The organism is Streptomyces sp. 4F14 (genome assembly GCF_048159485.1).
In the GTDB taxonomy this organism is placed as follows: domain Bacteria; phylum Actinomycetota; class Actinomycetes; order Streptomycetales; family Streptomycetaceae; genus Streptomyces.
Genome location: NZ_JBLRVY010000024.1, coordinates 1 through 57,671, shown reverse-complemented (window position 1 = coordinate 57,671; position 57,671 = coordinate 1). Strand labels below are relative to the sequence as shown.

Annotated in this window: 30 protein-coding genes (1 of these 30 running past the window's edge); 21 read left to right on the top strand and 9 right to left on the bottom strand. The window is 71.7% G+C overall.

Annotation, left to right across the window (positions count from 1 at the left end; translation table 11 throughout):
• The 5 genes from ACLZOT_RS34015 to ACLZOT_RS33995 form a co-directional block, all read left to right on the top strand.
• Positions 1 to 1,665, top strand: partial view of a cellulase family glycosylhydrolase gene (locus ACLZOT_RS34015; protein ID WP_416972999.1) — the 3' portion only. It extends 39 nt beyond the left edge of the window; only the last 1,665 of its 1,704 coding nucleotides appear in the window; its start codon lies beyond the left edge, outside the window; its stop codon occupies positions 1,663 to 1,665.
• A 317-nt stretch (positions 1,666 to 1,982) separates the two neighbouring features.
• Positions 1,983 to 3,200: a cytochrome P450 family protein gene (locus tag ACLZOT_RS34010; protein ID WP_416972998.1), complete on the top strand. Its 1,218-nt coding sequence runs from the start codon at positions 1,983 to 1,985 to the stop codon at positions 3,198 to 3,200.
• An 88-nt stretch (positions 3,201 to 3,288) separates the two neighbouring features.
• Complete coding sequence (locus ACLZOT_RS34005) at positions 3,289 to 4,359, top strand: hypothetical protein (protein WP_416972997.1); 1,071 nt, start codon at positions 3,289 to 3,291, stop codon at positions 4,357 to 4,359.
• Positions 4,360 to 4,369: 10 nt separating this feature from the next.
• Positions 4,370 to 5,227 carry a DUF3592 domain-containing protein gene (locus ACLZOT_RS34000; RefSeq protein WP_416972996.1) on the top strand — a complete coding sequence of 286 codons (858 nt, stop codon included), beginning with the start codon at positions 4,370 to 4,372 and terminating at the stop codon, positions 5,225 to 5,227.
• A gap of 15 nt (positions 5,228 to 5,242) precedes the next feature.
• The gene (locus tag ACLZOT_RS33995; RefSeq protein WP_416972995.1) at positions 5,243 to 5,575 is read left to right on the top strand and encodes a hypothetical protein; all 333 of its coding nucleotides are present in this window, start codon (positions 5,243 to 5,245) and stop codon (positions 5,573 to 5,575) included.
• Here ACLZOT_RS33995 and ACLZOT_RS33990 read toward each other — a convergent pair.
• Positions 5,565 to 7,070: a carboxylesterase/lipase family protein gene (locus ACLZOT_RS33990; RefSeq protein ID WP_416972994.1), complete on the bottom strand. Its 1,506-nt coding sequence runs from the start codon at positions 7,068 to 7,070 to the stop codon at positions 5,565 to 5,567. The genes ACLZOT_RS33995 and ACLZOT_RS33990 overlap by 11 nt on opposite strands.
• Before the next feature lie 73 nt (positions 7,071 to 7,143).
• On the opposite strand from ACLZOT_RS33990, the gene ACLZOT_RS33985 reads away from it, so the two are divergent.
• From ACLZOT_RS33985 to ACLZOT_RS33970, 4 genes are read left to right on the top strand one after another with little or no spacing between them, the layout of a single operon-like run.
• On the top strand, positions 7,144 to 7,701 hold the full coding sequence (locus ACLZOT_RS33985) for a TetR/AcrR family transcriptional regulator (RefSeq protein WP_416972993.1): 558 nt from the start codon (positions 7,144 to 7,146) through the stop codon (positions 7,699 to 7,701).
• Positions 7,698 to 9,329, top strand: coding sequence for a CocE/NonD family hydrolase (locus tag ACLZOT_RS33980; protein WP_416972992.1), 1,632 nt, complete (start codon positions 7,698 to 7,700; stop codon positions 9,327 to 9,329). The genes ACLZOT_RS33985 and ACLZOT_RS33980 overlap by 4 nt, the downstream gene beginning before the upstream one ends.
• A gap of 10 nt (positions 9,330 to 9,339) precedes the next feature.
• Positions 9,340 to 11,028, top strand: coding sequence for an acyltransferase (locus ACLZOT_RS33975; protein ID WP_416972991.1), 1,689 nt, complete (start codon positions 9,340 to 9,342; stop codon positions 11,026 to 11,028).
• On the top strand, positions 11,025 to 11,579 hold the full coding sequence (locus tag ACLZOT_RS33970; RefSeq protein WP_416972990.1) for an SMI1/KNR4 family protein: 555 nt from the start codon (positions 11,025 to 11,027) through the stop codon (positions 11,577 to 11,579). Before ACLZOT_RS33975 ends, ACLZOT_RS33970 begins: the two co-directional genes overlap by 4 nt.
• Positions 11,580 to 11,581: 2 nt before the next feature.
• Here ACLZOT_RS33970 and ACLZOT_RS33965 read toward each other — a convergent pair whose 3' ends face one another.
• The 6 genes from ACLZOT_RS33965 to ACLZOT_RS33940 all read right to left on the bottom strand — a co-directional run bounded on the left by ACLZOT_RS33965 (position 11,582) and on the right by ACLZOT_RS33940 (position 18,635).
• Positions 11,582 to 12,547, bottom strand: coding sequence for an aldo/keto reductase (locus ACLZOT_RS33965; RefSeq protein WP_416972989.1), 966 nt, complete (start codon positions 12,545 to 12,547; stop codon positions 11,582 to 11,584).
• An 89-nt stretch (positions 12,548 to 12,636) separates the two neighbouring features.
• Positions 12,637 to 13,671, bottom strand: a complete 1,035-nt coding sequence (locus ACLZOT_RS33960) for a LacI family DNA-binding transcriptional regulator (RefSeq protein WP_416972988.1) — start codon at positions 13,669 to 13,671, stop codon at positions 12,637 to 12,639.
• Positions 13,668 to 16,481, bottom strand: coding sequence for an aminotransferase (locus ACLZOT_RS33955; RefSeq protein ID WP_416972987.1), 2,814 nt, complete (start codon positions 16,479 to 16,481; stop codon positions 13,668 to 13,670). Before ACLZOT_RS33955 ends, ACLZOT_RS33960 begins: the two co-directional genes overlap by 4 nt.
• 81 nt (positions 16,482 to 16,562) lie before the next feature.
• A complete protein-coding gene (locus ACLZOT_RS33950; RefSeq protein ID WP_416972986.1) occupies positions 16,563 to 17,726 on the bottom strand; it encodes an MAB_1171c family putative transporter in 1,164 nt (387 codons plus the stop codon).
• The gene (locus ACLZOT_RS33945) at positions 17,723 to 18,208 is read right to left on the bottom strand and encodes a ParH-like protein (protein WP_416972985.1); all 486 of its coding nucleotides are present in this window, start codon (positions 18,206 to 18,208) and stop codon (positions 17,723 to 17,725) included. Before ACLZOT_RS33945 ends, ACLZOT_RS33950 begins: the two co-directional genes overlap by 4 nt.
• A 13-nt stretch (positions 18,209 to 18,221) precedes the next feature.
• A complete protein-coding gene (locus ACLZOT_RS33940) occupies positions 18,222 to 18,635 on the bottom strand; it encodes a helix-turn-helix domain-containing protein (RefSeq protein WP_416972984.1) in 414 nt (137 codons plus the stop codon).
• Between the two features lie 187 nt (positions 18,636 to 18,822).
• Between ACLZOT_RS33940 and ACLZOT_RS33935 the strand changes: the two genes are divergently transcribed.
• The 7 genes from ACLZOT_RS33935 (at position 18,823) to ACLZOT_RS33905 (ending at position 29,375) form a co-directional block, all read left to right on the top strand.
• Positions 18,823 to 21,801 carry a carbohydrate binding domain-containing protein gene (locus tag ACLZOT_RS33935; RefSeq protein ID WP_416972983.1) on the top strand — a complete coding sequence of 993 codons (2,979 nt, stop codon included), beginning with the start codon at positions 18,823 to 18,825 and terminating at the stop codon, positions 21,799 to 21,801.
• A gap of 55 nt (positions 21,802 to 21,856) precedes the next feature.
• The gene (locus ACLZOT_RS33930) at positions 21,857 to 22,936 is read left to right on the top strand and encodes a DUF3533 domain-containing protein (RefSeq protein WP_416972982.1); all 1,080 of its coding nucleotides are present in this window, start codon (positions 21,857 to 21,859) and stop codon (positions 22,934 to 22,936) included.
• A gap of 144 nt (positions 22,937 to 23,080) precedes the next feature.
• On the top strand, positions 23,081 to 23,296 hold the full coding sequence (locus tag ACLZOT_RS33925) for a DUF5988 family protein (RefSeq protein WP_416972981.1): 216 nt from the start codon (positions 23,081 to 23,083) through the stop codon (positions 23,294 to 23,296).
• 105 nt (positions 23,297 to 23,401) lie between these two features.
• On the top strand, positions 23,402 to 24,670 hold the full coding sequence (locus ACLZOT_RS33920; protein ID WP_416972980.1) for an acyltransferase domain-containing protein: 1,269 nt from the start codon (positions 23,402 to 23,404) through the stop codon (positions 24,668 to 24,670).
• A 6-nt stretch (positions 24,671 to 24,676) separates the two neighbouring features.
• Complete coding sequence (locus ACLZOT_RS33915) at positions 24,677 to 26,962, top strand: beta-ketoacyl synthase N-terminal-like domain-containing protein (RefSeq protein WP_416972979.1); 2,286 nt, start codon at positions 24,677 to 24,679, stop codon at positions 26,960 to 26,962.
• A complete protein-coding gene (gene ccrA / locus ACLZOT_RS33910; protein WP_416972978.1) occupies positions 26,959 to 28,296 on the top strand; it encodes a crotonyl-CoA carboxylase/reductase in 1,338 nt (445 codons plus the stop codon). Before ACLZOT_RS33915 ends, ccrA begins: the two co-directional genes overlap by 4 nt.
• 218 nt (positions 28,297 to 28,514) lie before the next feature.
• The gene (locus ACLZOT_RS33905) at positions 28,515 to 29,375 is read left to right on the top strand and encodes an esterase/lipase family protein (RefSeq protein WP_416972977.1); all 861 of its coding nucleotides are present in this window, start codon (positions 28,515 to 28,517) and stop codon (positions 29,373 to 29,375) included.
• A 5-nt stretch (positions 29,376 to 29,380) separates the two neighbouring features.
• Here the strand turns inward: ACLZOT_RS33905 and ACLZOT_RS33900 are convergent, their stop codons facing one another.
• A complete protein-coding gene (locus ACLZOT_RS33900) occupies positions 29,381 to 30,751 on the bottom strand; it encodes a phenylacetate--CoA ligase family protein (RefSeq protein WP_416972976.1) in 1,371 nt (456 codons plus the stop codon).
• 372 nt (positions 30,752 to 31,123) lie between these two features.
• Between ACLZOT_RS33900 and ACLZOT_RS33895 the strand changes: the two genes are divergently transcribed.
• Both ACLZOT_RS33895 and ACLZOT_RS33890 read left to right on the top strand, forming a co-directional pair.
• On the top strand, positions 31,124 to 31,900 hold the full coding sequence (locus ACLZOT_RS33895) for a thioesterase II family protein (RefSeq protein WP_416972975.1): 777 nt from the start codon (positions 31,124 to 31,126) through the stop codon (positions 31,898 to 31,900).
• Complete coding sequence (locus ACLZOT_RS33890) at positions 31,897 to 32,691, top strand: AfsR/SARP family transcriptional regulator (protein WP_416972974.1); 795 nt, start codon at positions 31,897 to 31,899, stop codon at positions 32,689 to 32,691. Before ACLZOT_RS33895 ends, ACLZOT_RS33890 begins: the two co-directional genes overlap by 4 nt.
• A 50-nt stretch (positions 32,692 to 32,741) precedes the next feature.
• Here the strand turns inward: ACLZOT_RS33890 and ACLZOT_RS33885 are convergent, their stop codons facing one another.
• On the bottom strand, positions 32,742 to 33,962 hold the full coding sequence (locus ACLZOT_RS33885) for a cytochrome P450 (protein WP_416972973.1): 1,221 nt from the start codon (positions 33,960 to 33,962) through the stop codon (positions 32,742 to 32,744).
• Positions 33,963 to 34,129: 167 nt separating this feature from the next.
• Between ACLZOT_RS33885 and ACLZOT_RS33880 the strand changes: the two genes are divergently transcribed.
• The 3 genes from ACLZOT_RS33880 to ACLZOT_RS33870 form a co-directional block, all read left to right on the top strand.
• On the top strand, positions 34,130 to 40,312 hold the full coding sequence (locus ACLZOT_RS33880) for an SDR family NAD(P)-dependent oxidoreductase (protein ID WP_416972972.1): 6,183 nt from the start codon (positions 34,130 to 34,132) through the stop codon (positions 40,310 to 40,312).
• 31 nt (positions 40,313 to 40,343) lie between these two features.
• Complete coding sequence (locus tag ACLZOT_RS33875) at positions 40,344 to 51,512, top strand: SDR family NAD(P)-dependent oxidoreductase (RefSeq protein WP_416972971.1); 11,169 nt, start codon at positions 40,344 to 40,346, stop codon at positions 51,510 to 51,512.
• A gap of 108 nt (positions 51,513 to 51,620) precedes the next feature.
• On the top strand, positions 51,621 to 57,671 hold a 6,051-nt coding region (locus ACLZOT_RS33870), incomplete at its 3' end, for an SDR family NAD(P)-dependent oxidoreductase (protein ID WP_416972970.1).

Genomic DNA, 57,671 nt, shown 5'->3' with positions numbered 1-57,671 from the left:
GCCCTCCTGCTGGCCCTCCTCCTGCTCCCCCTGATGCCGGCCACCGCGCACGCGGCCGACCCGCCGCCGCCCGCCTCCCCCGCCGCCCGCAGCGCGGTCGCGGCGATGCAGCCGGGCTGGAACCTCGGCAACACGTACGACGCGATCCCCGACGAGACGTCCTGGGGCAACCCGCCCGTCACCCGGGCCCTTCTCCAGCACGTCAAGTCGCAGGGTTTCCGCAGCATCAGACTCCCCGTCACCTGGAGCGGCCACCAGGGCGGCGCCCCCGGCTACACCATCGACCCCGTCTGGCTGGGCAAGGTCCGGCAGGTCGTCGACTGGGCGCTCGACGAGAACCTGTACGTGATGCTGAACATGCACCACGACTCGTGGATGTGGCTCAACACCCTGCCCACCGCCCACGACAGCGTGCTGGCCCGCTACACGGCGACCTGGACGCAGCTCGCCGCCGCGTTCCGGGACCGCTCGCCCCGGCTGGTGTTCGAGAGCGTCAACGAGCCGACGTTCACCGGTACTTCGGGCGACGACGAGAACTACCGGCTCCTCGCCGAGCTGAACCGCGCCTTCCACACGGTCGTCCGCGCGTCCGGCGGCGGCAACACGAACCGGCTGCTCGTCCTGCCGACCCTCTACACCAACTCCGACCAGGGCCGCCTGGACGCGCTCGCCGGGGAACTCACCGCGCTGCGCGACCCGATGATCGCGACGACGATCCACTTCTACGGCTGGTGGCCGTTCAGCGTGAACATCGCCGGGTACACGCGCTTCGACGTGACCTCGGAGCAGGATCTCACCGGGCAGTTCGACCGCGCGTACAACACGTTCACCGCGCACGGCGTGCCCGTCATCATCGGCGAGTACGCGCTCCTCGCCTACGACCACAACCGGCCCGGGATCATCGAACGCGGCGAGGTGCGCAAGTACTTCGAACTCCTCGGCAACTACGCGCGCGAACGCCAACTGACGACGATGCTGTGGGACGCGGGCCAGTTCCTGAACCGCAACACCCTCCAGTGGCGCGACCCCGAACTCTTCGCGCAGATCCGGTCGAGCTGGACGACCCGCTCCGGCACCGCCTCCACCGACCAGGTCTTCGTCCCCAAGTCGGCCCCGATCACGGCCCAGACCATCACCCTCAACCCCAACACGACCAACTTCCAGGGCCTGCGCGCCGGCTCCCGCAACCTCCTCCAGGGCCGCGACTACACCCTCACCGGCAACCAACTCACCCTCACGGCAACCGCCTTGACGGAGCTGGCGGGCAACCGCGCGTACGGCCTCAACGCCACCCTCCAGGCCCGCTTCTCCCGCGGCGTCCCCTGGCGCATCGACATCGTCACCTACGACACCCCGGTGCTCGCCGACTCCTCCGGAAACACCGGCGGTCTGACCATCCCCACCCAGTTCCGGGGCGACCAGCTCGCCACCATGGAGGCCAGGTACGACGACGGCACCAACGCGGGCCCGGCCAACTGGACCCCGTACCAGCAGTGGGACAGCGCCTTCACGGCGTACACGTCCGACTCCGTCAAGCTCACCGCCGACTTCGTCAACTCCCTGCGGGACAACGCCCGGGCGACGCTGACGTTCCACTTCTGGAGCGGCGCGACAATCACGTACCACGTCCTCAAGTCGGGAGGGACGGTGACCGGCACCGCCTGAGAGGGCGTCACAAAACCGGCAGCCGCTCCGCAGCGCCGGGGACGCGACGCTCTTCGAGCCAGAAGAGGTAGGCCCGCAGCTCCCCGGCCAACTCCCCGTCCAGGTAGCCGACATACGCGAGAGCGGCACCGGCCGTCCCCTGCCCGGACCTCTCGTCATCGGCCTCCCGCCCGGCCGCCGGTGTCCAGTGGAGCCGACCGGTGCAGCAGTTGGTAGGTCTGCACGTCGCAACATTAGGCCTCCCTTTCTCCCAACAGCCGTCACAGTCTCGGCGCGTGCCCTGTCATAGAGGTGTCGTCCGAGGTGAGGAGAGCTTCGTGGAGCAGCAAACGGCGTACGTGCTTGATCCCACAGGCGCGCGGCGGGAGGTCGAGCATCGGGTGTTACGGGAGCGGGGTGCGGTGACTCGGGTGGACGTTCTCGGGGTGGAGGTCTGGGCTGTGTCCGAACCCGCCCTGCTCAAGGCGTTGTTGACCAATCCTGATGTGTCGAAGGACGCTCGGGCGCACTGGCCCGAGTTCGGTGACGTGGTGGCTCGGTGGCCGCTTGCGTTGTGGGTGGCCGTCGAGAACATGTTCACCGCGTACGGGGGGAATCATCGGCGGCTGCGGCAGCTGGTCGCGCCGTCGTTCACGGGGTTCCGGATCCGGGCGCTGGTGCCGACCGTGGAGCGGATGGTCGGGGAGTTGGTCGGTGCGCTGCCGGTCGGGGGTGAGGTCGTGGATCTGCGGGAGCGGCTCGCGTATCCGTTGCCGATCGCGGTGATCAGTCATCTGCTCGGGGTTCCCGCGGCGCGGGCGAACGGGTTCCGTGAGGTCGTGGACGGGGTGTTCGACACGACGCTCACCTCGGAGCAGGCGCAGGCCAACACCGCGCTGCTGTACGAGAAGCTCGCGGAATTGGTCCGTACGAAGCGCGAGGCCCCCGGCGACGACCTCACCTCGCAGTTCATCGCGGCCCGTGACGACGACGGCACGGGTTTCACCGAGGACGAGTTGCTCGGGACGCTGGTGCTGATGCTGAGCGCGGGGTACGAGACGACGGTGAACGTCATCGACCAGGCGATCACGCTGCTGCTGACGCACCCGGACCAGCTGGCCCTGGTCCGTGCGGGCCGGTGCGGCTGGAAGGACGTCGTGGAGGAGACGCTCCGCCTGGAACCCGCGGTGACGCACCTGCCGTTGCGCTACGCCCTCAGGGACCTCGCACTGCCCGACGGCACGACGATCGCGAGGGGCGAGCCGATCCTCGCGTCGTACGGCGCGGCGAACCGTCACCCGGACCTGCACGGCACGGACGCGGACGTCTTCGACATCACGCGGGCCGACAAGGAGCACCTGGCGTTCGGTCACGGCGCGCACTTCTGTCTGGGCGCTCCGCTGGCCCGCCTGGAGGTGACGGAGGCCCTGCGTCAGCTGTTCGCCCGCTTCCCGGACGTCCGTCTCGCGGTCCCGCCGGACCAACTCCGCCCGCTGGCCTCGCTGATCAGCAACGGCCACCAGGAGCTCCCGGTGCACCTCGGGAACCCGGCGTAGGCCCCGGACCCGGCATCGGGACGTACTGATGACATTTCCTTCTTCGGAAGGTCTGTCGGACGTCACCCGCAACCAGCACAATCGGCCCATGACGATCACCGGGGGCGCGGCGCCGCCTCAGCACGACTCGCCGTTGGACCTCGTCCGGGGGGTGCTGACGGGCGGTGTCATCGGGGTGTCGCTGGCCGCGTTCGTCGTCGGGTGCATCCTCGAACGGGCACCGCTGATCGTCGGCTCGCTGGTCCTGCCGGCCCTCTACGGCCTGCTGGTCCTGCTCGCCGGGGCGCCGGGCCGGGCCCGGGACGCGGCGGTCGTCCCGCGTACGGCGCTCGCGGTGATCGAGAGCCGGGAGGCGGTCGGCGGGGAGACCAGCGATGTGCCGGTGAAGTTCGAGGTCTCGGTCGTGCCGGACGACGCGCCGGCGTGGCGGGTGCGGTTCCGGCAGGACGTCAACCTCGCCGAGCTGCCCGACTACCGGCCGGGCGGCGTCGTGGTGGTGTCGTATCCGCCGGACCGGCCGTGGAAGGTGCGGATCGTGAGGCGGCCGACGCCTCAGTGGGAGGAGCGGGCGGCGACGGCCCGGCTGGACTCGGTGCCGGGCCCCGTGCTGGAGAGCAACCCCAGGGACGGGTGCGCGGTCGGTCTCATGACGCTGATCGCGCTGCTGGTGGGGGCGGGGGTCGTGGTGTACGGGTTCCGGGGGGACCTGTTCGACTCCGACTCCCCCGCGAAGCCGACGACGTCGTCCTCGTCGTCCTCCTCGTCGACGACGTCGACCGTCACGACCTCGACGGGCACCGTCGCCCTCGGTCCGAATCAGTCGATGCTCGACCCCGGCCAACTGCGCCGGTCGGTCGAGTCGCTGGATCAGGGGAACCACCGCAAGGCGATCACCGTCGTCGTACAGGAACGGCTGCTGACGGTCGTCTACTCCCCCGGTTCCCCCAGTGACAGTGCCGCCGGGTTCGATCCCCGGTCCCTGCCCTTCGACCGCGTCCCCGCGCTGGTCGAGGAGGCGGGGTCCGGGCTCGGCTCGCCGCGTACCTGGCAGCTCACGGCCGAGGGCGTCACCGGTTCGGTCACGCTCAAGGTCACGGCGACCGGGAGCGGGGGCACGAACTCGCTGGAGGCGGACGGGAAGGGCGAGGTCGTACGGTGAGGGAGGGCGTATGGGCGGGTATCTGACGTGGTGGTGCGCGGTGCTGGGCGTGCTCGCGCTGGCCGGGTACGGCAGGTCGCTGGCCGGAGTGACCAAGGCGCAGCGGACGGTCCGGACGACGGGGCGGATCGAGCGGGTCAGGGAGCCGCGGCACGGGGGTTCGCGCCGGGACGGGGTGTCCGTCGTCGTCTCCTACGTGGAGCCGGAGACCGGCGAGTCGGTCACCGTCACGAACGAGGGCGAGCGCGGGGACATGATCACGGCGGCGTGGGAGGGCCGGGAGATCGAGGTCAGCCATCCGCGCGGCAGGCCGCACGCGTACCGCTTCTCCAGTGCTCCCACGGATCCCGGCCGGGGCCTGGGCTGGCCGAACTTCGCGGTGTTCCTGATCTACGCCGGGGCGGTGGTGTACCTCGCGGTCGACCGCGCGTGGCCCTGGGCCCTGGTCGGGTTCTGCGGTCTGTGGGCGGTGATGGGTCTGGCGTACGTTCCTGACGCTGTCCGCGCGAGCGCGCGCCGTGTGGAGCGGCTGGCCCTGATGGTCGCCGTGCCGGGCAAGGTGACCGCGGTCCTCAAGGACGTCAGCGAGGACTCCGAGGGCGGCACCATGACCACGATCACGCCGGTCGTCACCTTCACGACCTTCGACGGCCAGACGGTCACGGCCCACTGCACGTCCGGCATCTCGAAACCCGCCACCGCGTACGGCCGTGACGTCACCGTCCACTACACCCCCGCGGACCCCGCCGACTTCACCCTCGACCTCGCGGCCGCACGCCGGTCGGAGAAGCGGGAAGTGCCGTTCGTCCTCCTCGTGTTCGCCGTGCTGGCGGGGGCGACGGCGACGGGAGTGGTCCTGCTGGTCTGAGGTACGTTCACCCGCATGGAACCACTGACGTTCGACTACGACTACCTCCATCTCCGTGTGGACCGGGGGATCTTCGAGCAGTTCTCCCTGGCGACCCCGGCCGACAGCTTCCGGATCCCGCTGCGCTGGCTCGGGGCGACCATCCTCTACAAGAAGCCGGCCAAGCCGGGGAAGTTGTACATCGGTTCCGTCCGCGATCCCGGCGCAGCGCTCTACGGCACCGACCGGCAAGCGTTCTGGTACTCGACCTCGCCGTCCTTCGAGATCCCGCCCGCCGACGAGGCGTTGTTCCGGGCGTACTTCAGCGAGGTGGCGGCGCTCGCGGACCGGCGGGTCGTCACGGGGTGAGGAGGGGCAGGGCCTCGAAGCGGTGGTCCTGCCAGAGGCGGCGTGAGGTCTCCAAGGGGTAGGGGGTGACGGCCGGGTCCGTGTCGAAGACGCGGGTGAGGCGGCGTTCCGTGTCGTAGGGCTGCCAGCCGGGGTCGCCGGTCGTCGCGAAGGACGTCCAGGCGGTGCGGAGTTGGGCGGTGAGGAGGCGGGCGGCGGGCGCGTGGTCGGGACCGATGGCGGCGGGGCCGAGGTGGGCGTCGTAGGTGCCGAACAGGAGCGGGCCGTCGAGGCCGTGGCAGGCGCGCAGGAGGCCGTCCATGCCGGGGGACTGCCAGGCGAGGTCGTACAGGTAGGCCGTACCGCCGCCCTTCGTCTGGGCCTCGGCGAGGTGCTGGACCGGCATGCGGAACAACCAGTCGGACTGGACCTGTTCGAAGAGGTCCTCGGCGCCGAGGTCGGGGAAGGCGGCGCGGTAGGCGTCGGGGTCGGGGGCGAAGCGGCGTACGGTCTCGGCCGCGAGGTCGTCGGTGACCTTGCCGAAGAGGCCGCCGAGGAGGAGGAACGTGCGCCATTCGTCGCGGTTGTGGCCGACGATCAGGTCGATGTCGCGTCCGGCGCCGTCCGCGAGTCCCTGCCAGGGGGTGACGGGAAGGATCTCGCCGTCGACGACGGGTGAGTAGAGGCTGAGGGTGTGGGCGAAGGCACCCCAGCGGTCCTCGTAGAGGCGCATCTTCTGCTCGACGGCGTGTCCGGTCGCGGGGAGTTCGCGGGGGTCGACGGCGGCGAGGTCGCCGCCCGCCTCGGTGGTGAGGGCCGTGCCGATGTCGCGGGCGAGGGCGGCGGACAGGTACGTGCCCGGCAGGCTCTGGCCGACGGCTCGCCGGAAGAGTCCGGCGGCGCTCGGCATGACCATGAGGGCGGCGACGGACCCTGCGCCGGCGGAGTCGCCGAGGATCGTCACCCGGTCGGGGTCGCCGCCGAACCCGGCGATGTTGTCGCGCACCCACTCCAGGGCGGCGACCTGGTCGAGGAGGCCCCGGTTGGCGGGGGCACCTTCGATGTGCGCGAACCCCTCCGCGCCGAGGCGGTAGTTGAGGGACACGAACACGACGTCGCCGTCGCGGACGATGTGCTGGGCGTCGTAGCCGGGGCTGCCGGAGACGCCCGTCTTGTAGGCGCCGCCGTGGATCCACACCATCACGGGGCGGCGGGCCGCGGGGTCGGGGGCGGGGGTCCACACGTTCACCGTGAGCCAGTCGTCGCCGGTTTCGGCGAAGATGCCGGTGGCGGCGGACCGGGCGGCCATGCTCGGGTCCTGCGGGGCGGGCGGTCCGAAGGAGGCCGCGTCGCGGGTGCCGGTCCAGGGGAGCGGGGGGCGGGGGGCCTGGAAGCGGAGTTCGCCGAGCGGGGGCCGGGCGTAGGGGATGCCTCGGAAGACGGCGAGTCCGGATTCGGTCCGGCCTCGGACGGGGCCGGAGGTGGTGCGGACTTCGGGGAACAGGGGATCGGGCACGGGAGAGGTCCCTTCGGTAAGCCTTTCGATTTAACAGTTGCCTAGTTTTTGACATCTGTCTACTCTCGGTCCCATGCAAGACCGCCGCGTCCTCCGCAACCGCGCCGCCCTGATGACCGCCGCCGTCCAGCTGGTCACCGAGCGCGGCACCACCGCGCTCCCGGTCGCGGACCTCTCGGACGCCGCCGGGGTCAGCCGCCAGCTCGTGTATCTCCAGTTCGGCGACCGCGACGGCCTCCTCGTCGCGGCGGCGGCCGACCTCGTCGAGCGGGAGGTCCTCCCCGAGGTGGGCGACGAGAGCGCCCCGCACGCCGTACGCATGCTCACCCTGGCCCGGCACTTCGCCCGGCACCGCCCCTTCTACCGGGCCCTGCTCACCGGCTCCTGCGCCTTCCCCATGGCCCGCGCCCTCAACCGCCTCTTCGCGAGCCTCATCAGCACGGACGGCCTGCGGGAAGCGTTCGGCGACCTGGACGCGACGACCGCCGACGACATCAAGTCCTTCATCACCGGCGGCACCGGCACGATCGTCAACGACTGGATCATCGACGCACCCGACCCCCTCGACCCCGAGGAGCTGGCGAACCGCCTGCTGCACCTCACCACCCTCCTCAGGAGGTCCCCCCGATGAACCTCACCAGCCACCTGGTCCAGCGCGCCCTGCGCCTCCCCCCGCCCCGCACCCGCGACCTCACGGTCACCCGCGACCTGCGCGTCCCGATGCGCGACGGCGCGACCCTGCTCGCCGACCACTGGCACCCGGCGGGCACCTCCGGCCTCCCGACGGCCCTCATCCGCGCCCCCTACGGCCGCGCGGGCCTCTTCGGCACCTCGATGGCCCGCCCGCTCGCCGAGCGCGGCTTCCAGGTCCTCGTCCAGAGCACCCGGGGCACCTTCGGCTCCGACGGCCCCTTCGACCCGCTGCGCCGCGAACGCGAGGACGGCCTCGACACCCTCGACTGGGTGATCGGGCAGCCCTGGTTCGGCGAGTCGATGATCCTGTACGGCCCGAGCTACCTCGGCTTCGTCCAGTGGGCGGTGGCCGACGCCCTGCCGCCGCAGGTCAAGGCGATGATCCCGCTGGTCACCGAGTCGGCGCTCACCCTGGAGTTCCTGCGCGCGGACGGCTTCTCCCTGGAGGCCCCGTTCGGCTGGGGCGTCCAGGTCGCCGGGCAGGAGCGCCGGTTCGCGATGCCGCGCATGATGCTCGGCGGGAAGAAACTCCGACGCGCCCTGCACACCCTGCCGTTGAACAAGGCCGACCACGCGGCGATCGGCCGCCGCTACGACTACCTCCAGGACATCCTCGCCCACGACTCCGACTCCCCGTTCTGGCACGCCCTCGACCACCGGGACCGGGTGGCGGACGTCCCCGTGCCCGTGAGCAGCGTCGGCGGCTGGTACGACATCTTCCTCCCCGGCCAACTCCGCGATTTCCAGGCGCTCCAGGGCTCCGGCCACCGCCTCACCGTCGGCCCCTGGACGCACACCTCGCCCGGCATGGGCCCGGTGGGCTTCGGCGAGGCCCTCGGCTTCGGCCTGGACCTCGCCGAGGGCCGCCAACCGGCCGAGCGGGCGCCGGTGCGGCTGTACGTCATGGGCTCGGGCGAGTGGCGCGACTTCCCGGCCTGGCCGCCCCCGGGGTCCACACCCCGGCGCCTGCACCTCCAGGCGGACAGCGCCCTCGCCTGGGAGCCGCCGGGCGACACGAAGCCCGACGGCTACCGGTACGACCCCGGCGACCCGACGCCCGCTGTCGGCGGGGTACGGCTCGGGTTCGGCGTCACGTCCGGCGCCGTCGACCAGGCGCCCCTGGAATCCCGGGCGGACGTCCTGACGTACACAACTCCCGTGCTGGAAACGGACGTCGAGGTGATCGGCGAGGTCGGCGCGGAGATCTGGTTCCGGTCCAGCCTGCCCTACGCGGACGTCTTCGTACGGCTCTGCGACGTCGACGCCGAGGGACGGTCCTCCAACGTCTGTGACGGGCTGGCCGGGTTGACGGGGGCCGATGAACTCACGTGTGCGCGGGTGGGGTTGTGGCCGACGGCGTACCGGTTCCGGGCCGGGCACCGGATCCGGGTGCAGGTGTCCAGCGGGTCCTTCCCGCGTTTCAACCGCAATCCGGGGACCGGTGAACCCCGGGCCACCGCACGGGCGTTGCGCGTCGCCGACCAGCTCGTCTTCCACGATCCGGAACGTCCGTCGGCCGTCGTTCTGCCGGTGATGCCCCTTTCCAGCGAGGGTTCTCCGGGTTAGCGTTCCTCCCGTGGATCAAGAACGGCGTTTCGACCACTGCCCCTGGCTGTTCCCGGCGGAGGCCGACGACGAGGAGCGTGCCGCCCAGCGCGAGCGGCAGGCCGGGATCGGCGGGGACACGGTGGTCGGGGAGCGGTGTTACGTCGCCGGGTCGGCGGCCGTGTTCCCCGACCGGCTGCGGCTCGGCGACGACTCGTACATCGCCGCGCACGCCTATGTCACCGGGGAGTTGACGACCGGCTCGGACTGCACGGTCAACCCGTACGCGACGGTGCGGGGAAACGTCGTCCTCGGAAACGGGGTGCGGATCGGGGCGCACACGTCGCTGCTCGGCTTCAACCACTCCATGGCGCCCGACCGGCCGGTGTTCCGGCAGCCGCTGACCAGCCGGGGGATCACCGTCGGGGACGACGTGTGGATCGGGTCGCACGTCGTCGTGGTGGACGGAGTGAGCATCGGGGATCACTGCGTCGTCGGGGCCGGGGCGGTGGTGACGAAGGATCTGCCGGCGTGGACGATGGCGGCGGGGAATCCGGCGCGGCCGCTGCGAGATCGGCGGGATGCGAAAACGGCGGAGGTGAAGGGGACTGCTGTCGAGGGGGCCTCGCAGGGGGTTGTGAACGGGGTCGCGCAAAGAGCCGCGCCGGGCGTTTCTCAGGCCGACCCGCTCGCCCGGTTCGCCGACACCGTTCGCGCTCAGGCCGCCGACGTCATCGGACGCTGCTGGGACGGCGGCCGGTACGTCGACCGGCCCGGGGCCGCGCCCACGTTGCGCGCGCACTGCGACGCCGTGGAGATCGCGGATCTGCTGCTGGGGTCGGTGCCGGAGCAGTTGACGGTGGAGGAGCACGTCGAGCGGCTCGCCGGGGCGCAGGATCCGGTGACGGGGCTCGTGCCCGAACTGGGTGAGGCCGTGCCGGTGCCCGAGGCGGACGGGTTCGTCGGGGACGGTTCCGCGCTGTACCACGTACTGTCCGTGGGGTACGCGCTCGACCTGCTGGGGTCCGCCTTCCCCCAACCGGTGCGCGGTGTACAGGACATGACGGCCAGTCAACTCACCGAGCGTCTCGACGGGTTGCCGTGGCGGGACGGCGCGTGGGGTGCCGGCGCGTGGATCGACGCGTGGGCCACGGCCGCGCACTGGAACATACGTCGGCATGACGGCGTTCGACCCGGCTCTCTGGAGGCCCTGTTCGGCTGGCTCCTCACCCGCGCCGATCCGTGGACCGGCATGTGGGGCACCCCCTCCCCCGACACCGGGCGGCTCCAGGTGGTGAACGGCTACTACCGGCTCACCCGGGGTTCCTTCGCCCAGTTCGGTCTGCCGGTGCCGCATGCGGAGCGGGTCGTGGACGCGGTCCTCGACCACTCCCGCGATCCCCGCCACTTCGGCCCCGGCCGGGACAACGCGTGCAACGTCCTGGACGTCGCCCACCCGTTGTGGCTGTGCGCCCGCCAACTCGACGGCTACCGCTCGGCGGACGTACGCGCCTGGGCGGGCCGTCAGCTCGACGCGGTCCTCCCCCGCTGGCGGGACGGCGAGGGCTTCGCGTTCGCCGCCTCGGACCCCGGCCTCCAGGGCACGGAGATGTGGCTCGCGATCATCTGGTACCTCGCCGACCTGACGGGCCGCGCCGACACCCTCGGCTACCGCCCGCGCGGCGTCCACCGCCCCGAACCCGCTGGAGCACCGCGATGAACCAAGAGGCCGAGAACGTCCGCCGGGCGTGGGGCCGCGTCACCGGCTGGCTCGGCGAGCACGCTCCCCGCAACGCCGCGTCCCTGCGCCCTCCGGCCCGCCCGAAGGAGATCAGCGACGCCGAGGAACTGCTCGGCGTGCGCTTCCCGCAGGAGCTGTGGACGTGGCTGCTCACCAACGACGGCGTCCGCATGGCCGACAGGCACCTCGCCGAGCGGGACGGCAGGTTCCTGTCCTCCGGCTGGCATCTCCTGTCCCTGGAGCAGATGGTGAGGGTCCATCAGACGCGTTCCGGGTACGAGGAGATGGAGCCGTCCCCCGACCCGGACCCCTCGTGCCTGACCTGGCACCGTGACTGGATCCCGCTCGCCGTGGAGACCGACTGGCTCTACGGCGACTTCCTCGACACCGCCACGGGCAAGGTGGGCGACTGGAGCAACGGCGACCTGAACCGCTTCGGCGTCCACGACTCGCTGGCCGCCTACTTCCACTCCCTCGCGGACGGGATGCGCGACTACGGCAAGGTCGAGGACGGCCGCCTGGAGTGGTGAGGTCAGCTGTAGAAGTTCTTGTCCCAGCGGTGCTTCGCGAGGAGCGTCAACTGTTCGGCGGTCAGCGGGGGTTGCCCGGAGATCGCCGCGTTGCGCTCGACGTTGGCCAGTGAGCGCATCCCGACGATGACCGTGGACACGCCCTGCCCGGCGAGCGCGAACCGCAGGGCGACGGAGGGGAGTTCGGCGGTCTCGATCCCCAACTCGGCGACCAGCGCGTCCACTCGGCCCGCGACCTGCGCCGGGCGCTCCTCCCGGAAGTACCAGTTGCGCCAGTCGCCCTCGGGGAAGGCGACGCCGGGCCGGACCGTGCCGGTGAGCGCGCCCTCGTCCAGGGCCACGCGGACGATCACGCCGACGCCGTACTCCTCGCAGGCGGGCAACAGGGCGTCCGCCGGGGCCTGTTCGAAGATGTTGTAGATGACCTGGACGGTGTCGAGGACGCCGGTGCGCAGGACGGTGAGGACGTTCTCCGGCTGGTGGTCCTTCACCGAGATCCCGAAGTGCCGGATCTTTCCCTCCTGTTTGAGCGCGGCGACGGTCTCCAGGAGGTCGCCGCGCCCGGTCCACTCGTCCTCCCACGTGTGGAGTTGCAGCAGGTCGACGTGGTCGCGGCCGAGTTCGCGCAGGCTCGTCTCCAGGCTCTCCCGCAGATGCGCGCCGGGGAAGGTCTCCATGGGGTCGAGCCCGCTGGCCGCGAGGGGCACCGGCACCTTGGGGCCCGCCTTGGTCGCCACGTACACGTCGTCTCCGGGACGCTCCCGCAGCGCGCGTCCGACGACCCGTTCGCTGCGGTCGTACGCCCTGGCCGTGTCGATGAACGTGACGCCCAGGTCGAGCGCGCGGTGCAGGGCGCGGACGCCGGAGTCGTCGTCGGCGCCGACCCAGGCGCCCTGGCCCAGGCCCCAGGCGCCGTAGCCGATCTCCGACACGGTCGGGCCGGTGCGGCCGAGTTCGCGGTTGCGCATGTGCTGTCCAGAGTCCGTGTGCCGACGTGTTGCGACGACCGTACCGGGCCCACGACCGGCTCACCATCCGGAGACGATCACCGAAAATTTCAGTCGCCCGCCTCGACGTCGCGCACGGGAACAGCACAGCGGCGCGTACGGGTCGAGGCGCGGATGTTGAGTTCGACGGGCAGGTCACGGACCGTGCCCGGCGGGGTGTCGCCCGAGAGGATCTCGCAGAGCAGGCGCCCGCATGCGGCGCCCACGGCCCGCGGCCTAAGGTCGACCGCGGTGATCGGGGGCTCCGCCGTCCGCATCGCGGAACTGTCGGCGCAGGAGGCGAGGAGCAGGTCGTGCCCCACGCGCCGTCCCGCCGCCCGGAGTTCGGGCAGGACGGCCGCCGCCGCGCCGTCCGCCGCGCACACGACGGCGTCGATGCCGGGTGTCTCGGCGAGCAGTTCGCGCACGACGGCCCGCAGGACGTCCGGCGGTGAGCCCGAGAGGGCGCTGCGGACGAGGTGGGGCAGGCCGTGGGCCTCGGACCAGCGGGCGTGCGCCGACCGGAGGGTGGTGGACCGGTCGGAGGTGGTGTCGGAGGCGATGAACGCCGGGCGGCGGGCGCCGTTCGCACGGAGGTGGTCGAGGAGTTCCGTCATCGACGTCTCGTGGTCGGGCCGGACGACGCCGGTGGGCTGCCGGTCGCCGACGTGGCGTTCGGCGGTGACGACGGGCAGGCCGCTGTTCATGAGCTGCTCGACGACCGGGTCCTCGGTGACCGGGTCGCACAGGACCACGCCGTCGGCCTGCGGGACCGTGCCCCGGTGCGGGAGGTGGCCGGACGGCAGCAGGGTGACGTTCAGCCCCGCGCGCGCCGCCTGTTCCGTGACGCCGAACACGAACGGCATGGAGTACTCGGCGCTCGTCAGGGACTCCGGGACGTGCAGCGCGATCGTCCCGGTGACCGAGGTCCGCAGGCTGCGCGCGCTGCGGTTCGGCGCGTATCCGAGGCGTTCGGCGGCGGCCAGCACCGCCCTGCGGGTGGGCTCCGAGACGCGGCCGTGGCCGCGCAGGGCGTCCGAGGCGGTCGTCTTGGAGACGCGTGCCTCGCGGGCGACGTCGGTGATGGTGGCGGGCGTCCTCCTCACCACCCGTGCGTGAGGACGTCGTCGAGCGCCGCGACGAACACGTCGGCGTCGTCCCGCGTCAGACAGAGCGGCGGCTTGATCTTCAGCACGCACTGCCGGTCCGACGTCGGCTGCATGATCACCCCGAGTTCGCGCAGGCGCTCGCAGATCGCGGCGGTCTCCTCGGTGGCCGGCTCCAGCGTCGTACGGTCGCGGACGAACTCCACGCCCAGGTACAGCCCGGAGCCGTGGACGGCGCCGATCAGCTCGTGCCGTCCGGCGAGTTGCTGGAGCCGTTCCTTCAAGTACCCGCCGACGTCAAGGGCGTTGGCCTGGAGGCCCTCGTCCCGCAGCGCGTCCAGGACGGCGAGGCCGACCACCGAGCTGACGGGGCTGCCGCCCGCCGAGGAGAAGAAGTAGCCCTGCGTGCGGTAGGCGTCGGCGATCTCGCGGCGCGTGACGACCGCGCCGAGGGGGTGCCCGTTGCCCATCGCCTTCGCGACGGTGACGATGTCCGGTACGACGCCCTGCTGCTCGAAGCCCCAGAAGTGGGTGCCGAGCCTGCCGTAGCCGACCTGGACCTCGTCGGCGATGCACAGGCCGCCGGCCGCGCGGACCGCCTCGTAGACCTGCTTCAAGTAGCCGTCGGGCAGGGGCATGCCGCCCGCGTTGCCGTAGAAGGCTTCGCAGATGAACGCGCCGGGTCCGATCCCGGCGATCCTCGCGGCGGCCTCCGGGGCGTACCGGTGTGCGTCCTCGCCCCGGTGACGGCCCCGGTAGGAGTTGGGAGCCGCGATCGTGTGGACCCAACTCGGGCGTGAGGTCAGGGCGTTGGGGTTGTCGGCGATCGAGGTGGAGACGGCGTCGCTCGCGAACGTCCAGCCGTGGTACGCCTCTTCGACGGCGACGGTGTCCTGTCTGCCGGTTGCCGCCCAGGCGAGCCTGAGGGCGAGGTCGACCGCTTCGGAGCCGCTGTTCACCAGGAACACCGTGTCGAGTTCCTCGGGGAGCAACTCCGTGAGGCGTTCGGAGAGTTCGACCACGGAGGCGTAGTGGAAGCGGGAGTTGGTGTTGAGCTTGCGCCACTGGTTGTGGACGGCGTCGGCGAGGGCGGGATGTCCGTGGCCCAGGATGGTGACGTTGTTGAGCATGTCGAGGTAGGGGCGGGCCTCGGTGTCGAAGAGGTGGTGGCGCCAGCCTCGCTCGATGCGGGGTGGGGTGGTGTAGTAGTGCTCCTGGACGGGGGCGAAGGCATGGGTGCGGCGGGCCAGGAGGGTCGTGTCGGGGTGTTCGGGGTGGGGGGTGGCGAGCAGCAGGAGGGGGGCGGGGTCGGGGCACAACGTCAGCCAGGCGGGGGCGAGTTCGGCAGGGGCGAAGCGGGGTGGGGTGCCCTCGGGGAGGGTGCTCAGCTGCACGTGGAGGTGTCGTGAAGCGGTTCCGAGGAGTTCCCCGGCCTCCACCGGGCCCGGTTCGCGGTCGACGCCGTTCAGGAAGAGGGCGGGACCGTCGCCGGTGAGCTTGACGCCGTCCGCCGTGCGCGTGACCGTGCCCGCCCAGGGCGCCCGTACCTCCGACTCCCCTTCCAGGTACACGTCGACACCGAGCGCGCACGTGTCCCCGCCGGCCCGCGTCAGCCGGAACTCCCCGTGCCGGGTCAGCGCGTCCCCGTCGGCGAGCCGCGCCTCGACGCCGGGTTCGCGCCAGCGCCCGCCGTGCAACTCGTCGCTGTGCACGGAGAGATCGAGCACCCGCACATCGTCCGGCAGTCCCGGCAGCAGCCGCTCTCCCGTCACCGCCCCGGCCTCCGCCCCCTCCACCAGCAGCGCCGTCATCACCTCCACCGGCACCGACACCGCCGCCTCGAACATCGCCCACTCCCGGTCGAGCGCGGCCGACGCGTACGCGTTGCCCGGGTCCTGCGCCGCGTCGTACTGCCCGCTCACCACCAGCACGCCGGCCCGCAGCACCACGAGCGGCCACAGGACCGTCAACTCGACGTCGGACAGCGGCCGTTGTGCGCGGAACGCCTCCACGGCGGGCAGTACCGACACCGGCCCAGCGCCATGGTGGTGCAGCACCGACGCACAGGTCACCGCCAGTTCCGACACCGCCCAGCCCGGCCCCAGGTCGCCGAAGTCGATGACCCCGACCGGCATCGGACGGCCGTCCGCGCCCGTGTCGCAGACGACGTTGTTGTCCGTGAGGTCGCCGTGGATCACCTGCACCGGAAGGTGCTCGGCGTACGGCTCGACCACGGCCCAGGCGGCCCGCGCCGCGGCGAGGACCCGTGCGGCGCGTTCCTGGTCGGCCATGCGTGGGGCGAGCGCCTCGATCACCTCGGCGGCGTACGACAGGTCCCACAGCCGTCCCGACTCCGGTTCGACCGGACCGGCGGGGGCGAGCGTCCGCACGACGCGCCCCGCGAGGTCGCCGAGGCGGGCGACCACCGCGGGGGCGAGGTAGCGGCTGTCCATGATGGGCTCGCCGGGGACGTAGTCGAGGAGCCGGCAGGCGAGCCGCTCCTCCCCCGCCGGCAGCCACTGGATGACGTCCCCGTCGGCACCGGCGCGTGCCCGGGGCAGCCGTACGTCCGGCAGTGCCCGCGCCAGCCGCTCGACGACCTCGCACTGGGCGCGCAGCGCGCCGACCGCCGTCGCCGGGTTCGCGATCTTCAGGACGTGCGCGCCGACCCGGTAGTTGCGGTCCTGCTGGCTGCCGAGGTCGCGCAAGTCTCCCTGGACGCCGAACCGTTGGGCGAGCAGCGCGGTGATCGCCGGCTCGTCGACCGTGGGCATGGGGCGGACCAGCCAGTCCTCGTCGGGGAGGGTCATGGAGTGCTCCACTTCTGCGCACACCCCCGTGCCGGAACGTTCCGGCAACGGTAGGACCGCCATCGACCGGCGTCAATGTCATCAACGACTGTCAGCGGGAGCCGGCGTGAGGGTGCGTGCCTCGTCGAGGAGCCGGGCGTCCGTGAAGGCGTGGGTGACGCGGGTCAGCCAGGCCGCCTCGGCCTCGACGGTCTCCAGGCCGGCGGCGGGCGCCGGGTAGGCGGGGGTCGTGCCGGGCGGCCGTCCGCTGCGCTTGTGTGCCAGCGCCGCGGCGAGGAGCGCCGCTTCGAGGACGGCCTCGCGGTCGTCGGAACCGGAGGCCGCCTCGGTGGCCCAGGCGAGGGCCTCGGGGCGGTGGTAGGGGCGCAGCGCGAGGCTGCCGTCGCGGATCTCGATGACCCGGCGGTAGAGGGCGAACTCCGCCTGCCGCAAGGGGGGCCGGTGGTGGGGGGCGAGGGCGATCTCGGGGAGTTCCGCGTACAGCGCGGACCACAGGGGGTCCAGTGCCCGGTGGGCCCGGCGGGCGCGCAGCCAGCGGGCCGGGGCCGCCCAGAGGGTGGCGGTCGCGCCGGCCGTGGCGAGGACGGCCGTGATCATGCCGAGGGTCGTGGAGACCAGGTCCTCGCCGGCCGCCTGGCCGCCGTGCGCGAGGTTCGCGGCGACGTCGTCGAGGGCCCACAGCGCCCAGAGCGCGCCGGTGGCCGTGGAGAGGGTCGCGAGGAGGAGCCCCGTACGCAGGGAGCCCGGGCGGATGCCGCGGGTGCGGGCCAGGAGGGTGCGGGCCATGACGTGCAGGCACCAGCAGACGTACCCGGCGAAGAGCGCGTTGTACGCGGCGAGCAGCCAGGCGCGGCCGGGGGCGGGGGTGACCGCCGTGTCGGTGACGGTGACGTGCGCGGTGAGGAACAGGCCGATGCCGAGGGCCTGGACGAGGAGCGCCGTGCGGATCCGGCGGCGGCGCAGGGCCGGTTCGGGGGCTGCCGAGTCGAGGGCGGGGGCGATGAGGGTGAGGAAGGAGACCGCCGCCGTGTTCAGCTGGTAGGGCAGGAGGATCTCGGCGGTCGGGCGGTCCAACAGGCCGGTGACGGCGGGGGCGTTGAGGAGGATCGCCGTGCCGGCGCACAGCGCGAAGCCCGCCGCGTCGCGCTGTTCGGGTGCTCTGCGTGCGCCGCGTGTCGTGAGGAGGCGGTGGGCGGCGAACGCGAGGAAGAGGAGGGCCGCGAGGACGGCGGTGGCGTTCGTCATCGGCCGGGGCCGAACAGGGAGCGCAGGCGGGCCTGTTCGGGGTCGGGGGTGGCCACGCGGCTCAGGATGAGGGAGGCGACGAGTTCGGCTTCCTCCTCCTGCGGCTCCGTGTAGACGGTGCGGCCCAGGACCCGTTGGACCAGGGCGGGCGGCAGGTGCGGGAGCAGGACCTCGACGGCCGAGGCCGCCGCCGGGGACGTCTCGTGGTGGCCGCACAACAGGTGGGCGACCTCGTGGAGCTGGATGTGCCGCTGGTGCAGGGGGGTGGTGTCGGCGGGGTACAGGATGCGGTCGGCGTGGTCGGTGGTGACCAGCAGGCCGCACGGCAGGTGCGGGCGGGCCGCCACCGGCACGAGTTCGATCGGCCGGGCCCTGTCCTTGGCCAGCCTGGCTATGAACGCGCCGGTGTCGAAGGGTGTCGGCAGGTCGAGGCCGTCCACCAGCTTCCGACACCGTTGCCACAGGCGCTTGTCGCTGCGCACGTCGTTCCCCGGATCAGTCGTCGGTACGGCTCTCGCGGCGCGCGAGGACGTCGATCATGTCGCTGATCGTGTTCACGTTCTCCGGCGAGAGGTTCACCGCCCGCAGCGCGACGCTGCGCACCTTCGCGTCCCGCAGCGCGCCGAGCAGCTCCAGCTCCCGCGCGATCGCGGCGCCTTGGTCGTCGTCGAAGAAGTAGGCCACGGGGACGTCGAAGAACTGGGCCAGCGCTTCGAGGTGCCGTTTCGTCGGGTTGTCCCGGCGGCCCGTCCTCAGCTGCCAGAGATAGGTGGCGGAGAAGGTCTCCCCGGTGGCCTCCCGGCAGGCGCGGGCGACCTCCTCATGGCTGAACTGCTCCCGGTTGGGGCGCCGCACGATGCGGAAGAGGGCCTCGATCTTCTCCGCGAGGGTCGTCGCGGTGTCGCTCACGTTCCGCCTCCTCAGCTTGTATGGGTCTTCCATGGGAACGCCTTCACCTTAGCTGACACCGGCATTCACGGGTCACGAACCCTTTACGTCATTGTCATGCGCAGGTAATTTCAGTCGCTGCAACCGCTTGCAGGAACTTCCAGCAAACCCTTGCGACCGTACTCCCCGGCCCGTACTGGAGACGCGCATGAGACGCACACCCCCACGCTCGCTCGCGGTGTTCACCGCCGCAGCGGGACTCTTCGGCCTGGTCACCGCCACCCCTCCCCCTCCCACCGGGGCCGAGGCCGTCGCCGACACCTCGAACGCGGCGACGGTCTTCTACTACACGAAGACCAAGAACTGGCCCGCCACCTACCTGCACTACGCCCCCGACGGCGCCGCCTGGACCACCGTCCCCGGCGTCCGGATGACGGCGGCGTGCACGGACTGGGTGAAGCTGACCGTCGATCTCGGCCCGGCGGCCGGGCTCCAGGCGACGTTCAACAACGGCAGCGGCACCTGGGACAACAACGGCGGGAAGAACTACGCCCTGGGCACCGGCACGATCACCGTCAAGGACGGCGTCGTGGCCCACAGCGACCCGTGCACGACGGTCCCGACGACCCCCGGCAACCAGGCCACCGTCTACTACTCGACCGCGTCCCTCGGCTGGACCACGGCGAACATCCACTACGCCCCGACCGGCGGCGCCTGGACGACGGTCCCCGGCCTCGGCATGGACCCGGCCTGCACCGGCTGGTGGAAGAAGACCCTCGACCTCGGCACGGCGACCGGCATGCAGGTCACCTTCAACAACGGCAACGGCGTCTGGGACAACAACGACAGCCGCAACTACGCCCTGCCGACCGGCGTTTCGACGGTGAAGGACAAGACGGTCACGACGAACGCCGCCGACCCCTGCGCCGCGCAGCCCCCGGACACGCAGGCCCCGAGCGTCCCGGCCAAGGTCACCGCGACGGCCACGAACACGTCGGTCGTCGTGTCGTGGGCCCCGGCGACGGACGACCGGGGCGTCACCAGGTACCAGGTCACCCGCACCGGCGGCACCAAGGGCACGACGGTCACCGACGTGACGTCGACGGTCCTGTCCGACACGGGCCTCGATGAGCGCACGGCGTACACGTACACCGTGAAGGCGCTGGACGCGGCGGGCAACGCGTCGGCCGCCTCCGCCCCCGTCTCCGCGACCACCGGCGACAAGCCGCCCACGCCGCAGACGGGCAGGCCCCTCGGGACCGATCCCCGTGAGGACCCGATCTACTTCGTGCTGACCGCCCGCTTCTACGACGGCGACCCGGCGAACGACCGGGGCGGCAGCCAGCACACCAAGTCGGGGAACGCGGCGAACGACGACCCCATGTTCCGGGGCGACTTCAAGGGGCTGGTCGAGAAGCTCGACTACATCAAGGGCCTCGGCTTCTCGGCGGTGTGGATCACGCCGGTCGTCCTCAACCGCTCGGACTACGACTACCACGGCTATCACGGCTACGACTTCTACAAGGTGGACCCGCGTCTGGAGTCGGCCGGCGCCTCCTACCAGGACCTGATCGACGCCGCGCACGCCAAGGGCATGAAGATCTACCAGGACGTCGTCTACAACCACTCCTCCCGCTGGGGCGCGAAGGGCCTGTTCACGCCGAAGGTGTACGGGGTCCGTGACACGCAGTGGAGTTGGTACTACGACGAGCCGAACTCGGCGTTCGAGTACGACGGGTTGACCGTCGAGACGAAGTCCGGGAAGTCGTACTACAACGGCGACCTGTGGTCGACGGCCGAGCCGTCCGGCAACACCTGCGTCAACTGGGGGAAGCCGACCGGCGGGAAGAGCGCCGAGGGGTACACCCTCTACAACTGCCAGTGGCCGAACCCGACGTCGGGGATGTTCCCCAAGGCGTACTACCACCAGTGCTGGATCGGCAACTGGGAGGGCGAGGACGCGCGTTCCTGCTGGCTGCACGAGGATCTCGCCGACTTCGACACCGAGTCGGCGCCCGTGCAGAACTACCTGATCGGGGCGTACGACAAGTACATCGACATGGGTGTCGACGGGTTCCGGGTCGACACGGCCGTCCACATCCCGCGCGTGACCTGGAACCGGCGGTTCCTGCCCGCGATCCAGGAGCGGGTGACGCAGCGGTTCGGGGCCGAGGCGGCGAAGAACTTCTTCGTGTTCGGGGAGGTCGCCGCGTTCGTCAACGACAAGTGGAATCGCGGGTCGGTCAATCACTCGGCGCAGTTCTACACGTGGAAGGAGCGCAAGGAGTACAGCGCGGACGACGAGAAGGCGGCGATCGAGCAGTTCGACTACGAGAACGGGCAGGGGACGGGGAACCAGCCGACGTCCACGAACGCGTTCCTGAACGGGAACGCGTACCACGCCCCGGACCGGTCGCGGTTCTCCGGGATGAACATCATCGACATGCGGATGCACATGAACTTCGGGGACGCTCCGAACGCCTTCCACAACGGGAAGGACTCGGACGACAGCGTCAACGACGCGACGTACAACGTGGTGTATGTCGACAGCCACGACTACGGGCCGAACAAGTCGTCGGAGCGGTACGCGGGCGGCACGGACGCGTGGGCCGAGAACATGGCGCTGATGTGGACCTTCCGGGGGATCCCGACGCTGTACTACGGGTCGGAGATCGAGTTCCAGAAGGGGAAGAAGATCGACTGCGGGCCGACGTGTCCGCTGGCGACGACCGGGCGCGCGTACTACGGCGACCATCTCCAGGGCAGTGTGACCGCCTCCGGCTTCGGAACCGTGTCCAGCGCGTCCGGGACCGTCGCGACGACGCTCGGCTCACCGCTCGTCAAGCACGTCCAGCGGCTCAACCAGATCCGGCGGGCCGTCCCGGCGCTCCAGAAAGGGCAGTACTCCACGGAGGGCGTCGCGGGGAACATGGCGTTCAAGCGGCGGTACACCGAGGGCGGCGTCGACAGCTTCGCGCTGGTGACGCTGACCGACGGGGCGACGTTCTCGGGGGTGCCGAACGGGACGTACAAGGACGCGGTGACCGGGGAGACGCGGACCGTCTCCGACGGGAAGCTGAGCGTGGGGGCGCCCGGGAAGGGGAACGCGCGGGTGTTCGTGCTCGACCTGGGCGGGGCCAACGCGGCGCCGGGGAAGGTGGGTTCGGCGGGGCCGTATCTCAAGTAGATCTCATCCGGATCCAGGGGGTGGGCCGTTCGCGAATGCGTGCGATCATTCGCCGGTGAACACGGATAACGGCCCATCCCCGGGCATTCCCCCCACTCCGTCCCCTGTCGACTCCCGTGGTTTCGCGGCCGAGTTCAAGGACGCCGTCACGCTCCGCGCGTTCGGTCTGGTGCTGGGCGGGCTGCTGGTGCAGCTCGCCTTCATCGTCTCGTACGTCGGCGCGTTCCACTCCCCCACCCCCCACCGGATCCCCGTCGCGGTCGCCGCGCCGCAGCAGGTGTCCGCGAAGATCGTCGCTCAACTGAACGCGCTGGACGGCGATCCCGTGAAGGCCGAGGCCGTCGTGGACGCCGACGCGGCCCGGAAACGGGTCCTCGACCGTGAGTCGGACGCCGCGTTCCTGTTCGACGCGACCGGCACGCGGGACACGTTGCTGGTCGCGTCGGCGGGCGGGCCTTCGGTCTCGCAGACGGCGACGCAGATCGCGCAGAAGATCGAGGCCGCGCAGAAGCGGCAGATCACCGTGACCGACATCCGGCCGCCCAACTCCGGTGACGGGCGCGGGATGACGTCGTTCTACCTGGTCGTCGGATGGGTGATCGGCGGCTACCTCACCGCGACCATCATGGGCATGGCGGCGGGTACCCGGCCCGCCAACCGCTCCCGCACCCTGATCCGGCTCGCCGTGCTCGTGCTGTACGCGCTGGTGTCGGGGCTCGCCGGGGCGGCGATCGTCGGTCCCGGGTTCGACGCGCTCGGCGGCCACTTCTGGGCGCTGACCGGGATCGGCACCCTGATCGTGCTGGCGTCCGCGACGACCGCGCTGGCCCTCCAGACGCTGCTGGGGCTGATCGGGACCGGTGTGGTGATCCTGCTCTTCGTGGTGCTGGGCAACCCGAGTTCGGGCGGGGTGTATCCGGCGCCGCTGCTGCCGTCGTTCTGGAGCGCGATCGGGCAGGCGCTGCCGCCGGGCGCGGGGACGACGCTGGTCCGCAACACCGTGTACTTCACGGGGCACGCGACGTCGGGGGCGCTGTGGGTGCTGGGCGCCTACGCGGTCGGCGGGGCGGTGCTCGCGGTGGGGGCGGCGTGGTGGCGGGAGAACCGGGTGGACACGGAGGTGCCGGCGGCCTGAGAGCGCGACGGTCCCGGCGCCCCCCACGGGTGCCGGGACCCCTAACTCCGGTCCGCGACCCCCTACCTTCCCTCCGGAATCCCCCACGGCTGTCGGCAGGATGATGCACTTTCTCCCGGATTCCGACGACGGAAGGTGGCAACCATGGCGACCCAGGAGCCCAATGTCCTCCTGACCGGCGGTCCGGGGTTCCTCCCCGACACGGAGCGGCTGCGGTACGTGCCGGACACCGCGAGGAAGTTCCGGCTGCTGAACGGGAACCGCTGGGAGCACTTCGAGCCGACCCCCCGCCGGGTGCGGGAGCAGGGGCGGGAGGTGGTGGTGTTCATCTGGAGCCGGCACACGTACGTGGCCGAGTAGAGCGAACGTGCAACCCCACTGTCATTTAGGGGTGCGCCCCCGTGTTTTAGGGGCAGACGCCCCAGTGCCCCGCTCCTAGGCTCGACGCGTCGAAAGGATCACCAGATGAGGGTGGCGTTGCTGTTCCCCGGCCAAGGGTCGTACCTGCCGGGCGTCTTCGCCGGTCTCGGCGCCGACGCCGACCGGATCGCGGATCAGGTGGCGGAGATCGACGAGGCCGCCGCCGAGTACGGGGTGAAACCCGTCCGGCCCCTGTTGTTCTCCCCGAACGCCCCCACCGTGGGCGTCCTCCTCAAGTCCGACCCCGACCGGATGGACGTCGCCACCCTGGCGACCTCCCTCGCGCTGGCGACGCTCCTGGAGTCCCGGTACGGGCTGACGGCCGACCATGTGATCGGGCACAGCCTGGGCGAGTTCGCCGCCCTGTCCGTCGCCGGGGTCCTCACGCCGGGCGACGCGGTGCGGGCGGTGTGCGAACGGCATACCGCGCTGCGGGAGGCGCCCCCGCCGGCGGGCGGCATGGTCGCGGTCGAGGCCGATCCGGAGCGGGCCGAGGAGCTGATCGCGTCGGTGCACGCCTCGACGGTCGCGGTGTCGTCCGTGAACGCGCCGGGCCAGTCGGTGGTCAGCGGCGCCGAAGGGGACCTGATCCGGGTGTGGGACGCGGCACGGGCGGCGGGTCTGCGGACCTCCCGGCTGAAGGTCGTCCTCCCCTTCCACGTCCCGGTGCTGGACAAGGCGAGCGCCGCCTACGCGCAACGCTTACCGGGCATCCCGATGGCGGCGCCCCGCGAGCGGTTCTGCTACTCCCACGGCCTCGGCCGCTTCCTGACCGCCGAGGACGACGTCGTCGCGCTCATGGTCGACGACATGACCCGCCCGGTGCGCTTCCACGACGCCGTACGCGCCCTGGACGCCGAGGGCGTCACGACGTACGTGGAGTGCGGCGCCCTCGACGTCCTCACCCGGCTGGTCTCCGCGGCGCTGCCCTCCGCGCTCACCGTGGCCCCGCTGCGCGAGGCGCTGACGGAACCCGACCTGTCGGGCCGGCTGGGCTCCCTGGGCCCGGCGACGGCGACGGCGTCCACCGCGCCGGCGGCCGACCCCGAGGTCCTGGAGACGGTCCGCGCGGTCTGCGCCGAACTCCTGGAGTACCCGTTGGAGACGCTCACCGACGACGCCCACTTCCAGGCCGACCTGGGGGTCGACTCGCTCGGCATGACCGAGCTCCTGGAGCGCTCTCTGCGCCGCTACGACCTCCAGCACCTGTTCCACGTCGCCGACACCGGCGACTACGACACGGTCGTCGACCTGGCCGCCCTCGTCACCGGCCTGCTGCGCGACGAGACGCTCTCCGAGCCCGAGCGGCGGTGACCGGCCATGACGGCAGGCGTCGCCGTGGTGGGGATGGGCCTCGCGGTACCGGGGGCCGGTGACCCGGACGAGCTGTGGAAGCTGCTGCGCGGCGGCCGGCCCGTGTTCGAGGAGCCGGCGGACCGCTATCCGCTGGACGCCTTCTGGTCGGCCGACCCGGCCGCCGAGGACCGCTGCTACACCCGCACCTCGGGTTTCCTGCACGACTTCCGGCCGCACCCCGTGCTCGCCGGGGAGATCGCGGCGGGCATCCACGACGACGCCGACCGCACCGCGCTGTGGCTGCGGCACTGCCTCCTCCAGGCGCGCGCCGACGTCGCCGTCCGCGCCACCGACCGGTACGCCTACTACGTCGGCACCAGCTCCCTCATCGGCCACCGCGCCGAGCGCGCGGTCCTCGCCGAGGCGGTCGCCGGCCACCGCACCGACCCGGCGGCCGCGGACCGGCTGCGGTCCCTGCTGTACGGCGGCGGCCCGCCGCGCGACACCCTGCCGGACCGCATCGCGCGCACCGCGGCGGCCGGACTGCTGCCCGCCGACTGCGAGTTCGCGGTCGTCGACGCCGCCTGCTCGTCGTCGCTGTACACGATCGGCCTCGGCGTCCTGGGCCTGCTCGACGGCTCCTGCGACCTCGCCGTCTGCGGCGGCGTGTCGGCGGTGACGCCCCGCTACAACGTGACCTTCGCGAAGCTGCGCGGGCTGAGCCCCGCCGAGGACGTCCGGGTCTTCGACGAGCGCGCCGACGGCACCCTGTTCGCCGACGGCGCGGGCGTCGTCGTCCTCAAGCTCCTGGAGCGGGCCGTCGAGGACGGCGACCCGGTGCTGGGTGTGCTGCTCGGCTTCGGCGGGTCGTCGGACGGCCGGGGTACGGCGATCTACGCGCCGAACCCGGTGGGCCAGCGGCGGTGTCTGGAGCGGGCCCGGCGGGCGGCGCGGGTGGCCGCCGACGACGTCGACTGGGTGGTGGCGCACGGGACGGGGACCTCGGTCGGGGACGCGGTCGAGCTGCGGACGCTGGCCGAGGCCACGGGCGCGGGCGGGGTGTGGTGCGGGTCGAACAAGTCACTGCTGGGGCACAGCGCCTGGAGTTCCGGTGTGGTCTCGGTGATCGAGGCGCTGACGGCCCTGTGGGAGGGCGCGATCCCGGCGCAGGCCCGGTTCACGTCGTTCGGCGCGAGTGCGCCGTACGCGGACCGGGTGCGGGTGCCGGTCACCGATGTGCCCTGGCCCGAGGACCGGCGGCGGGCCCGGGTCGTGGGGGTCTCCGCGTTCGGGTTCGGCGGGACCAACGGGCATCTCGTGATCGCCGACCGGGCCGAGGTGCCCGCGTCGCGTCCGGGGCCGGCTCTGGACGCCGATCCGGTGGTGCTGCTGGCGTGGACCGCGCATCTGCCCGGCGATCCGGGGCCCGGGGAGGTGGCGCGGTGGCTGCGCGGTGGTGAGCTGCCGGGGCCGCGTACGTTCGGCGCACGGTACCCGGCGCCGCCGTTCCCGGACGTCCGGCTGCCGCCGCCGACCGTGCGGGCCACCGACGCGGGCCAGCTCATGGCGTTGCGGGTGACGGCGCTGTTCGGCGCCGAGCACGGCGAGCTGTGGGATCCGGTGCGGGCCAGGACCGGGGTCGTCGCGGCGTCGTCCGGCCCCCAGCCGTCCGCGTCGGACAACCTGGTGCGCTGCCACGCCGCCGAACTGGACGCGCTGCTGGAGGGCGCGGACCGTACGGAGTTCGCCGCGTACGTCGCCGGGCTGCGGGCGGTGACCGAGCCGACGACGAAGGACACGCTGCCGGGGATCCTGCCGAACGTCGTCGCGGCCCGCGTCGCCAACCGGTACGACCTGGGCGGCGTCACGATGCTGGTGGACAGCGGGCTCACCGCCGTCCATGTCGCGGCCCGGCAACTGGCCCACGGCGAGCTGGACATGGCGCTCGTGCTGGGTGTCAGTGCCAGCAGCCGACCGGAGTTCGCGCGGTTCATGGGGATCGAGGCCGGGCGGGTCGCCGAGGGGGCGTTCCTGCTCGCGCTGACCCGGGAGTCGGTCGCCCGGGCGCACGGCCTCGACCCCCTCGCCCGCCTGGGCAGCGCCTGGCACCGCGCACCCCGTACCGCCTCCGCTTCGGCTTCTGCCTCGGCGGGCGAGACGTTCGCCGCCGCCGACGGTGTCCTCGCCGTGCTGCGCGCTCTGCACACCGACGCGGCCGAGACCGCGGTGGGACCGGACGACGGCGGGCCGGGACCCGTGATCACCCTTCACCGGCAGACACTTCACCGGCAGACAAGGAGCAGCCGATGAGCCGACTGCGTGAGGCCGCGGCGGCGGACGACCCGCTCGCCGTAGCCGCCTGCGACGTCCCGGACAGCTACCGGGCCGCCGTCACCCTCGCCGCCGACCAACGCGCCCTGGCCCGTACGCCCGTCGAGCAGCGCGACCCCCGCAGGACGATCCACGTGCAGGAGGTCCCGACGCCTGAACTCGCGTACGACGAGGTGCTCGTCGCGACGATGGCCAGCTCGATCAACTTCAACACCGTGTGGTCGGCGCTCTTCGCGCCCGTGCCGACCTTCCGGTTCCTGCGCACGCTCGGCAAGCTCTCCCCGGAGGGCGCGCGCCACGACCTGCCGTACCACGTGCTGGGCTCCGACCTGTCGGGGATCGTGCTGCGCACGGGGGCGGGGGTGCGGGAGTGGAAGCCCGGGGACGAGGTCGTCGCGCACTGTCTGCAGCCGGATCTCCAGACGCCGGGCGGGCACGACGACACGCTCCTCGACCCGGGGCAGCGGGTGTGGGGGTACGAGACGAACTTCGGCGGGCTCGCCGAGATCTCCCTCGTGAAGGCGAACCAGCTGATGCCGAAGCCGGCCCACCTCACGTGGGAGGAGGCGGCGTCGCTGGGGGTCGGACTGTCCACCGCGTACCGGCAGTTGGTGTCCCATCACGGGGCGGCGATGAAGCAGGGGCAGCGGATCCTGATCTGGGGTGCGGCGGGCGGTGTCGGCGCGTACGCGACGCAGCTCGCCCTGAACGGCGGGGCGATCCCGGTCTGTGTCGTGTCGTCGCCGGCGAAGGCGGAGCTGTGCCGCCGGATGGGGGCGGAGCTGGTCGTGGACCGGGCGGCGGAGGACTTCGTGTTCTGGGACGAGCAGGAGCGGCCCCGGCTCAGCGAGTGGAGCCGGTTCCGGGGCGCCGTGCGGAAGTTGGCGGGTGACGACCCGGACATCGTCGTCGAGCATCCCGGCCGGGACACCTTCGGGGTGAGCGTGATGGTGGCGGCGCGCGGCGGGTGCGTGGTGACCTGTGCGTCGACGAGCGGCTACCAGCACACCTACGACAACCGTCATCTGTGGATGCACGTGAAGCGGATCGTCGGCTCGCACATGGCGAACTACAGCGAGGCGTGGGCCGCCAACGAGCTGGTCGTGCGGGGCAGTGTCCATCCGGTGCTGTCGCGGACGTACCCGCTCGACAGCGTCGGGGAGGCGACGCACGCGGTCTCGTCGAACACGCATCAGGGAAAGGTGGGCGTGCTGTGTCTGGCCGACCGGCCCGGGATGGGGGTGCGTGACCCGGATCTGCGGGCCCTGAAACGGGAGCGGATCGATCTTTTCCAGGAGAGCTCGGTGCTCTGACTGCGTTTTCCCCGCGACGGCCGGAAATTCTCCGTCCGTGATATCGGCGGAAATATTTCGAGGGCCCTTACCGGATTCTTGCATTCTCGTTCCCGGAGGTTCGTGTGCGGTTTTTTCCGGCGGCCGGCCGTCTCGCGGCGGCGGTCTTGTCCCTGGCTGTTTTCTCGGCGCCCGTCGCGCGTGCGGACGGCGATCCTCCGCCACCTCTGGAAACTCCGGTGGCCGAACTCGCGGCGGCGCTGCACTGCGAACCGGGCGGCGGCGACGGTTCGACCGTGCTGTTCGTTCCGGCCACGGGTCTCACAGGGTACGAGAACTTCGCGTGGAACTATGTGGCCGAGCTGAGGAAGGCCGGACATCCGTCATGTTGGGTCGATCCGCCGGGGCGCGGTCTGCGGGACATGCAGGAGTCCGTCGAGTACGTGGTGTACGCGGCGCGGGTGATCGAGGAGCGTACGGGCCGCAAGGTCGACCTGGTCGGGCACAGCCAGGGCGGGCTGCTGGTGGCGTGGGCGCTGCGGTTCTGGCCGGATCTCGCGGGGAAGGTGGACGACGCGGTGACGCTGGGCGCCCCGTTCCAGGGGACCCAGCTGGCGAGTTCGTGTCTGCCGCTGAGCGAGGTGACGGGGTGTCCGGCGTCGGTGCTGCAGTTCGCGCGTGACTCGAACTGGTCGAAGGCGCTGACCGCGGACGGCACTGCGATGCCCGCCGGTCCCTCGTACACCACGGTCTACTCGACGGCCGACGAGTCGGTGGTGGCCGACGGCGGTCCGCCGGCGCTGCCGGGGGCCACGCGGGTCGGGGTGCAGGACGTGTGTCCGGGCCGTCCGTGGCCGAGCCATGTGGCGCTGGTGGTCGACCAGGTGAGCTACGACCTGGTGGCCGACGCGATCGGGCATCCGGGCCCGGCGGATCCGGCGCGGGTCGATCCCGCGGACTGTGCGCGGCTGGTCATGCCGCTGAACACTGCGGAGGCGGTGGCGGCGCTGCCCGGTTTCCTGGCGTTCCCCCTGGAGATCCTGCTGCACAGCAGGCCGTGGGCGGCCGAGGAGCCGCCGCTGCGGCCGTACGCGCGGTAGCGGGGTCACCGCAGGGGGACGACCGTGCGGTACTTGCCGCCGGGGGTCTGGTGGGGTGGTTCCTCGGCGCGTTCGACGGTGACGTCGTCGAGGTGGTGGTCGGCCAGGAGGCGGGTCAGTTCGTCGTGGGAGGCCCGCCAGACGGTGTCGGGGTCGGCGCCGGGTGCCGTCGCCAGGCGGACGCGCAGGGTGGTCGGGGTGGTCTGTTCGACCTGGAAGAGTTCGACGCCGGGGACCCGGTCGAAGAGGGTGCTGAAGGCCAGGGGGGCGAGGCGTACGTCGTCGCCGCGGCCGGTGGGGAAGGTGAGGATGTCGCCGGAGCGGCCCTGGACGCGGATCGCGGGCAGGGGGCTGCCGCAGGGGCAGGGGTCGGGGCGGGCCATGACGCTGTCGCCGAGGTCGTAGCGGATGATCGGCTGGACACGGTTGGCGAGGTTGGTGATCAGCACGGTGTGGGAGAACTCGCCGGGCGGGGTGGGCTGGTGGTCGGCGTCGACGGGTTCGAGGACGGCCCAGTCGGCGTTGACGTGGTACCAGCCGTGGGCGCAGGCGTAGCTGAGGTAGATGCACTCGGTGGCGCTGTAGGCCATGTGGACGGGTGCGCGGAAGGCGCGGGCGACGCGGTCGGTGTCGGCGGTGGTCAGGGTCTCGCCGGCGGGCTGGACGAGGACGGGGTCGAGGTGGAGGCGGCCGGCTTCCTGCTCGGCGGTGAGCAGCATGATCGTGCCGGCGTAGCCGATGACGAACGCGGGCCGGTAGGCGTCGAGTTCGGCGGCCAGTCGCGGGGTCGGTTCGTGGACGGAGAAGGCGCGTACGAGTTTGCCGCGCAGGCCGCCTTCCCTGCGGGTGCGGGAGTAGCTGGCGTATCCGACGTAGTGGCCCTCGGTGGCGACGAGTTGGGCGAAGCGGGCGCGGCGCAGGGCGGCCCGGGCGAGGTCGCGGGGGCTCAGCCAGGAGGTGAGGGCGGCGGAGAGGACGGCCGAGCCGACGTGCAGGCAGCGGTCGTCGAGGACGAACATGCCGCGCCGGCCGCTGGTGCCGGAGGTGGTGGCGACGAGGTAGCGGCCGAGGAAGCGGCGTCCGGCGCGGTCGGGGTCGTCGGTGAAGGCACGGACCTTGTCGGCGGTGATCGCGCGGTCGGTGGCCCAGTCGTCGAAGTGGTCGGTCAGTTCCTGTTTGCCGGTGACGGGGAGGGGCTGCGGGGTGTCGACGCGGTCGGGGAGGTGGCGGTAGAGGTCGCGGTAGTAGGGCGACGCGGAGCGGGCGTGGGCCACGGTCCGGGCCAACCGGGCGCGTTGGCGTCGGGCGACGGCGTCCGCGCCCTGTTTGCGGGCCCGGCGGACGTCGTGGTCGAGCCACAGGCTGTTGTCTGTCATGGTCTCTCGCTCCTTCGGGGAGGGGCGGGTACCCCGTTCGCGGGCGGCGACCCCAGTGAACGGATCCAGCCACTTCCCAGCCCTCCCATTCTTCACACAACCTCCACATGCGGTCAGGTCGGTGGACCAGCACATCGCCCTTCCCGCAATTCGGCCCCGATCAATAGCCCGGAAAAGCCGACCGGTCGCATCTTATTTTCCGACACAAGAACACTGGAATGTCTTATTCCGCCCAGTAGGTCCCGGCACGTCGTTGCCGTTTTAACTGTGACCTTGCATGATGGTCCGTGCTTTTCGGCGGCCGCCACAACTGGTCGACGATGATCGCGATGTGGCGGTTCCCTTGTCACTTATTCGGAGAAGGGAACAATCATGCCTGCCCCCTCCTCAAAAGATCTCCCGGACCTATGGATACGGCGCTTCCGCCCTCTCCCGGAAGCCGAAGTCCGCCTGCTCTGTTTCCCGCACGCGGGCGGTTCCGCCAGCTATTACCACGCCTTCGCGCACTCCCCCGCGCTCACCCCCACGGCGGAAATCCTCGCCGTCCAGTACCCCGGACGCCAGGACCGCCGCAGAGAACCCCTCATCGACAGCATCCTCGACCTCGCCGACCACGTCACCGCAGCCCTCGCCCCCTACCTCGACCGCCCGCTCGCCCTCTTCGGACACAGCATGGGCGCCGCCCTCGCCTTCGAGGTCGCCCGCCGCCTCCCCGCCCCCGAACAACTCTTCGTCTCCGGACGCCGCGCCCCGTCCCGCTTCCACCCAGGCACCGTCCACCTCCTCGACGACCCCGGCCTCGCCGCCGAACTCCGCCGCGCCGGCGGCACCAACCCGCTCTTCCTCGACGACGAGGAACTCCTCGCCGACATCCTCCCGGTCGTCCGCAACGACTACCGGGCGACCGAGACGTATCGGTGGACCCCCTCACCACCGTTGCGCTGCCCGGTCACCGCCCTCGTCGGCGACAGCGACCCGCAGGCCCCCCGCGACGACGTCGCCGCCTGGCGGCAGCACACCACCGGCCCCTTCGACCTGAGGGTCCTGCCCGGCGGCCACTTCTACCTCGACAACCGCCGCCACGAGGTGACGGACATCGTCGTGAAGGCCCTCACCCGTTCCGAAGCCGTGAGGGGGAGCGGCCGGTGAGGTACGAGATCCTGGGCCCCCTCCGCATCGTCGACGGCAACAAGTACGCCACGATCAACGCACGCAAGGTCGAGATCGTCCTCTCCGTCCTCCTCATCCGGGCCGACCAGGTCGTCTCCCTGGAACAGCTCATGTTGGAGGTGTGGGGCGAGGACCTGCCCCGGCGTGCCACCGCCGGACTGCACGTGTACATCTCGCAGCTCCGCAAGCTCCTCAGGGCCCGGTGCAGCGGGGACAGCCACGTCGAGACCCGCGCGCCCGGCTACGTCCTGCGCAAGGGGCACGACGAGATCGACGCCCACCTCTTCCCCCAACTCGTCGACACAGGAAGGTCGCTGCTGCGGGAGAAACGCCTCGACCGGGCCGCCGAGCAGTTCGAGGCGGCGCTCGACCTGTGGCGCGGACCGGCCCTCGGACACGGCGGCAGCGGACCCGCCGCCAACGGCCCCATCATCGACGGGTTCTCCACCTGGCTCGCCGAAGTCCGCCTGGAGTGCCAGGAGATGCTCGCCGAGTGCCGGCTCCAGCTCGGCCGCCACCGCGAGGCCGTCGGCACGCTGTACGCCCTCATCGCCGAGAACCCCATGCGTGAATCGTTCTATCGCCAGCTCATGCTGGCCCTCTACCGCTCCGAGCGGCAGGCCGACGCCCTCAAGGTGTACCAGTCGGTCCGCAAGACCCTGAACGACGAAATGGGCCTGGAGCCCGGACGCCCGCTCCAGGACCTCCAGCGCGCCATCCTCGCCGGCGACCGACGCCTCATGGCCCTGCCGGCCGCGTCCGGTCGCTGACCGCAGCTCCGCACATCACGCGCCACGGGGTGTGCGGTGCTCCGGCACGCTCAGAACGCGCAGCGGACCCGCTTGATGCCCTCGATGAAGCTGGAGTCCAGGCGGTGCGGCTGCCCCACGGCACGGATCTCGGGCAGCGCGGCGAGCAGCTCCCGGTACAGCACCGTGATCTCCAGCCGGGCGAGATGGGCGCCGAGGCACACGTGCGGGCCGACCGCGCCGAACGTCAGGTGCGCGTTCGCACCGCGCGTGATGTCGAAGCGGTACGGGTCGGGGAAGACGCCCGCGTCCCGGTTGGCCGACCAGTAGAACAGGAAGACCCGGTCGCCCTTGCGGAACCGGTGCCCGTTCATCTCGCAGTCCCGGACGGCGACCCGCCGCATCCAGTTGATGGGCGTGGAGACCCTCAGGATCTCCTCCACGGCGCCCTGCGCGTACCGGTCGAAGTCCGAGACGAGCAGCCGCCGTTGCTCCGGATGCTCGGTCAGCAGGACCAGGGCGTGCGAGATCGCGTTGCGGGTGGTCTCCATGCCGGCGATGACGAGCAGGATGAAGAACGACACCAGCTCCTGCCGGTTCAGGTACTCACCGTCCGCCTGCACCCGCACCAGCTTCGTGATCACGTCCGCACGCGGGCGGGCGAGCCGCTCCTCACGCAACCGCGCGATGTAGTCGCCCAGTTCCCGCGACGCCTCGACGACCGCTTCCCCGCCGGAGGGTTCCACGATCTTGTTGGACAGGTCGAAGAGGAGGTCGTGGTCCTCCTCCGGCAGGCCCATCATGTCGCCGAGCACCGCGATCGGCATCTCCGCGGCGACGGGCCGCACGAAGTCACCCGGACCGCGTTCCACCAGGTCACGGATGATGCCACGGGCGATACGCGTCGCCCTCGCCGTCAGCTCGGGGACCGTCGCGCGGCCGAAGGAGGCAGAGACGATCCGCCGCAGCCGGGCGTGCTCCGGGTTGTCCATGTTGATCATCGACCCGTAGTACTCGTCCAGCTCCGGCGGCATCCCCACGATGCTGGTCGCCCCCTGCGAGGAGAAGTCCTGCGGACGCCGGCTCACCTCGACGACGTCGGCGTACTTCACGAGCGCCCGATACCCGAGCGCCCACGGCACCCCGGGCAGCCGCTGCTGCACGAACGCCGGATGCGGCAGAGCCCGCAACTCCTCGAACAACGCCACGCGTTCGGCGTACGGCCGGGCCCAGAACGAGGGGTCGACCAGGTCGGGCACCGTGGCCGCCGACGTGCTCTCCGTGAGGGACATCGCGTCTCGTCTCCCATCGTCAAACCGACCACCGCACCCTCACACGGACCGCTTAAGCGCCCCTAAGACACCGCGCGCCGGACGGCAGCCGAGTCTTAGAAGCGCTTTAGCGGCGTCGACAACTCTGCGGTCAGACAGGCCCCACCTGCCCTGAGCAGAGGATCGGGATGGCGCACACCGAAGAGAAGCTCCTCGACTACCTCAAGCGGGTCACAGCCGACCTGCGGCGTACGGAACACCGGCTGCACGACCTGGAGACGGCGGGCCACGAGCCGATCGCGATCATCGGCATGGCCTGCCGCCTGCCGGGCGGCATCCGCTCCCCCGAGGACCTGTGGACCCTGGTCTCCACGGGCGGGGACGCCGTCACCCAACTGCCCGGCGACCGCGACTGGGACCTCGACGCGCTCTACGACCCCGACCCCGAGAACCCCGGCACCAGCTACGTCCGTGAGGGCGGCTTCGTCCAGGACGTCGGCGGCTTCGACGCGGCGTTCTTCGGCATCGGCCCCAGCGAGGCGCTCACCATGGCACCGCAACAGCGGCTCGCCCTGGAGACGGCGTGGGAGGCCGTCGAACGCGCCGGCATCGACCCGCTGACCCTGCGCGGCAGCGACACGAGCACCTTCATCGGCTGCGACGGCCTCGACTACGCGTTCGGCGACGTCGAGGTCCCCGACGGCACGACCGGCTACCTCACCATCGGCAACTCCGGCAGCGTCACGTCCGGACGCGTCGCCTACACGCTCGGCCTCGAAGGCCCGGCGGTCACCGTCGACACCGCGTGCTCGTCCTCGCTGGTCTCCCTCCACCTCGCCGTGCAGTCCCTGCGCACCCGGGAATGCGCACTGTCCCTCGCGGGCGGCACGTACGTCATGGCGACACCCGCGCCGCTGATCGGCTTCAGCGAACTGCGCGGACTCGCACCCGACGGACGGTGCAAACCGTTCTCCGCGCACAGCGACGGCATGGGCATGGCCGAGGGCACCGGCGTCCTCCTCCTCGAACGCCTCTCCGACGCGCGGCGCAACGGGCACGACGTCCTCGCCGTGATCCGGGGATCGGCGGTCAACCAGGACGGCGCCTCCAACGGGCTCACCGCGCCCAACGGGCCATCCCAAGAACGGGTGATCCGGGCGGCGTTGGCCGACGCTCGGCTCTCCCCTGAGGACATCGACGCCGTCGAGGCACACGGCACCGGGACCGTCCTCGGCGACCCCATCGAGGCGGGGGCACTCATCGCGGCGTACGGACAGGGGCGGGATGCTTCACGGCCGCTGTGGGTCGGGGCCGTGAAGTCCAACATCGGGCATACGCAGATCGCGGCCGGGGTCGCCGGGGTGATCAAGACGGTGCTGGCGCTTCGGCACGAGGTGCTGCCGCCGATCCTTCATGTGGGGGTGCCTTCGGGGCATGTGGAGTGGGACGGGAGTGGGGTGCGGCTGCTGACCGAGGCGGTGGGATGGAGGCGGGGGGAACGGGTTCGGAGGGCGGGGGTGTCGTCGTTCGGGTTCTCGGGGACGAATGCGCATCTGATTTTGGAGGAGGCGCCGTTGGGGGATGTTGAGGTGTCGGCCGGGGCGGCGTCGGAGGTAGTGCCGTGGGTCGTGTCTGCGCGGAGTGAAGGGGCGCTGGAGGAACAGGTCCGGCGGGTGCGGGAGTTGGAGGCGTCGGTTGCGGAGGTGGGGTGGTCGCTGGTCACGACTCGGTCGGTGTTCGAGCATCGTGCGGTGGTCGTGGGTGGGGATGTGGTGTCGGGGGTGGCCGGGGACATCGGACCCGGGCCGGTGCTGGTGTTCCCTGGGCAGGGGTCGCAGTGGGTGGGGATGGGGGCTCAACTGCTGGAGGAGTCTGCGGTGTTCGCGGCGCGGATCGGGGAGTGTGAGCAGGCCCTTGCGCCTCATGTCGACTGGTCGCTGACCGAAGTGCTGCGGGGTGGCGGCGGGTTGGACCGTGTCGATGTGGTGCAGCCGGTCCTGTGGGCGGTGATGGTTTCCCTGGCCGCTGTCTGGGAGGGCTATGGCGTTCGTCCTGCCGCAGTGATGGGGCATTCGCAGGGTGAGATAGCTGCGGCCTGCGTGGCGGGGGTGCTGTCGCTCTCGGATGCGGCGAGGGTCGTCGCCGTCCGCAGTGATGCGCTGCGGCAGTTGCAGGGCCGGGGTGACATGGCTTCGATCGGCGCCGGACCGGACGAGGTGCGTGCACTGATCGGGGACGAGCGGCCGGGTGTGTCCGTCGCCGTGGTCAACAGTGCCTCCTCCACGGTCATTTCAGGGCCGCCCGCTGATGTGGCGGCGGTGGTTGCGGAGGCTGAGGTGCGGGGACTGAGGGCTCGCCTCATCGACGTGGGCTACGCCTCCCACAATGCACAAATAGACCAACTCGCCGGAGAGTTGACGGAGCGGCTGTCCGGGGTCCGCCCGGTCGCGGAGTCCGACATCGCCTTCTACTCGACCGTGACCGCAGGCCGTATCGACACCAGCACGCTCGACACCGGCTACTGGGTCACCAATCTTCGAGAGCAGGTCCGTTTCGCCGAGACCGTCGAGGCGCTCCAGGCCGACGGCTACCGCCTGTTCATCGAGGTGAGTCCCCATCCGGTGCTGGTCCTCCCGATGGAGGAGACCATCGAGTCGGGGACCGTGGTCCCGACCCTGCGCCGCGACCACGGCTCCGTGAAGCAACTCACCCTCGCCGCCGCCCAGGCTTTCGTCTCCGGCGCCGACATCGACTGGCGCCGTTGGTTCCCGACACCCCCACGCACCATCGACCTCCCCACCTACCCCTTCCAACGCCACCGCTACTGGCTCCCCGACACAGCCCCCCGAGGCACCCACGCCACCAACTCCGGACACCCCCACCTCTCCACCGCCCTCACCCTCGCCGACGGAGGCATCGTCCTGGACGGCCGCCCCGACGGGTTGAAGGGGCACGTCGTCGCCGGAACCCCGCTCGTACCGGGTGCCGCCTTCGTCGAGTGGGTCTTGCGGGCCGCCGACGAAGCAGGGTGCGCGACGGTCGAGGAGCTGACGATGCAGGCGCCGCTGGCCGTGCCCGACGCCGGGTTGAGGGTGCAGGTCGTCGTGGGGGCGGAGGGCGAGCGCGGGCGGCGGGATGTGCACGTGTACGCGCGCTCGGAGCAGGGGGACGTCTGGGTGTGCCACGCCGTCGGGGAGTTGGGGGGTGCGGCGGTCGTCCCCCCTGCGCGCGAGGCCGGACCGTGGCCACCGGCAGGCGCGGAGGCCGTGGAGCTGAAGGGGTTCTACGAGCGGATCGCGGACGCCGGATACGCGTACGGCCCCGCCTTCCAGGGCCTGCGCGGGCTGTGGCGGGCCGGCCGGGATCTCGTCGCGGACGTGGAGCTGCCCCAACCGGCCGGTCCTGCGGCCGGGTTCGGCATTCATCCGGCGTTGCTGGACGCCGCCCTGCATCCGTTGCTCGCCGGCTGGGACCGGGACGGGGTGCTGCTGCCGTTCGTGTGGAGCGGGGTGTCGCTATGGGCTTCGGAAGCGACCGCCGTACGCGTACGCATCGCCTACCTGCGTGAGGACGCCGTACGCGTGACGGTGACCGATCCTGCGGGTGGGCCGGTGCTGGACGTGGCGGAGTTGCGGTTGCGGCCGACCGGCGCTGAGCAGGTGCGGGCTGCCGTCGGGGCGGACGGGCTCTACGAACTGCGCTGGTATCCGCTGCCGTTGGTGGCTGTGGACGACCAACTGACCTGGGCGGCGCTGGAGGAGGGCGCGTCCCCGACCGACCTGGTCCTGGCCGCGGTCGACACCAGCGGGGCCGATGAACTCGCCGTCACCGAAGGGGTGTTGGCGACCATCCAGAAGTTTCTTGCCGCGCCCGAGTTGGAGCGGTCGCGGCTCGTGGTCGTGACGCGAGGTGCCGAGGGTGATCTCGCGGGTGCCGCTGTGTGGGGGCTCGTGCGTAGTGCGCAGTCGGAGCATCCGGGGCGGTTCGTGCTGGTTGACACGGATGGGGAGGAGGCTGCCGTCGTCGTGGATGCCGTACGGCGGGCCCTCGCGGCGGACGAGGCTCAAGTCGCCTTGCGGGGAGGTCGGTTGTTGATGCCCCGGTGGGCGCGGGCCGGGGTGTCGGACGAGGTTGCCGGACCTTCCGGGGCGCGTGTCTGGCGGGTGGTGAGCGGGGCGGCCGGGACCTTCGACGCGGTGTCGGCCGTGGCCTGCGAAGAAGTGGCGCTCGGCGCGGGGCAGGTGCGGATCGGCGTGCATGCTGCGGGCGTCAACTTCCGTGACGTGCTGATCGCGTTGGGCATGTATCCGGACCCCGACGCCGTCATGGGGACCGAGGTCGCCGGGGTGGTGGCGGAGGTCGGGCCCGGGGTGACGTGGCCGGTCGTGGGGGAGCGGGTCATGGGGATGGTCGACGGCGGGTTCGGTCCGTGGGTCGTGGCCGATGCGCGGATGCTGGCACCCGTACCGGACGGGTGGGACATGCGGCAGGCCGCCGGGGCTCCCGCAGCGTTCCTCACCGCCTGGTACGGGCTGGTCGAGGTGGCTCAACTGAAGGCCGGTGAGCGCGTGTTGATCCACGCCGCCACCGGTGGGGTCGGGATGGCCGCCGTCCGGGTGGCGCGTCGGCTCGGTGCCGAGGTGTTCGCGACGGCCAGTCCCGGAAAGCATGCCGTGCTGGCGGAGCTGGGCATCGACGAGGCGCACCGGGCCTCCTCACGGGACCTCGGGTTCGCCGCGAAGTTCGGGCACGTGGACGTCGTACTCAACAGCCTCACCGGTGAGTTCATCGACGCCTCCCTCCAACTCCTCGGTACCAGTGGGCGGTTCGTCGAGCTGGGTAAGACCGATGTCCGGGAGCCGGACGGGGTCGCGTACACGGCCGTCGATCTGGTCGCCGACGCGGGGCCCCGGAAGCTCGGGGAGATGCTGGGGCGGCTCGGTGACGTGTTCGCCTCCGGGGCGTTGCCGGTGCGGGCCTGGCCGTTGGGGCGGGTGCGTGACGCCCTGCGCTGCATGAGCCGGGCCGAGCACACCGGAAAGCTCGTCCTCGACGTGCCCGCGCCCCTCGATCCCGAGGGGACCGTCCTCATCACCGGCGGCACCGGGACCCTGGGCGGCGCCGTCGCCGAACACCTGGTGCGCACGGGAGAGACCACCCGGCTCCTCCTGGTCAACCGGCGAGGCGGAGGTGAGGAACTCGCCGCCCGGCTGCGGGACCTGGGAGCGTACGTCGACGTCGTCGCCGCCGACGTGAGCGAACCCGGCGCCGTGGCCTCGCTGATCGCCGGCATCGACCCCGCCCACCCGCTGACCGGCGTCGTCCACGCCGCCGGGGTCCTCGACAACGCCCTCATCGACGCCCAGGACCCCGACACACTCGCCCGCGTCTGGGACGTCAAGGCGGGCGCCGCGCGTCAACTGCACGAGGCCACCCGCGAGTCGAGGCTCGGGCTGTTCGTGACGTTCTCCTCCTTCGCCGCGACCCTGGGGACCCCCGGTCAGGCCAACTACGCTGCCGCCAACGCCTATTGCGACGCAATCGCGGTGTCGCGCCGGGCCCAGGGGCTCGCCGGGCTCTCCGTCGCGTGGGGGCTGTGGGAGGCCACCAGCGGACTGACCGGAACCCTGTCCGCCGCCGACCGGGCCCGGATCGACCGGTACGGGATCAAGCCGACCGGCGTGGCCCGGGGATGCGCACTGCTGGACGCGGCACGCCTGCACGGACGGCCCGATCTGCTCGCCCTCGACCTGGACGTCCGGACTCCGGACGCCGGACAAGTACCCACCGTACTGCGGGGGTTGACGACCTCCGCCGCACGCCCCGTCGCCGCCTCGGCCGGGGCGGTGGCGGACTGGCCGGCCAGGCTCGCCGCGCTGACCGGCGAGGAACGCGTGGACCTGATGACCGGGGTGGTGTGCGCGCACGCCGCCGGAGTGCTCGGACACGCCGACGTGGACGCGGTGCACGTGGACATCCAGTTCAAGGAACTGGGGTTCGACTCGCTGACGGCGGTCGAACTGCGCAACCGGCTCGCCGCCGCGACCGGGCTCAAACTGCCCGCCGCCCTCGTCTTCGACCATCCCCGGCCCCGTTCGCTCGCCGCCCACCTCGTCGAACGGCTCCTGCCCGACGCCCAGTTGGCGCCGACAGGGGACGCGACGGCGCAGGTGCTGCGCGAGGTCGCCCGCGTCGAACACGGCCTGTCCGCAGCCGTCGTACAGAGCCTCGACCGGGCGGCGGTCGCCGCGCGGCTGGAAGCGCTGCTCGCCAAGGTCATGGACAGCGGCGAGGGCGACGGCGTCGACCGGCTGGAGACGGCCTCGCCGCAGCAGGTACTGGACTTCATCGACAACGAACTCGGGGTGTGAGACGGGTGCCCACCGAACACGGGGAGTGCGCATGGTGAGCGAGGAGAAACTCGTCGACTACCTCAAACGCGTCTCCGCCGACCTGCACACCACCAGGCAGCGGCTGCGCGCGGCCGAGGAACGCGCCCAAGAACCCATCGCCGTCGTGGAGATGGCCTGCCGCTACCCCGGCGGGATCCGCACCCCCGAAGCGCTCTGGGACCTGGTCGCAGACGGCCGCCACGCGCTCGGCCCGTTCCCCGAGAACCGGGGCTGGGACCTCGCCGCGCTCTTCCACCCCGACCCCGACCACCCCGGCACCACCTACGCCCGCGAAGGCGGATTCGTCCACGACGCCGACCTGTTCGACCCCGAGTTCTTCGGCATCAGCCCCCGCGAGGCACAGGCCCTCGACCCCCAGCAGCGCCTGCTCCTGGAGTGCGCCTGGGAGGCCCTCGAACGCGCCGGCCTCGACCCGAGGTCCCTGCACGGCAGCCGCACCGGCGTGTACGCGGGCGCCGCCCTGCCCGGCTTCGGGACCCCGCACCTCGACGCCGAGGCCGAGGGATACCTCGTCACCGGCAGCGCGCCCAGCGTCCTGTCCGGCCGCCTCGCCTACACCTTCGGCTTCGAGGGCCCGGCCGTCACCATCGACACCGCCTGCTCCTCGTCGCTCGTCGCCGTGCACCTCGCGGCCCACGCCCTGCGCCAGCGCGAGTGCGACCTCGCACTCGCCGGCGGCGTCACGGTGATGACCACGCCGTACGTGTTCACCGAGTTCTCCCGTCAGCGCGGCCTCGCCGCCGACGGGCGATGCAAGCCGTTCGCGGCCGCCGCCGACGGCACCGCGTTCTCCGAGGGCGCCGGCCTGCTCGTGCTGGAGCGGCTCACCGACGCCCGCCGGGCCGGACACCCGATCCTCGCGGTGCTCCGGGGTTCAGCCGTCAACCAGGACGGCGCCAGCAATGGGCTCACCGCGCCCAACGGCCTCGCCCAGCAGCGCGTGATCCGCGCAGCGCTGGCCGGGGCTCGCCTCTCGCCCGCCGAGATCGACGCGGTAGAGGCACACGGCACCGGCACCCGCCTCGGCGACCCCATCGAGGCGGACGCCCTGCTCGCCACGTACGGCCAGGAACGGCACGACGAACAACCGCTGTGGCTCGGGTCAGTCAAATCCAACCTGGGCCACACCCAAGGCGCCGCCGGAGTCGCCGGACTCATCAAAATGATCCTCGGACTACGGCACGAGACCCTCCCGGCGACCCTGCACGTGAACTCCCCCACCCCGCACGCCGATTGGGCATCGGGGCACGTACGTCTCCTCACCGAGCCGGTGGCCTGGCCGCGCGGCGAGCGCACCCGGCGGGCCGGCGTCTCGTCGTTCGGGATCTCCGGGACCAACGCACACGTGATCCTGGAGGAAGCACCGTCGAGCCCTGTCGCGGTGTCGACCGAGGGGACTCCGGGGGTGGTGCCGTGGCTGCTGTCCGCCCGCACAGCCCCCGCACTGCGTGCCCAAGCCGACGCGCTGACAGGGCACTTGAACGACTCAACGGCGGCAGTCGCCGACGCGCTCTCCCACCGCACCCACTTCGAACATCGCGCAGTGGTACTCGGCACCGACCCCGAGGAACGGGCACAGGCCCTCGCCGCCCTCGCCGAAGGCCGCCCCCACCCGGCCCTCGTCCGCCCGCCGGGCGCCGCCCGCACCGGCACCACCGCTTTCCTCTTCACCGGCCAGGGCAGCCAACGCCCCGGAATGGGCCAGGAGTTGTACGCCGCCTTCCCCGCCTTCGCCGAAGCACTGGACGACGTCTGCGCCCACCTCGACCCCTCCCTGAAACGCACCCTGTCCGCCCCGCCCGACAGCCCCGAAGCCGCCGCACTGAACGAGACCGGCACCACCCAGGCAGCCCTGTTCGCCCTCGAAACGGCCCTCTACCGGCTCGTCACCTCCTTCGGGGTCACCCCCAGCCACCTCACCGGACACTCGGTGGGCGAGATCGCCGCCGCCCACGCGGCCGGAATCCTCGACCTGCCGGACGCCTGCACCCTCGTCGCCGCGCGAGGACGCCTCATGCAGGCCCTGCCACCGGGCGGCGCCATGCTCGCCGTCCAGGCCACCGAGACCGACGTCCTCCCCCTCCTCACCGACCGCCTCTCCCTCGCGGCGGTCAACGGCCCCACGTCCGTGGTGATTTCAGGCGACGCCACCGAAGCGGCCGCGCTCGAACACTCCCTGCGCGAACGCGGACTGCGCACCAAACGACTCAACGTGAGCCACGCCTTCCACTCACCACTCCTCGACCCCATGCTCGACGAATTCCGCGACATCGTCCGCGAGTTGACCTTCCACCCGCCGACGCTCCCCATCGTCTCCAACCTCACCGGAGCCCTGGCCGACGCGGAGACACTGTGCGACCCCGAGTACTGGGTACGGCACGTCCGCCAACCGGTGCGGTTCGCCGACGGGTTGCGCGCCCTCGACGCCCAGAAGGTCGTCCGGTACCTGGAGTTGGGGCCGGACCCGGTCCTGACCACGATGGTGCAGGACTGCCTGACCTCAGCTGAACCTGTCGTCACCACCGCCCTGCGCACCGGACAAGACGAGACACACACGCTGCTCGGCGCTCTGGCCACCCTCCACACCGACGGCCAGCTCATCGACTTCACCCCCCTGATCCCGACCGGCACCGACCGGCCGAACCTCCCCACCTACCCCTTCCAACGCCGCCGCTACTGGCGCGCGACCCCTTCCAGCGCAGTCGACTTGGACAACACCGGCCACCCGCTCCTGCCGGTAGCGGTACAACAGGCCGACGGCGGCTTCTTGTTCGCCGGACGCTTCTCCCTGCACACACACCCCTGGCTCGCGGACCACACCATCGGCGGCGGGGTCCCCTTCCCCGGCACGGCCTTCCTCGAACTCGCCCTGTTCGCAAGCCGGTTCACCCAGTGCGACACCATCGACGACCTCACCCTCGAAACCCCGCTGCTCCTCGACGACAACGGCACCGTCAGCCTCCAACTCACCCTCGCCGCACCGGACTCCGACGGCCACCGCACCCTCGCCGTCCACGCCCGCACCGACGACACATGGCACCGCCACGCCACCGGAACCCTCTCGACGAACACCGACACCCAGCCGCCGACCTCCACGACCTGGCCGCCCACCGACGCCACCCCCGTCGACGTCGACGCCCTGTACGCCCGCCTCGACGAACAGGGCTACGCCTACGGCCCCGCCTTCCGCGCCGTCCACGCCGCCTGGCGACACGGCGACGACCTGTACGCCGACGTCCAACTCGCCGAGGAAACCGACGGGTTCACCCTCCACCCCGCCCTGCTCGACGCGGCGCTGCACGCCGTGGACACCCTGTACCCGCAGGACGACCGGCACGTCCGCCTGCCGTTCTCCTTCACCGGCGTCCGCCAGTACACGACCGGCACGACCAGGGTCCGCGTACACCTCAGCGCCCTCGCCGACGACCGGCTCCGCCTGACCCTGACCGACACGGACGGCGCTCCGGTCGCCGCTGTCGACACGCTCCGCCTGCGCCGGATCCCTACCGGACACTGGCGTACGAGCGTCCCCCTGCACCACCTGGAGTGGCAGCAACTTCCCTTTGCGAGTGAGGTGTTGGACACCGAGAACGAGTTGGTGCTCGCCACCTTCCCCGCCGGGGACGCCCCGACGGAAGCGCGAACCCACGCCCACCGAGCCCTGCGCCTCGTGTCCGACTGGCTCGCCACGGACACCGAAGCGCGACTCGTCATCGTCACCGAAGGCGCGGTCACCGCACGCCCGGACGACTCGCCGCCCGACCTGGCCACCGCCCCCTTGTGGGGCCTGGTCCGCGCCGCGCAGGCCGAACAGCCGGGCCGTATCGTGCTGTTGGACACGGACCAGGACCCCGCATCGCGGGAGGCGCAGTCCGCCGCACTGGCTGCCGCGACGGCTCGCGGCGAGACGCAGCTCGCTCTGCGGGAGGGCACGGCCCTGGTGCCACGCCTGGTTGCCGAGGGGCCATCCGACCTCACCGCACCGGAGTTGGACCCCGAGCGCGCCGTCCTGATCACCGGCGGGACCGGAGGGCTCGGGCAGACGGTCGCCCGCCATCTTGCCGCCGTACATGGAGTCCGTCACCTGGTCCTCGCCGGCCGCCGTGGACCGGAGGCGGAAGGCGTGGCCGAACTCTGCGACGACCTCGCGGTCGAAGGCGTCGAGGTGGAAGCGGTGGCCTGTGACGTCACCGACCCGGAGGCGCTGGCCCGACTCGTCGGCTCCCGTGCGCTGTGTGGTGTCGTCCACATGGCGGGGATCGTCGACGACAGCCTCGTCACGGCGATGACGCCCGAGCAACTCGACGCCGTACTCGCCCCGAAGGCCGACGTGGCCTGGCAACTTCACAAACTGACGCGCGACTTGGACCTCGCGGCGTTCGTGCTGTTCTCCTCCGCCGGCGCTGTCCTCGGGTCCGCAGGCCAGGCCAACTACGCAGCCGCCAACGCGTTCCTCGACGCCCTCGCCGAACACCGCCGCGCCGAGGGCCTCGCCGCGACCTCCGTCGCATGGGGGCTGTGGGAGTCCGCCTCGGGCGGGATGGCCGCACGGCTCGACGACACGGACCGCGCGCGCATCCGCCGTACCGGAGTCGCGGCGCTGACCGACGAGCAGGCCCTCGGACTCTTCGACACGGCACTCACCGCCACCCGGCCCGCAGTGCTGGCCTCCCGGTTCGACCGGGCAGTACTCCGCGACGACCTGATGTCGCCCGTCCTGCGCGGCCTCGTCCGAACACCCCGCCCCAAACCGGCGGTTCGCGAGGAGGAGACCACCTGGACCGCACGCGTGGCCGCCCTGCCGGACACCGACCAGGAGCGCGTACTGACCGAACTGGTCCGGGAACAGGTCGCGATCGTGCTCGCGCACCCCTCGCCCCATGCCATCGAACTCGACCGCGCCTTCCACGAGTTGGGCTTCGACTCACTGACGTCGCTGGAACTCCGCAACCGGCTGTCCACCGCGACCGGCATGCGACTTCCCGCGACCCTGGCCTTCGACCACCCGACCGGCAGGGCGCTGGTGACCTATCTGCGCGCCCAACTCCCTGGTGCGGCAAGGACGATGGAGGCCGCGACCGCACGGGTGACCACGGACGACGACCCCATCGCGATCGTCGGGATGGCCTGCCGCTACCCCGGCGGGGTCACCTCCCCCGAGGAACTCTGGGACCTCGTCGCGAGCGGCACCGACGCCATCGGGCCCTTCCCCGAGAACCGGGGCTGGAACACCGCCGAACTCTTCGACCCCGACCCCGACCGGGTCGGCCACAGCTACACCCGAGAAGGCGGATTCCTCTACGACGCGGGCGAGTTCGACGCCGAGTTCTTCGGCATCAGCCCGCGCGAGGCCGCCGCGACCGACCCTCAGCAACGGCTCCTCCTGGAGACCGCCTGGCACGCTTTCGAAAACGCGGGCATCGACCCGGCGACGCTGCGCGGAACGTCGTGCGGAGTGATCACCGGGATCATGTACGACGACTACGGCTCACGCTTCCTCGCGCGCAAACCCGAAGGGTTCGAGGGGCGGATCATGACCGGGAGCACACCGAGCGTGGCTTCCGGGCGGGTCGCCTACACGTTCGGGCTCGAAGGGCCCGCGATCACCGTCGATACCGCGTGCTCTTCGTCGTTGGTCGCGATCCACCTTGCGGCGCAGGCGCTGCGGCAGGGGGAGTGCGAGTTGGCGCTCGCGGGAGGCGTGACCGTCATGGCTACGCCGAACACGTTCGTGGAGTTCTCCCGGCAGCGGGGGCTGGCGCCTGATGGGCGGTGCAAGCCGTTCTCGGCCGCCGCTGACGGGACTGGTTGGGGGGAAGGGGCCGGGCTGGTGGTCCTGGAGCGGCTCTCCGATGCGCGGCGGGGCGGGCACAAGGTGCTGGCGCTGTTGCGGGGGTCGGCTGTCAACCAGGACGGGGCCTCGAACGGGCTCACCGCGCCCAACGGACCGTCTCAGGAGCGCGTGATCCGGGCGGCTCTGGCTGGGGCGGGGCAAGAGGCGTCGGATGTGGACGCGGTTGAGGCGCATGGGACGGGGACGGTGCTGGGGGATCCCATTGAGGCGGGGGCGTTGCTTGCTGTGTATGGGCAAGGGCGTTCTGTGGAGCGGCCGTTGTGGTTGGGGTCGGTGAAGTCGAACATCGGGCATACGCAGGCGGCGGCTGGGGTGGCCGGGGTCATCAAGATGGTGATGGCGCTTCGGCATGAGCTGCTTCCCGTCAGCCTTAGTGCTGATGTGCCGACTCCGCATGTGGAGTGGGAGTTGGGTGGGGTGCGGTTGCTCGGGGAGGCTGTGGGGTGGCCTCGGGGGGAGCGGGTTCGGAAGGTGGGGGTGTCTTCGTTTGGGATTTCGGGGACTAATGCGCATCTGATTTTGGAGGAGGCGCCGTTGGGGGATGTTGAGGTGTCGGGTGGTGAGGTGTCTGGGGTGGTGCCGTGGGTGGTGTCTGCGCGGAGTGAGGCGGCGCTCGGTGAACAGGTGCGGCGGGTGCGGGAGTTGGAGGCGACGGCGGCGGAGGTGGGGTGGTCGCTGGTCACGACCCGGTCGGTGTTCGAGCATCGTGCGGTGGTCGTGGGTGGGGATGTGGTGTCGGGGGTGGCCGGGGACATCGGACCCGGGCCGGTGCTGGTGTTCCCTGGGCAGGGGTCGCAGTGGGTGGGGATGGGGGCGCAACTGCTGGACGAGTCTGCGGTGTTCGCGGCGCGGATCGGGGAGTGTGAGCAGGCCCTTGCGCCTCATGTCGACTGGTCGCTGACCGAAGTGCTGCGGGACGGCGGCGACTTGGACCGTGTCGATGTGGTGCAGCCGGTCCTGTGGGCGGTGATGGTCTCCCTGGCCGCTGTCTGGGAGGGCTATGGTGTTCGTCCCGCCGCAGTACTTGGGCATTCGCAGGGTGAGATAGCTGCGGCCTGCGTGGCGGGGGTGCTGTCGCTCTCGGACGCGGCGAGGGTCGTTGCCGTCCGCAGTGATGCGCTGCGGCAGTTGCAGGGCCGGGGTGACATGGCCTCGATCGGCGCCGGACCGGACGAGGTGCGTGCACTGATCGGGGACGAGCGGCCGGGTGTGTCCGTCGCCGTGGTCAACAGTGCCTCCTCCACGGTGATCTCGGGCCCGCCCGCTGATGTGGCGGCGGTGGTGTCCGAGGCTGAGGTGCGGGGACTGAGGGCTCGCCTCATCGACGTGGGCTACGCCTCCCACAATGCACAAATAGACCAACTCGCCGAGGAGTTGACCGAGCGGCTCGCCGGGGTCCGTCCGGTCGCGGAGTCCGACATCGCCTTCTACTCCACCGTCACCGCAAGCCGTATCGACACCGCCACGCTCGACACCGGCTACTGGGTCACCAATCTTCGAGAGCAGGTCCGTTTCGCCGAGACCGTCGAGGCGCTCCAGGCCGACGGCTACCGCCTGTTCATCGAGGTGAGTCCCCATCCGGTGCTGGTCCTGCCGATGGAAGAGACCATCTCGTCCGGGACCGTCGTCCCCACCCTGCGCCGCGACCACGGCTCCGTGAAGCAACTCACCCTCGCCGCCGCCCAAGCCTTCACCGCGGGCGCCGACATCGACTGGCGCCACTGGTTCCCGACACCCCCACGCACCATCGACCTCCCCACCTACCCCTTCCAACACCACCACTACTGGCTCGAACCCCCCACCACCCCCACCGACGCCACCGGCCTCGGCATGACCCCCCTCAACCACCCCCACCTCACCGCCACCACCGAACTCCCCGCCACCGACGCCTACTTGCTCACCGGCCGCCTCACCCGCGAAACCTCCCCCTGGCTGGCCGAACACGTAGTCGCCGCCAACGCCCTGGTCCCCGGATCCGCCCTGATCGAATGGCTCCTCAGGGCCGCCGACGAAGCAGGCTGCCCCACCCTGGACGAGGTCACGCTGACGGCACCACTCGTACTCCCCGCCTCGGGAACCATCCAGCTCCAGGTAACCGTGGGCGCGGCGGACGAGGAGGGCCGGCGCGAGGTCCGTGCGTACGCGCGACGCGACACCGCATGGGTATGCCACGCCACGGGTGTTGCGAGCCCCGAACATGCCTTGCTGGAAGCGGAGTTGGCCCCCGAATGGCCCCCGCCCGACGCCGCCCCCGTAGACGTCGAGGACTTCTACACGCACGCCGAACAATCCGGCTACACCTACGGGCCAGCATTCCAAGGCCTACGAAAACTCTGGCGCCACGGCCTCGACCTGCTCGCGGAGATCGCCCTCCCCGAACAAGCGGGCCCCCACGACGCTTTCGGCATCCACCCCGCCCTGCTGGACGCCGCCCTGCACCCTTTGATGCTCCTCGACCCGCCCGGAAACGGCCGCCTCTGGCTCCCCTTCGCCTGGACCGGCGTCAACCTGATCGCGACCGGCGCCACCCATATCCGCGTGCGGCTGACCCCTCACGGCGAGACCGTCGGAGTCACAATCACAGACACCACGGGCGCCCCCGTCCTCACCACGGACGCGCTGACCTTGCGCGCAGTCGCTCCTGATCAGTTGGCGCCTGGCGTCGAGGGGCTCTACGCCGTCGAGTGGACCCCGCTCACGGCACCGGACATCGAGGGCGAGGAGACCCTCGTCCTGACGGTGGGCGGCGAGGAACTGACCGCCGTCACGAGGGTGTTGACCGAGGTACAGGACTTCCTCAACTCCTCCGAGGAGTCCCGCCTGACGGTAGTGACCCAAGATGCGGTGGCCATCGACGGCGGCGACGTAGACCCTTCGGCAGCCGCCATATGGGGCCTGATCCGCACCGCCCAGACAGAACACCCGGGCCGGCTCCTCCTGCTCGACACGGACGGCGGCGAACTGCCCCCACTGCCCGAGGATGAATCGCAACTCGCCCTGAGGGAGGGCGCGTTGTACGTCCCCAGACTGACCCCCGCCACACCTCCCGACGACCGCCTTCTGCCGCCCGAAACCGGCACCTCCGCCTGGCGCCTCTCCACCACAGGCCCAGCCACCTTGGACGCCCTGACGGTGATCGAGGCCCCGGAAGCCCTGGCCTCCCTGGCATCGGGGCAGGTGCGGATCTCCGTACAGGCAGCCGGCGTGAACTTCCGTGACGTGCTGATCGCGTTGGGCATGTACCCCGACGAAGGCACGTTCGGGGGGAGCGAAGGCGCGGGCTGGGTGACGGAGGTCGGGCCCGATGTCACGCATCTGAACGTCGGCGACCGTGTGATGGGTCTGTTCGAGGGCGCGTTCGGGCCGTTGGTGGTCGCGGACGCCCGGATGATCGTCCCGGTTTCGGAGGCGTTGAGCCTGCGGGAGGCCGCCGCCGTACCCGTCGTGTTCCTGACGGCCTGGTACGGGCTCGTAGAGCTCGGTGGGCTGGGCGCGGGCGAGTCGCTGCTCGTGCACGCCGGGACCGGTGGGGTCGGGATGGCCGCCGTGCAGATCGCCCGTCATCTGGGCGCCGAGGTGTTCGCGACCGCGAGCCCCGGTAAGCATGCCGTGCTGGAGGAGTTGGGGATCGACGAGGCGCACCGGGCCTCCTCGCGGGACCTCGGGTTCGCGGAGAAGTTCCGGGGGCGTGTGGATCTCGTACTCAACAGCCTCGCCGGGGAGTTCACCGACGCGTCCCTGCGACTGCTCGCCGGGCGTGGGCGGATGGTGGACATGGGGAAGACCGACAAACGGGACGCCGGGCGTGTCGCCGCCGAGTACGGGGGAGTCCGGTACCGGGCCTTCGATCTCGTGCCGGACGCCGGGCCCGTGCGGATCGGGGAAATGCTGGCTGAACTGGGGGAGTTGTTCGCCTCCGGCGCTCTGACTCCGCTGCCCGTCCGGGCCTGGCCGGTGGGGCGGGCCCGGGAGGCGTTCCGGTTCATGAGCCGGGCCGAGCACACCGGCAAACTCGTGCTCGACATTCCGCCCGCCTTCGACCCGGACGGCACGGTTCTCATCACTGGTGGGACAGGCGTGCTGGGTGCGGCAGTTGCCGAGCGTCTGGTGAAGGAGTGGGGGGTGCGGCGGCTCGTCCTGGCGAGTCGGAGCGGGGGCGCCGAGGGCATCGCAGAGGGGCTGGGTGCCGATGTCTCGGTCGTGGCCTTGGATGTGACCGATGCCGGTGCTGTGGCTGAACTCGTGTCGTCCATCGGACGGTTGACCGGCGTCGTTCATGCCGCTGGTGTGCTGGACGATGCCGTCGTCACCGCCCAGACCCCTGAGAGTCTGGCGCGGGTGTGGGCCGCCAAGGCGCTCGGTGCACGCCATCTTCACGAAGCGACACGGCACGTGGGGCTCGATCTGTTCGTGGTGTTCTCCTCGGCCGCCGCCACGCTGGGCAGTCCCGGGCAGGCCAACTACGCGGCTGCCAACGCCTATTGCGACGCCCTGATGCAACACCGCCGGGCCCAAGGGCTTCCCGGCCTCTCGATCGGCTGGGGGCTCTGGCAGACCGCCAGCAGCATGACCGGCCACCTCAACGACACCGACCTCGCCCGCATGAAACGCACCGGCTTCACCCCGCTCACCACGGAACACGGGCTGGCTCTCCTGGACGCCGCCCGCGCGCAGGAGCGTCCGCATGTGATCGCCGTCGATCTCGACGTACGTGCCGTCACCGCGCCGCCCCCTCTCCTGCGCTCCCTCGTCACCAAGGCCGTCACCGCGAGGCGTACCGCTGCTGCGGGGGCCGTCTCCGTGGACGGGTTCGCGGACCGGCTCGCCGCGTTGCCCCCTGCCGGTCGGCACCGGCTGCTGCTGGACCTCGTCCGGTCCCACGCTGCCGGGGTGCTCGGGCATGCCGACCACGACACGATCCGCCCGGACACGTCCTTCAAGGAACTCGGCTTCGACTCGCTGACCGCCGTCGAACTGCGCAACCGGCTCGCGGCGGCCACCGGGCTCAAACTGCCCGCCGCCCTCGTCTTCGACCACCCGGAGTCGGCCGCCCTCGCCGAGCACCTCCTGGAACGGCTCAACGGCACCCCGGCTCTCCCCAAGGACCCCGTGGGACCGGTGCTCGGCGAACTCGGCCGTATCGAGTCCTCCCTCACCGCGCTCGACCTCGACGACGAGGCGCGCGGCCGGATCACCAGACGCCTCACCACCCTGCTGACCAAGCTGAACGGCGCACCCGACCTCGACGCGCTCGACGCGGTCTCCGACGACGAGATGTTCGAGCTGATCGACCGGGAGCTCTGAGTCCCGCTGGCCCCCACACCCCGCCCCCACACCGTCTGACACCCGCCCAGACCTCCCCACCACCTCCCCGAGCTTCGCCGACTTTCGCCGATGGAGAAGTGACGTCCGATGCCGAGCAACGAGGAAAAACTTCGCCAGTACCTGAAGCGGGTCACTGCGGACCTCGGCCAGGCGCGCAAGCGTCTGCGCGAGGTGGAGGAGCGCGCGCAGGAACCGATCGCTGTCGTCTCCATGGCCTGCCGCTTCCCCGGCGACGTCCGTACCCCCGAGGCGCTCTGGGACCTGGTCGCCGAAGGCCGCGACGCCATCGGAGAGGTCCCCGCGGACCGGGGCTGGGAGACGACGGACATCAAGGGCGGCTTCCTGACCGACGCGCCCGGCTTCGACGCCGCGTTCTTCGGGATCAGCCCCCGCGAGGCCCTCGCCATGGACCCCCAGCAGCGCGTCCTCATGGAGACGGCCTGGGAACTCCTCGAACGCGCCGGCATCGACCCCGCCACCCTGAAACTGAGCCCCACCGGCGTCTACGTCGGCGCGGGCGTCCTCGGCTTCGGTGGCGCACAGCCCGACAAGGCGGTCGAAGGACACCTCCTGACCGGCAACGCCCTGAGCGTCCTGTCCGGCCGTATCTCCTTCAGCCTCGGCCTGGAGGGACCGTCCGTCAGCGTCGACACGGCCTGCTCCTCCTCCCTCGTGGCGATGCACCTCGCCGTGCAGGCGCTGCGGCAGGGCGAGTGCGACCTCGCGCTGGCCGGCGGGGTGACCGTCATGCCCACCCCCGCCGCGTTCGCCGAGTTCTCCCGGCAGGGCGCGCTGGCCCCCGACGGCCGCTCCAAGGCGTTCTCGGCCGACGCCGACGGCACCGGCTTCTCCGAAGGCGCGGGGCTGCTCCTCCTCGAACGCCTCTCCGACGCCCGCACCCGAGGCCACGACATCCTCGCCCTGCTGCGGGGTTCGGCCGTCAACCAGGACGGCGCCTCCAACGGCCTCACCGCCCCCAACGGCCCCTCCCAGGAACGCGTCATCCGCGCCGCCCTCGCCAACGCGGGCCTGGGCGCCGCCGAGATCGACGCCGTCGAGGCACACGGCACCGGCACCCGGCTCGGCGACCCCATCGAGGCCGGCGCCCTGCTCGCCACGTACGGCCGCGACCGCGCCGACGGCCGGCCGCTGCGGCTCGGGTCGGTCAAGTCCAACCTCGGCCACCCGCAGGGCGCGGCCGGCGTCGCGGGCGTCATCAAGATGGTGATGGCGCTGCGCCACGAGGAACTGCCCGCGACCCTGTACGCCGACGATCCGACCCCGCACGTCGACTGGTCCTCCGGCGCCGTCGAACTGCTCACCTCGCCCGTGCCCTGGCCGCGCGGTGAACGTCCGCGCCGGGCCGGGGTGTCGGCGTTCGGGATGTCGGGCACCAACGCGCACGTGATCCTGGAGGAGGCGCCCGAGACGGTCACCCAGGATGAGCCCTCCGGCGAGGCCCCGGGCGGGGTGGTACCGTGGGTCATCTCCGCCCGGACCGAGACGGCGCTGCGGGAACAGGCCCGGCGACTGGCCGAAGCCGCCGCGTCCCCGGCCTCGCCCCTCGACGTCGGCTGGTCCCTCGCCACCACGCGCTCGGCCTTCGAACACCGCGCCGTCGTCATCGGCCACGACCGCGACACCCTCCTCACCGGACTGCGCTCCCTCGCGGCCGGCGAGGAGTCCATGAGCGTCATCACCGGAACCGCCTCCGCCACCGGCCCCGGACCGGTCCTGATGTTCCCCGGACACGGCGGCCAGTGGGCCGGCATGGGCGCCCGGCTCCTCGCGGAATCCCCGGTGTTCGCCGCCTGGATCACCGCATGCGAACGCGCCCTCGCGCCCTACGCCGACTGGTCCCTCACCGACGTCCTGCGCGGCGACGGAGCCGAACTCGCCCGGATCGACGTCGGCCAACCCGTGATGTGGGCCGTCATGGTCGCGCTCGCCGAGGTATGGGCCCACCACGGCATCGAACCCGCCGCCGTCATCGGGCACTCGCAGGGCGAGATCGCCGCCGCGTGCGTCATCGGAGCGCTCTCGCTGGCCGACGGCGCCCGCATCGTGACCACCCGCAGCAGCCTTCTGCGGACCCTGTCCGGGCGCGGCGCCATGACCGCCCTCGGCCTGAGCTGCGACCAGGCCACCGAACTGATCGACGGACGCCCGGACGTCGTCGTCGCGGCCGTCAACGGCCCCTACTCCACAGTCCTCTCCGGCCCGCCCGACGACATCGCCGCCGTCGTCGCCGACGCCCGCGCCCGCAACGTACGCGTCCGCCCCGTCGACTCCGACATCGCCGGCCACGGCCCCCACATCGACGAGATCACCGGCGAACTCACCACCCGCCTCACCGGCATCCGCCCCACCGCCTCCGACGTCGCCTTCTACTCCACCGTCACCGCCGCCCCCACCGACCCCGCCGGACTCGACACCGCGTACTGGGTCGCCAACGTACGCCGCCCCGTCCGGTTCGCGGACACCGTCGACGCCCTCCTCGCGGCAGGCCACCGCCTCTTCATCGAGGTCAGCCCCCAACCCGTCCTCAACCTCGCGATGGCGGGCATCATCGAGCGCGCGGACGTCCCCGCCACGGTCGTCCCCACCCTGCGCGGCGGCCGAGGCGACACGAAACAGCTCACCCGCGCCGCCGCCCAGACGTTCGCCGCAGGCGCCGACATCGACTGGCGCCCCTGGTTCCCGGCCGACCCCACCCCCCGCACCATCGCCCTGCCCACCTACCCCTTCCAGCACGAACGCTTCTGGACGACACCCCCCACCGGCCGGCCCGGCGACCCCGCCGGACTCGGACTCACCGCCTCGGGACACCCCCTCCTGGGCGCCTCCGTCGGCCTCGCCGACCGGGACGTCCACCTCCTCAGCGGCCGCGTCTCCCGACGCTCCACCCCCTGGCTCGACGACCACACCGTGGCCGGCCACCCCCTCGTGCCCGGCGCCGCACAGCTGGAGTGGATCCTGCGCGCCGCCGACGACACCGGCTGCCCCGCCGTACAGGAACTCACCCTGGAGACCCCCCTCGCCCTGCCCGACACCGGCAGCCTGCGGATCCAGGTCGTCGTGGACGCCGCCGACGCGGACGGGCGGCGCCACGTCCAGGTCTTCTCCCGCCCCGACGACGATGACACCCACCCCTGGACCTGCCACGCCACAGGAGTCCTGGGCCCCGAGACGACGGACGGCGCCCCGGACGGCACCCCCTGGCCCCCGCCCGACGCCCAACCCGCCGACCCGGAACACCTCTACACACGAGCCGACCGCAACGGGTACGGCTACGGACCCGCCTTCCGAGGCATCCGCAAACTCTGGCGCCACGGCCCGGACGTCCTCGCCGAGGTGACCCTCCCCGACGAAGCGGGCGACCCGGACGGGTACGGCATCCACCCCGCCCTCCTCGACGCCGCCCTCCAGCCCGCCGCCCTCCTCCTGCCCCCCACCGACACCGGCCGCACCTGGCTCCCCTTCACCTGGAACGACACAACCCTGCACGCCGTACGCGCCACCACCGTCCGCGTGCGCCTCACCCCCCTCGGCGAAGAGGTCGGCGACGGACTGCGGATCACTGTCGCGGACGCCGTAGGAGCACCGGTACTGACCGTACGAGACCTCCGCTCCCGCCCCATCGACGCCGACCGCCTCGCCGAGATCGGCCGAGGGACCCGGGACCGGCACGCACTGTTCGACCTGGAGTGGGTCGCGGCGGAGAGGGCGACGGGCTCGGTGCCGTGGGTGGCGCTGGAGCACGGGGTCGAGGAGCTGGTGGAGGAGGTCGCAGGGGGTGCGGAGGCGCCGCAGGTGGTGGCGGTTCTTCTCGAAGACACCGGCGACGGCGCCGACAACAGCCATGGTGAGAGCGAAGACAGCCGGGACGGCGCCGGCAGTGACGAAGCGCTGGCCCTGACCACCCGCGCCCTCGACCTCGTCCGGACCTGGCTCGCCGCCCCCCTGCCCGACTCCCGCCTCGCCCTCGCCACCAGGGGCGCCGTGACCTTCGACGGCACCCCCGGCAACCCGGCGGCCGCCGCCGTCTGGGGGCTCGTCCGCAGCGCCCAGTCCGAACACCCCGACCGATTCACCCTCATCGACCTCGGCCCGGACGACACACTCGCCGAGGCCATGGCGGCGGCGCCCCCCGACGAACCCCAACTCGCCCTGCACCACGGCGAGATCCGCGTACCCCGCCTCGCTCGAACCTCCACCGGCCCCGACACCCCCGGCACGCTGGACCCGAACGGCACCGTCCTGATCACAGGCGGCACCGGAGTCCTCGGCCAACTGGTGGCCGGCCACCTGGTGCGGGAGTGGGGAGTGCGACGGTTGGTCCTCGCGAGCCGGCGCGGCCCCGAGACCCCCGGCATCACGGAGTTCCGCGCGGGACTCGACGCCGACGTGTCGGTCACGGCCGTCGACGTGGGCGACCGTACCGCCGTGGCCGAACTGGTCGCGTCCATCGACCGATTGACCGGCGTCATCCACGCCGCGGGCGTCCTGGACGACGCCGTCGTGACCGCCCAGACCCCCGAGCGCCTGGCGCACGTGTGGGCCACGAAAGCGGCGGGTGCCCACCACCTCCACGAAGCGACCCGCGACCTGGACCTCGGCCTGTTCGCCGTCTTCTCCTCGGCGGCCGCCTCGCTGGGCAGTCCCGGACAGGCCAACTACGCGGCGGCCAACGCCTACTGCGACGCCCTCGTCCAACACCGCCGTACCCAAGGACTCCCCGGAGTCTCCCTCGCCTGGGGCCTGTGGGAATCCACCACCGGACTGACCCCGACCGACCTCGCCCGCATGCGCCGCACCGGCTTCTCCCCCCTCACCGACGAAGCCGGACTGGCCCTCTTCGACCAGGCCCACGCCCTCGACCACCCGTACGTCGTCGCGGCCGACCTCGATCCACGCGGCACGCCCGACGACCTCTCCCCGCTCCTGCGCACCCTCACCGCGACGCCTCCTCGACGCCGCCTCGCCGCCGGCGCCGACGACGAAGCCGTCCTCATCACACGCCTGGCCGGGCTCGACGCGGACGACCGGCTCCGTGTCCTCACCGACGTCGTACGCGAGCACGTCGCCGCCGTCCTGGGGCACGGTTCCGTCGAGCGCATCAGCGCCACGACCGCCTTCAAAGACCTCGGGCTCGACTCGCTGACGGCGGTGGAACTCCGCAATCGGCTTGCTGCGGCGGGCGGTGTGCGGCTGCCCGCGACCACGGCCTTCGACCACCCCACGCCCCGAGCCCTCGCCAGCTACCTCGACGGCCGCCTCGGCGGGGCCGTGCAGGCGCCCGCCACGCCTGTCGTCCTGCCCTCCGGCGTCACCGACGAACCGGTCGCCATCGTCTCCATGGCCTGCCGCTATCCCGGCGGCGTCACCTCGCCGGAGGAGCTGTGGGACCTCGTCATCGACGGTGTGGACGCGGTGGGGGCGTTTCCCACCGACCGAGGGTGGGATCTGGACGGGCTCTTCCACCCCGATCCTGACCATCCCGGCACCACCTACACCGACCAGGGGGGATTCCTGCCCGACGCGGGCGACTTCGATGCGGCGTTCTTCGGGATCAATCCGCGTGAGGCGCTGGCCATGGATCCTCAGCAGCGGCTGCTGCTGGAGACGTCCTGGGAGGTGCTGGAGCGGGGCGGGATCGATCCGGCGTCCCTGAAAGGGAGTCGGACCGGGACGTACGTCGGGGTGATGTACCACGACTACGCCGGGGGCCGGCACGCCGATCTGGAGGGGTACGCCTTCCTGGCCAGCACCGGGAGCGTGGTGTCGGGGCGGGTCGCCTACACACTCGGCTTCGAAGGGCCCGCCGTGAGCGTCGATACGGCATGCTCCTCGTCGCTGGTCGCGATTCACCTTGCCGCGCAGGCGTTGCGGCAGGGGGAGTGCGATCTTGCGCTTGCCGGGGGTGTCACCGTCATGGCCGATCCCGACATGTTCGCCGGGTACGCCCGGCAGCGGGGGCTGGCGCCGGACGGGCGGTGCAAGGCGTATGCGGCTGCTGCGGACGGGGTGGGACTGGCGGAGGGAGTGGGGCTGCTGGTGTTGGAGCGGTTGTCGGATGCTCGGCGGAATGGGCACAAGGTTCTTGCTGTGGTGCGGGGGTCGGCTGTCAATCAGGAC

What these genes read in the sequence shown, in the direction of transcription:
- ACLZOT_RS34005 (WP_416972997.1), top strand. Translation starts at nt 3,289, where the DNA reads ATGACGATCACCGGGGGCGCGGCGCCGCCTCAGCACGACTCGCCGTTG.
- ACLZOT_RS34000 (WP_416972996.1), top strand. Translation starts at nt 4,370, where the DNA reads ATGGGCGGGTATCTGACGTGGTGGTGCGCGGTGCTGGGCGTGCTCGCG.
- ACLZOT_RS33995 (WP_416972995.1), top strand. Translation starts at nt 5,243, where the DNA reads ATGGAACCACTGACGTTCGACTACGACTACCTCCATCTCCGTGTGGAC.
- ACLZOT_RS33985 (WP_416972993.1), top strand. Translation starts at nt 7,144, where the DNA reads ATGCAAGACCGCCGCGTCCTCCGCAACCGCGCCGCCCTGATGACCGCC.
- ACLZOT_RS33980 (WP_416972992.1), top strand. Translation starts at nt 7,698, where the DNA reads ATGAACCTCACCAGCCACCTGGTCCAGCGCGCCCTGCGCCTCCCCCCG.
- ACLZOT_RS33970 (WP_416972990.1), top strand. Translation starts at nt 11,025, where the DNA reads ATGAACCAAGAGGCCGAGAACGTCCGCCGGGCGTGGGGCCGCGTCACC.
- ACLZOT_RS33965 (WP_416972989.1), bottom strand. Translation starts at nt 12,547, where the DNA reads ATGCGCAACCGCGAACTCGGCCGCACCGGCCCGACCGTGTCGGAGATC.
- ACLZOT_RS33955 (WP_416972987.1), bottom strand. Translation starts at nt 16,481, where the DNA reads ATGACCCTCCCCGACGAGGACTGGCTGGTCCGCCCCATGCCCACGGTC.
- ACLZOT_RS33950 (WP_416972986.1), bottom strand. Translation starts at nt 17,726, where the DNA reads ATGACGAACGCCACCGCCGTCCTCGCGGCCCTCCTCTTCCTCGCGTTC.
- ACLZOT_RS33935 (WP_416972983.1), top strand. Translation starts at nt 18,823, where the DNA reads ATGAGACGCACACCCCCACGCTCGCTCGCGGTGTTCACCGCCGCAGCG.
- ACLZOT_RS33925 (WP_416972981.1), top strand. Translation starts at nt 23,081, where the DNA reads ATGGCGACCCAGGAGCCCAATGTCCTCCTGACCGGCGGTCCGGGGTTC.
- ACLZOT_RS33920 (WP_416972980.1), top strand. Translation starts at nt 23,402, where the DNA reads ATGAGGGTGGCGTTGCTGTTCCCCGGCCAAGGGTCGTACCTGCCGGGC.
- ACLZOT_RS33915 (WP_416972979.1), top strand. Translation starts at nt 24,677, where the DNA reads ATGACGGCAGGCGTCGCCGTGGTGGGGATGGGCCTCGCGGTACCGGGG.
- ccrA (WP_416972978.1), top strand. Translation starts at nt 26,959, where the DNA reads ATGAGCCGACTGCGTGAGGCCGCGGCGGCGGACGACCCGCTCGCCGTA.
- ACLZOT_RS33900 (WP_416972976.1), bottom strand. Translation starts at nt 30,751, where the DNA reads ATGACAGACAACAGCCTGTGGCTCGACCACGACGTCCGCCGGGCCCGC.
- ACLZOT_RS33895 (WP_416972975.1), top strand. Translation starts at nt 31,124, where the DNA reads ATGCCTGCCCCCTCCTCAAAAGATCTCCCGGACCTATGGATACGGCGC.
- ACLZOT_RS33885 (WP_416972973.1), bottom strand. Translation starts at nt 33,962, where the DNA reads ATGTCCCTCACGGAGAGCACGTCGGCGGCCACGGTGCCCGACCTGGTC.
- ACLZOT_RS33880 (WP_416972972.1), top strand. Translation starts at nt 34,130, where the DNA reads ATGGCGCACACCGAAGAGAAGCTCCTCGACTACCTCAAGCGGGTCACA.
- ACLZOT_RS33875 (WP_416972971.1), top strand. Translation starts at nt 40,344, where the DNA reads ATGGTGAGCGAGGAGAAACTCGTCGACTACCTCAAACGCGTCTCCGCC.